General features: G+C 40.4%; 40 protein-coding genes. 30 read left to right on the forward strand and 10 right to left on the reverse strand.

What is annotated here, in order from left to right:
* Window positions 1–1,064: serine/threonine protein kinase (locus tag ACEW80_RS32890; protein WP_373530634.1), on the reverse strand; the 1,064-nt coding region annotated here is incomplete at its 3' end.
* 451 nt (window positions 1,065–1,515) lie between these two features.
* Here ACEW80_RS32890 and ACEW80_RS32895 point away from each other — a divergent pair.
* On the forward strand, window positions 1,516–2,790 hold the full coding sequence (locus ACEW80_RS32895) for a DUF4255 domain-containing protein (protein ID WP_373530635.1): 1,275 nt from the start codon (window positions 1,516–1,518) through the stop codon (window positions 2,788–2,790).
* A complete protein-coding gene (locus tag ACEW80_RS32900; protein ID WP_373530636.1) occupies window positions 2,787–4,805 on the forward strand; it encodes an ATP-binding protein in 2,019 nt (672 codons plus the stop codon). Before ACEW80_RS32895 ends, ACEW80_RS32900 begins: the two co-directional genes overlap by 4 nt.
* A 472-nt stretch (window positions 4,806–5,277) precedes the next feature.
* Here the strand turns inward: ACEW80_RS32900 and ACEW80_RS32905 are convergent, their stop codons facing one another.
* A complete protein-coding gene (locus tag ACEW80_RS32905; RefSeq protein ID WP_373530672.1) occupies window positions 5,278–5,883 on the reverse strand; it encodes a hypothetical protein in 606 nt (201 codons plus the stop codon).
* Window positions 5,884–5,940: 57 nt separating this feature from the next.
* Window positions 5,941–6,552: a hypothetical protein gene (locus ACEW80_RS32910; RefSeq protein WP_373530637.1), complete on the reverse strand. Its 612-nt coding sequence runs from the start codon at window positions 6,550–6,552 to the stop codon at window positions 5,941–5,943.
* Window positions 6,553–6,863: 311 nt separating this feature from the next.
* Between ACEW80_RS32910 and ACEW80_RS32915 the strand changes: the two genes are divergently transcribed.
* The 10 genes from ACEW80_RS32915 to ACEW80_RS32960 all read left to right on the forward strand — a co-directional run bounded on the left by ACEW80_RS32915 (window position 6,864) and on the right by ACEW80_RS32960 (window position 25,200).
* The gene (locus ACEW80_RS32915; protein WP_373530638.1) at window positions 6,864–7,454 is read left to right on the forward strand and encodes a chromophore lyase CpcT/CpeT; all 591 of its coding nucleotides are present in this window, start codon (window positions 6,864–6,866) and stop codon (window positions 7,452–7,454) included.
* 233 nt (window positions 7,455–7,687) lie between these two features.
* Complete coding sequence (locus tag ACEW80_RS32920; protein WP_373530639.1) at window positions 7,688–12,745, forward strand: AAA family ATPase; 5,058 nt, start codon at window positions 7,688–7,690, stop codon at window positions 12,743–12,745.
* Between the two features lie 21 nt (window positions 12,746–12,766).
* Complete coding sequence (locus ACEW80_RS32925) at window positions 12,767–13,540, forward strand: sensor histidine kinase (protein ID WP_373530640.1); 774 nt, start codon at window positions 12,767–12,769, stop codon at window positions 13,538–13,540.
* 54 nt (window positions 13,541–13,594) lie between these two features.
* Window positions 13,595–13,756, forward strand: a complete 162-nt coding sequence (locus ACEW80_RS32930) for a hypothetical protein (protein ID WP_373530641.1) — start codon at window positions 13,595–13,597, stop codon at window positions 13,754–13,756.
* A gap of 521 nt (window positions 13,757–14,277) precedes the next feature.
* Window positions 14,278–15,030, forward strand: coding sequence for a response regulator transcription factor (locus ACEW80_RS32935; RefSeq protein WP_373530642.1), 753 nt, complete (start codon window positions 14,278–14,280; stop codon window positions 15,028–15,030).
* 668 nt (window positions 15,031–15,698) lie between these two features.
* Window positions 15,699–16,385: a hypothetical protein gene (locus tag ACEW80_RS32940; protein ID WP_373530643.1), complete on the forward strand. Its 687-nt coding sequence runs from the start codon at window positions 15,699–15,701 to the stop codon at window positions 16,383–16,385.
* A 75-nt stretch (window positions 16,386–16,460) separates the two neighbouring features.
* Window positions 16,461–17,195 (forward strand): class I SAM-dependent methyltransferase, encoded by a 735-nt coding sequence (locus tag ACEW80_RS32945; protein ID WP_373530644.1) that lies wholly within the window; start codon window positions 16,461–16,463, stop codon window positions 17,193–17,195.
* A 64-nt stretch (window positions 17,196–17,259) separates the two neighbouring features.
* Entirely contained in the window at window positions 17,260–18,060 is an 801-nt protein-coding gene (locus ACEW80_RS32950; protein WP_373530645.1) for an SDR family oxidoreductase, read from the forward strand.
* 171 nt (window positions 18,061–18,231) lie between these two features.
* Window positions 18,232–19,572, forward strand: a complete 1,341-nt coding sequence (locus ACEW80_RS32955; RefSeq protein ID WP_373530646.1) for an FAD-binding protein — start codon at window positions 18,232–18,234, stop codon at window positions 19,570–19,572.
* A gap of 189 nt (window positions 19,573–19,761) precedes the next feature.
* Window positions 19,762–25,200, forward strand: coding sequence for an AAA family ATPase (locus ACEW80_RS32960; RefSeq protein ID WP_373530647.1), 5,439 nt, complete (start codon window positions 19,762–19,764; stop codon window positions 25,198–25,200).
* A 662-nt stretch (window positions 25,201–25,862) separates the two neighbouring features.
* Here the strand turns inward: ACEW80_RS32960 and ACEW80_RS32965 are convergent.
* Window positions 25,863–26,042: a hypothetical protein gene (locus tag ACEW80_RS32965; protein WP_373530648.1), complete on the reverse strand. Its 180-nt coding sequence runs from the start codon at window positions 26,040–26,042 to the stop codon at window positions 25,863–25,865.
* A gap of 336 nt (window positions 26,043–26,378) precedes the next feature.
* Here ACEW80_RS32965 and ACEW80_RS32970 point away from each other — a divergent pair, with 336 nt between their 5' ends.
* The 3 genes from ACEW80_RS32970 (at window position 26,379) to ACEW80_RS32980 (ending at window position 28,839) form a co-directional block, all read left to right on the forward strand.
* On the forward strand, window positions 26,379–26,678 hold the full coding sequence (locus ACEW80_RS32970; protein WP_373530649.1) for a ferredoxin: 300 nt from the start codon (window positions 26,379–26,381) through the stop codon (window positions 26,676–26,678).
* 584 nt (window positions 26,679–27,262) lie between these two features.
* Window positions 27,263–28,051 carry a DUF4198 domain-containing protein gene (locus ACEW80_RS32975; RefSeq protein ID WP_373530650.1) on the forward strand — a complete coding sequence of 263 codons (789 nt, stop codon included), beginning with the start codon at window positions 27,263–27,265 and terminating at the stop codon, window positions 28,049–28,051.
* A gap of 467 nt (window positions 28,052–28,518) precedes the next feature.
* A complete protein-coding gene (locus tag ACEW80_RS32980; RefSeq protein WP_373530651.1) occupies window positions 28,519–28,839 on the forward strand; it encodes a multidrug efflux SMR transporter in 321 nt (106 codons plus the stop codon).
* A 15-nt stretch (window positions 28,840–28,854) separates the two neighbouring features.
* On the opposite strand, the gene ACEW80_RS32985 is transcribed toward ACEW80_RS32980, so the two are convergent.
* Entirely contained in the window at window positions 28,855–30,438 is a 1,584-nt protein-coding gene (locus ACEW80_RS32985; RefSeq protein ID WP_373530652.1) for a phenylacetate--CoA ligase family protein, read from the reverse strand.
* Window positions 30,435–30,581: a hypothetical protein gene (locus ACEW80_RS32990; RefSeq protein WP_373530653.1), complete on the reverse strand. Its 147-nt coding sequence runs from the start codon at window positions 30,579–30,581 to the stop codon at window positions 30,435–30,437. Before ACEW80_RS32990 ends, ACEW80_RS32985 begins: the two co-directional genes overlap by 4 nt.
* A 74-nt stretch (window positions 30,582–30,655) precedes the next feature.
* Between ACEW80_RS32990 and ACEW80_RS32995 the strand changes: the two genes are divergently transcribed.
* The gene (locus ACEW80_RS32995) at window positions 30,656–32,356 is read left to right on the forward strand and encodes a protein kinase (RefSeq protein ID WP_373530654.1); all 1,701 of its coding nucleotides are present in this window, start codon (window positions 30,656–30,658) and stop codon (window positions 32,354–32,356) included.
* Between the two features lie 36 nt (window positions 32,357–32,392).
* Window positions 32,393–34,549, forward strand: a complete 2,157-nt coding sequence (locus tag ACEW80_RS33000) for a protein kinase (RefSeq protein ID WP_373530655.1) — start codon at window positions 32,393–32,395, stop codon at window positions 34,547–34,549.
* A 45-nt stretch (window positions 34,550–34,594) separates the two neighbouring features.
* Here ACEW80_RS33000 and ACEW80_RS33005 read toward each other — a convergent pair whose 3' ends face one another.
* The 3 genes from ACEW80_RS33005 to ACEW80_RS33015 form a co-directional block, all read right to left on the reverse strand.
* The gene (locus tag ACEW80_RS33005; RefSeq protein WP_373530656.1) at window positions 34,595–35,371 is read right to left on the reverse strand and encodes a WecB/TagA/CpsF family glycosyltransferase; all 777 of its coding nucleotides are present in this window, start codon (window positions 35,369–35,371) and stop codon (window positions 34,595–34,597) included.
* A gap of 73 nt (window positions 35,372–35,444) precedes the next feature.
* Entirely contained in the window at window positions 35,445–36,500 is a 1,056-nt protein-coding gene (locus ACEW80_RS33010; protein WP_373530657.1) for a glycosyltransferase family 2 protein, read from the reverse strand.
* A 395-nt stretch (window positions 36,501–36,895) separates the two neighbouring features.
* Entirely contained in the window at window positions 36,896–38,029 is a 1,134-nt protein-coding gene (locus ACEW80_RS33015) for a radical SAM protein (RefSeq protein ID WP_373530658.1), read from the reverse strand.
* A 593-nt stretch (window positions 38,030–38,622) separates the two neighbouring features.
* On the opposite strand from ACEW80_RS33015, the gene ACEW80_RS33020 reads away from it, so the two are divergent.
* On the forward strand, window positions 38,623–42,036 hold the full coding sequence (locus ACEW80_RS33020; protein ID WP_373530659.1) for a DUF4912 domain-containing protein: 3,414 nt from the start codon (window positions 38,623–38,625) through the stop codon (window positions 42,034–42,036).
* Between the two features lie 428 nt (window positions 42,037–42,464).
* Here the strand turns inward: ACEW80_RS33020 and ACEW80_RS33025 are convergent, their stop codons facing one another.
* Window positions 42,465–42,602, reverse strand: coding sequence for a hypothetical protein (locus ACEW80_RS33025; protein WP_373530660.1), 138 nt, complete (start codon window positions 42,600–42,602; stop codon window positions 42,465–42,467).
* Between the two features lie 32 nt (window positions 42,603–42,634).
* Here ACEW80_RS33025 and ACEW80_RS33030 point away from each other — a divergent pair, with 32 nt between their 5' ends.
* From ACEW80_RS33030 to ACEW80_RS33085, 12 genes are all read left to right on the forward strand, one after another.
* On the forward strand, window positions 42,635–42,973 hold the full coding sequence (locus ACEW80_RS33030; protein ID WP_373530661.1) for a hypothetical protein: 339 nt from the start codon (window positions 42,635–42,637) through the stop codon (window positions 42,971–42,973).
* Window positions 42,973–43,671 carry a DUF6745 domain-containing protein gene (locus ACEW80_RS33035; protein WP_373530662.1) on the forward strand — a complete coding sequence of 233 codons (699 nt, stop codon included), beginning with the start codon at window positions 42,973–42,975 and terminating at the stop codon, window positions 43,669–43,671. The genes ACEW80_RS33030 and ACEW80_RS33035 overlap by 1 nt, the downstream gene beginning before the upstream one ends.
* A gap of 179 nt (window positions 43,672–43,850) precedes the next feature.
* Window positions 43,851–45,473 carry a protein kinase gene (locus tag ACEW80_RS33040; RefSeq protein WP_373530663.1) on the forward strand — a complete coding sequence of 541 codons (1,623 nt, stop codon included), beginning with the start codon at window positions 43,851–43,853 and terminating at the stop codon, window positions 45,471–45,473.
* Window positions 45,474–45,794: 321 nt separating this feature from the next.
* Window positions 45,795–46,985 (forward strand): aminotransferase class V-fold PLP-dependent enzyme, encoded by a 1,191-nt coding sequence (locus ACEW80_RS33045; RefSeq protein ID WP_373530664.1) that lies wholly within the window; start codon window positions 45,795–45,797, stop codon window positions 46,983–46,985.
* A gap of 201 nt (window positions 46,986–47,186) precedes the next feature.
* Window positions 47,187–48,269: a glycosyl transferase gene (locus ACEW80_RS33050; protein WP_373530665.1), complete on the forward strand. Its 1,083-nt coding sequence runs from the start codon at window positions 47,187–47,189 to the stop codon at window positions 48,267–48,269.
* A gap of 27 nt (window positions 48,270–48,296) precedes the next feature.
* Window positions 48,297–48,815 (forward strand): hypothetical protein, encoded by a 519-nt coding sequence (locus tag ACEW80_RS33055; protein ID WP_373530666.1) that lies wholly within the window; start codon window positions 48,297–48,299, stop codon window positions 48,813–48,815.
* Entirely contained in the window at window positions 48,812–49,036 is a 225-nt protein-coding gene (locus ACEW80_RS33060; RefSeq protein WP_373530667.1) for a hypothetical protein, read from the forward strand. Before ACEW80_RS33055 ends, ACEW80_RS33060 begins: the two co-directional genes overlap by 4 nt.
* Before the next feature lie 43 nt (window positions 49,037–49,079).
* Window positions 49,080–49,493: a secondary thiamine-phosphate synthase enzyme YjbQ gene (locus ACEW80_RS33065; protein ID WP_373530668.1), complete on the forward strand. Its 414-nt coding sequence runs from the start codon at window positions 49,080–49,082 to the stop codon at window positions 49,491–49,493.
* Window positions 49,494–49,701: 208 nt separating this feature from the next.
* Window positions 49,702–50,451, forward strand: coding sequence for a hypothetical protein (locus tag ACEW80_RS33070; protein ID WP_373530669.1), 750 nt, complete (start codon window positions 49,702–49,704; stop codon window positions 50,449–50,451).
* A gap of 31 nt (window positions 50,452–50,482) precedes the next feature.
* Entirely contained in the window at window positions 50,483–51,271 is a 789-nt protein-coding gene (locus ACEW80_RS33075; protein WP_373530670.1) for a Nif3-like dinuclear metal center hexameric protein, read from the forward strand.
* 272 nt (window positions 51,272–51,543) lie between these two features.
* The gene (locus tag ACEW80_RS33080; RefSeq protein ID WP_373530671.1) at window positions 51,544–51,756 is read left to right on the forward strand and encodes a hypothetical protein; all 213 of its coding nucleotides are present in this window, start codon (window positions 51,544–51,546) and stop codon (window positions 51,754–51,756) included.
* 600 nt (window positions 51,757–52,356) lie between these two features.
* Window positions 52,357–52,437 (forward strand): DUF6679 family protein (locus ACEW80_RS33085; protein ID WP_373530673.1); only part of this gene is annotated, 81 nt, incomplete at its 3' end.

A 52,437-nucleotide genomic window follows, 5' to 3' on the forward strand; every position in this document is an offset into this window, starting at 1 on the left:
GGGCGAAGAATGGTATCGTCGTTCGATTGTCTCGGAACAGTTTCGTGATTTGAACCTTGATTAGATGAAGGTTGCGGCTGCCCAAGAGTTTGACCGGGTACACTAGTAGTCCCTGTTACAAATTTGGCAGCAGCTTGCAAAGCTTGATTGAGTTCTTCTACCGTTGCAAATCGGTTAGCTGGGTTTTTGTGGAGGCATTTCATCACAACTGCCTCCAATTGTATAGGTAAATTCTCGCACCCTGGTTGCGATCGCAGTGGTTTCGGTGGCTCATAAGCGTGAGCTAACACCCAAGAGGCTTCGCTGATCTGACTACCCTTAATACTAATCCCAAAGGGGTCGGCTGCACTCAGCATTTCGTAAAGGATAATTCCCAAACTGTAAATGTCGCCCCTAGCATCCAGGTTTTTATCACTTTGGATTTGTTCGGGAGGTGCGTAACGAAATGTACCGATAAACGTACTAGTTATATTTGTAATGTTGGAATTTTCCGAAGATTCACTGCGAATTTTGGCAACACCAAAATCCAAAACCTTTACCCACTCTCCTAAATCTGTAGGTACTAAAAATATATTATCTGGTTTCAGGTCACGATGAACTACCTGAATATGCTCAGTACTTTTTCCGCCATCGCGTTGGAGAGTAACTCCTTGATGAGCAAGCTGTAGACCCTTACAAACTTGCGCCATAATCTTCACAGTCCGCTCAACAGATAGCCGCTTTTCGCGCAGCAGTAGTTGCCTGAGCGTTTGCCCCCGCAAATATTCCATTACGTAAAATGGAAAGCCTTCCGGGGTGACTCCACAATCACTAATTTTAACAATGTGGTCACTTTGCAATGCAGCACAAACTGCCACCTCACGCTCAAAACGCTTTCTCATTTCTTGTGATGCCACCAGCGTATCTTTGAGAAACTTCAACGCTACCTGCTGACCTACACGGGTGTCCATTGCTAGGAAGACTTCTCCCATGCCACCCCCGCCTAACCGTTTGTCTAAACGGTATCGCTGGTTATCACCTACGAAGCGACCATTCCAAGAATTTGAAGGAGGTGGGGATTTCATCTGGGGCAACCCATCCTAGTTACTTTTAAATGTTAGCTTTAGTCAAAGATACTACATAGTATTACAAATCTTTTGCGCGCTTCGATAAATATTAGTACGATATTTTACTAAGACTTACCTAATTACACTCAGTTTATCATATTAGAAACTTAAAGTAATGCCACTAATCTGATAAAATACTTAAAATTAAGACCTATAGCAGTTGAAATTTGTTCCTGATATTAAGTTAACGTAAATCTTGCACCAGAGCAGCAAGAGACTGGAAGTTGCGACTACACAAACATTTGCGTAGCGTCTGTCTGCGACACGCTACGCGAACGCAGAGAAGTCCGCCTATGCTGACTAAGGTCAATAGCCTCTGTTACAGAATATTTAAAGTTTTGCAAAATATATTCTGTCAATGTACTCTGGCGTACATGATTAATATGTGCTATTGCCATGAGGAATGAGAATGAGTAATGTGCTCTCTATAGCCGCTGTGACAGCAGTACTAAAAGTCTTGCTGGAAAATGGTTTAGTCAGTGATCCGATCGCTGCTAGTCTTGGTGATGTAATTGTAACTGCCCTACCGCCTGATCGAATTTCAGTTGAGGCTGACGAGCGTGCTCAAATCAATCTCTTTCTCTATCAAGTGACGCAAAATCGCAATGTCGATTGGGTGTCTCAAGAATTTCGGAGCAGGCACTCACGCATCAACGGAAACCCGCGCTCTCCGACTCCACCACTGGCTCTCGACCTCCACTACCTACTAACGGCTTACGGAGCCAAGGATTTTCAAACAGAGCTTTTACTGGGCTACGCAATGCAACTGTTACATAAAACACCAGTTATTACGTCTGATATTATTGAAAATACTTTGATAAATGCATCTACAACCAATACCTCAAGTGCATTTTCGCAAGCTGTAGCAAGTGTGTCTGTATCCCATTTAGCTGAACAAATTGGGCAGATTAAGCTGACTCCAGAGTTTTTTAACATGGAAGAAACTTCTAAGTTATGGTCTGCTTTACAGACGCACTATCGACCTTCAGCTACCTATTTAGCATCAATGGTATTGATTGAGAGCAGTGACTCTGATAACCCTGAAGGTTTCTACATCATGCCCTTGCCTCAACCGAATATTGAGCAAGTGACAGCTCCAGCAAAGACTGAACAAATGATTGTTGCAGGCACAACATTAGTAATTCGTGGTAAGCGGTTACGCGGTGATATCACCCGAGTTCGTTTGGGTAATACGGAGACGTTACTAGTACCTCAGGATGTTAAAGAAACACAAATCAGTTTGTTAGTACCGCCAGATTTATACGCAAGCGTGCAGGGTGTCCAAGTCGTACACCTGACAATGGGCAATGCAGGGCAAACAAATCATGTCGTTGAATCGAACGTTGCAGCTTTTGTGCTACATCCCACAATTACAGCATTTGTTGCTCAACTGGAAAATAGCAGCGACAATTTACGTTCAGCAGAAATTACCGTTAAATTTCAGCCCAAAGTTGGCAAGGTACAGCGGGTAGTGTTGCTACTCAATGAACTATCAAATGATAGTCCGGTAGCTTACTCTTTCTTTGTTGCACCACGCACCCAAGATACTGATGCAATCACTATTCCTGTCAAAAACATCAAGCCAGGAACTTATATCGTCCGGGTGCACGTAGATGGAGCCGAAAGTCCACTGCACAAGAATCAGTCTGGAGAATATGATTCGCCACAGGTGACAATTTTATGAATCTTACAAATATTGGTAAGAGTTGGGATGAGGCAAACTACCGCTACCTATCAGCAGCGCTCGCCGTAGTGCGGAATATTTTAGAAGATCACACGGACAGGGAGCAAAATCAACCACAGGAGAAAAACCCAGAGCATTTACAACAAGCGCTAGAGGAAGCATCTGCTGCTATGCCCACACCATCGGCATTGGAGAGAGTATGCAAAATGTTTAACCTCTCATCCTTTGAACGTGATTTGTTGCTGTTGTGTGCAGGTATGGAATTGAATGGAGATTTTGCTAAATTGTGTGCTATAATCCACGGGGATTTACAAAGAGCTTACCCAACCTTTAGTTTAGCTCTGGCAGCTTTACCCAATGTCCACTGGGATGCGATCGCTCCAAATGCTCCCTTACGGCATTGGCGGTTAATTCAGCTTGGTGAAGCTCATGCCCTTACCCTCAGTTCGTTGAGAATTGACGAGCGGATTTTACATTATTTGACGGGCATTCAATATCTTGACGAACGATTAGCTGGCATCATTGAGCCATTACAAGAGGTTAATGACTTAGTACCCTCGCACCAAGATTTAGCAGAGCGAGTGGCGGCAGTGTGGGCGCAAGCCTACAAGGTTAATAGCTTGCCAATTGTCCAGTTATGTAGTAAAGAAACTGCTAGCAAACGTACCATTGCGGCCACAATTTGTCAACTCCAGGGTTTAAGCTTGTGGGTAATGCCTGCACAAGTCATTCCATTAGCACCTAGCGATTTAAATAATCTGATTCGCCTGTGGACTCGTGAGACGATTTTAAGTAAGTGTGCCTTACTTATAGACTGCAACGAACTCGACACCAATGATACAGCACGGCTGAATGCGATCGCACATTTCATCGAACGCACAAACGGCTTTTTAATAGTCACGAGTCGGGAACGCATAAGCTTATCAGAACGCCTGGTAGTTAATTTTGACGTACATCAACCAACTACCAAAGAACAAGGTACAGTATGGCAAGATGCCCTAGCTGCAATGTCTGACGACAAGACGCAAAGCGTCTACGCACCGCAAATGAATGGGCAAGTGAAATCTTTAGTGGAGCAGTTTAACCTAAGTGCTGCAACCATTCGCGCCGCTTGTGCAGAAGCCGCAGGACAGTTAGCACAAACATCCCAAAACGATATCACCAGCATTTTATGGGATGCTTGCCGTGTGCAAGCACGTCCGCGCTTGGATGAACTCGCCCAACGCATTGAGCCATCTGGTGATTGGGAAGACTTAGTATTACCAGAGGCCCAGAAACAAATTCTCTGGGAAATTGCGGCTCATGTACGGCAACGTAGTACTGTATATAATAATTGGGGTTTTGCCGCCAAGAGTGAGCGGGGGTTAGGAATCAGCGCCCTATTTGCAGGTGCTAGCGGCACCGGTAAAACCTTGGGGGCAGAAGTGCTGGCCCATAGATTACGCCTCGATCTTTATCGCATTGACCTGTCATCGGTGGTTAGCAAATATATTGGAGAGACAGAGAAGAATCTGCGCCGGGTATTCGATGCAGCCGAACAAGGCGGAGTGATTTTGTTATTTGATGAAGCTGACGCCTTATTTGGCAAACGAAGTGAAGTCAAAGATGCACGCGATCGCTATGCCAATATTGAAGTTAGCTATTTATTGCAACGCATGGAAAGCTACCCAGGTTTAGCAGTTCTGACTACGAACCTGAAGAGTGCAATTGATACAGCCTTCCTGCGGCGCATTCGCTTTGTAGTCCAGTTCCCCTTTCCCGATACAACCCAGCGAGCCGAGATTTGGCGACGCATCTTTCCAGCCAAAACTCCCACCGCAGACTTAAATGCTCTGCAACTGGCACGGCTAAATGTGGCTGGGGGTAATATCCGTAACATTGCCTTAAATGCAGCTTTTTTAGCTGCTGATGCTGGGGAAGCCGTGCAGATGAAACACGTTTTGCGGGCGGCTCAAACAGAATACACTAAGTTAGAAAAGCCTTTGACTGAGGCGGAAATTGGGGGGTGGGTATGATTTTAAAATTCCAACTTTAGTCGAAAACGCTGACAGCTTGATAGTTTGTAAAATTTGTGAGCGGTCTGCTACATACCAAAAAATTAGGTGTTGCTGAATCTGGGTATGAATTAAGATTTTCACTAAGAATCAAGTTAGATTTTTCGCGCCTTTGCGCGGCAGTCACTCATGGGGAAAACCCCCTTGGCGCTAGCCTCTCCCTTTGGGAGAAGACCGCGCTGCCTTGCCTTTGCGCGAAACAAAATAATTTCTACTTAAGTCGATAGCGATCGCCACTGAAAAAAGGCAAAAATATAGGCTAATATTTATGTGCTTCTCCAGCGAGTGACAGGATGCGCCTGGAAGAAAAAACAATAGAAGTTGATTTAAATGAATATTTTTTAAACCAGATTGGTAAAATTCTAGGTATTCTCAGTCTGGGATTAGAAGAGAAAGTTTTTTAGAATCCGACGCTAGAAAACAGTGATACCATTCATTCCAAAATTCCTACCAAAATCTTCATTAAATCTGCTAAATCATCAGGAATTCTATACAGTGAAATATCCTGAAAAATCTGCTGCTTGCTTTTTTCTAAACGACCAAAACGCCAAGCATCACCCATTGTTACTGAGCCGTAAAAGATATCACCTTCTTCAACTTCAGAAATTGCAATTAACTCTACTGCAAGTTGTGTAAATCCTCTGGTTAAGTCATTATTTTTTGCCTCAACTACCAGCAACCCAGGATTACATTTGAGAAAGTAATCCAAATTGCCTTTTAGCCAGTTATTAACCAACAAAGGATACTCAATTCGCACTTGGCATTGACAATACCGAGCAACCTCCAGCAATGCAGGTGCTACAAGCGTTTCCCGGCGCGCTGTCTCACTGCTCAAACTAACTAGCAGTAAAGACGCATCAATTCGCTGTCGTAACTCTTCCAAACGTTCTAAGTGGCGATCGCTACGTGGTAAATCAAGAGGCTTTCTTAACAAAGAATAGCCCAATTCAGCCAAGATTTCGTCTGCCTCATAAGGCATTTCAAAATAGGATCGAAATGTGTAGGATTGATCCTCTTGCAAAATCCGACGACGACTCATAACTTTTGTGCTTGTGAGTACCATTAAATTTTAGCTTTTTTATCATGCTTCAATTTATTAACCATTAATAATACCTATGAGAATTTTTATCAGCAGCGATAAATCTTCTGGAACTTGATAGCGTTTCTGATCTTGAGTTACCTGACGATTTGCGCGATGGTAAACTCCAAAACGCCAGTCTTCACCAGTCGTAACTGCTCCATATAGAAGCTTTGATGTAGATTTAGTCCATTGATCAAGTGCGATTAATTCGATTGCAAGTTGGGTAAATCCCCTAACTAAATCTGATTGTTTGGCTTCGATGACTAATAAATTTTGAGGCGCTGCAATATAATAGTCGAGAGTTCCTTTCAAATAGTCGTTGACAGCAATAGAATATTCTATATTGAGTCGCTGATTAGTTAAATCGCATACCTCAAACAAAATCGGGCCAATTAAAGCTTCCCGTCTGGCAGTTTCATTAACTAAATCGATGTGAGATAAATTCCGCTGAAGTTGCTGCTGTAAAAACTGGATGTCTAAAATTTCTGAATATTCAGGTAGCGTGAGATTCTTCCTTTCAAAAGTGCAATTTAATTCGGCTAAAATATCATCAATAGTAAATGGTAATTCAAAATATCGGCTAAAAGTATAAGATTCACCAGCTTTCAGAATGCGGCGGGAATTCATAAAAAACCTCAGCCAAATCTATACTCCCTATTTTATACCAAGACGCACCAGAACCTAATGCCAGAAAATTAAATCGATAGCGATACCCTTCTCTGCGAGACGCTGCGCGTAGCTTGCTTCCCCGCAGGGGTACGACGCAGGCTCAGGGTAAGACCTGCCGAGGTAAACTACGCAAATAGCCAAAAGTGAGTTTTATTGAATTTTATTGGATTATTTATCCAAAAAATTGCGATCGCAGCTAGGATTTTTCAGTCTGAGAAGTGTCAAAATACTCCTATATAATTTTTAAGCAACTGGTTGATCATCTTGTAATGACTCATTCTACTGATATCGCTACCTTAGCCCGCTTGATGGCAGCTGACTTTAGCAATCAAGCACAAGCTTTTGAAAATCCGCCTTTTTATGCCCATATTCGCGTGTGTATCCGTCCTCTACCCTTGGAATTGTTATCTGGGGTGAGCTTGTTTCTCGAACAAGCTTATGATTTTATGCTCAATCAACCCTACCGAATGCGGGTGATGAAGTTGATTCCGACAGAAAACCACATTGTCATCGAACACTACACAATTAAAGAAGAACAAAAGTTTTATGGCGCATCTCGTGACCCCGAACGCCTAAAAGTCTTATCCATTGACCAACTGGAAAAAATGCCAGGTTGCAACATGGTTGTAGAGTGGACAGGTCAGAGCTTCAAAGGCAGGGTTGAACCTGGTAAAGGTTGTATTATAATTCGTGATGGCAAAAATACTTATCTGGATAATGAATTTGAGATTGACGCTGAAAAATTTTTCAGCCTCGATAGGGGAAGAGATTTAGACACCGATGAACATCTCTGGGGGTCTATCGCCGGAGCATTTCACTTTGTCCGTTGGGGCAGTTTTGCCGATGAAGTGAAGGTATAACAAGTAAGGAGTTAGGAGTGAGAAGTTAAAACTCATAACTCCTTACTTTCATAATATCCTGTAGCAGTTAATAACAGTGAACGAAAATAAGGAACTCACTCAATCCAAGTTTTCCGGCTGCCATTAGGATACAGTTTCAGCTTTTTAGTGAAGGTATTGATCTCGGAAAGAGAATTGCCTCATTTATTTGGGAACACTAAATTCAGAAATTGTCAATATTTAGTGGTGGGATAATGATTACAATTAATATTGCCGGATATCACCTCAGCGACCAACTCTACAATGGTTCCAGAACCCTGGTTTATCGAGGGTATCGACAGGCTGACTCATTACCTGTAGCCATTAAACTGCTGAAAAATCCCTATCCTAGTTTCAGCGAACTGGTGCAATTTCGCAATCAGTATACCATCGCCAAAAATCTCAACTCACCCCTAATCATCCAAACCTATAGCCTAGAACCCTATCAAAATGGTTATGCCTTGGTAATGGAAGATTTTGGGGGAATTTCTTTAAAGGATTATTTTACCTGTGTAGAAATATCACATACAAAGTCTCTGCAAGAATTTTTGCTTTTAGCGATCGCTCTGTGCAATACCTTAGATATACTCTATCAGCAGCGGATTATTCATAAAGACATCAAACCCAGCAATATTTTAATTAATCCCGAAACTAAACAACTTAAATTAATCGATTTTAGCATTGCATCACTATTACCAAGAGAAACCCAAACCCTCGTCAATCCCAATGTGTTAGAAGGGACACTAGCTTATATTTCCCCAGAACAAACAGGCAGAATGAATCGGGGAATTGACTACCGAACTGATTTTTATTCTTTAGGTGTGACATTCTACGAGTTACTCACAGGAGAATTACCTTTTCAATCAAATGATCCAATGGAGTTGATACATTCTCATATTGCAAAAGTTCCGCCACTTTTAGGCAATAAAGAAGAGATTCCTCAAATTCTTTGTGATATCGTGATGAAATTGATGGCGAAAAATGCCGAAGACCGCTATCAGAGTGCATTAGGATTGAAGTTTGATTTAGAAAATTGTTTACATCAGCTAAAAGAAACTGGCGAAATTAAGAGTTTTGAGATTGCCCGACGGGATGTGTGCGATCGCTTCATCATCCCTGATCAACTTTATGGACGAGAAACCGAAGTAAAAACCCTACTCGAAGCCTTTGAGCGGGTTAGTCTGGGTGCAACAGAAATGATGCTGGTCACAGGATTTTCGGGTATTGGTAAAACAGCAGTTGTTAACGAAGTTCACAAACCAATTGTGCGGCAACGTGGCTATTTTATTAAAGGAAAATATGACCAATTTCAACGTAATATTCCTTTGGGTGCTTTTGTGCAAGCATTCCGAGATTTAATGGGTCAATTGCTCACAGAAAGCGATGCTCAAATCCAGCAATGGAAAAATAAGATATTAGAAGCTGTTGGCGAAAACGGACAGGTAATTATTGAAGTCATCCCCGAATTATCAATAATTATTGGTCAACAACCACCTAGTACAAGATTATCAGGCACTGCGGCACAAAATAGATTTAATTTATTATTCCAAAAATTTACCCAAGTCTTTACCACTGTCAAACATCCATTAGTAATGTTTCTAGATGATTTGCAATGGGCAGATTCGGCATCATTAAAGTTAATGCAACTATTAATGGCTGATACAGGGCATCTTTTGTTAATTGGTGCGTATCGTGATCATGAAATCAACCCAGGACATCCATTAATGTTGACGTTGAGTGAAATCAAAAAAACACAAGCAACGATCAATACAATTACCTTAGCACCACTGAATCAAAAGACAGTGAATCAGTTAGTTGCTAACACACTGAGATGTACAGAAAAATTAGCGTTGCCTCTTTCTCATTTGGTATATCGTAAAACTCAAGGTAATCCGTTTTTTGCTACACAGTTTCTCAAAGCATTGCATCAAGATAAATTGATTGAATTTGACGTTAATTCAGGTTGTTGGCAGTGTGATATTGCACAGGTGAATCAGCAAGCAGTAACAGATGATATTGTTGATTTTATGGCATTGCAATTACGTAGAATGCCACCATTAACTCAACAGGTGTTGCAACTAGCGGCTTGTATTGGCAATCAATTCGATTTGGCAACTTTAGCGATTGTTTCGGAAGCATCAGAAATCGAAACGGCGGCTGATTTGTGGAAAGCTTTACAAGAAGGGGTAATTTTACCAATTAGTGATGTTTATAAGTTTTATCAAGGGGAAGATAATGATAAATTGACACTGCAAAATGAGAATACCAGTAAACAATTAGCCAAATACAGATTTTTACACGACCGAGTACAGCAAGCTGCCTATTCTCTGATTCCCAATCTCCAAAAACAGACTACCCATTACCACATCGGACAACTACTCCTAAAAAAGATTTCCCCCGCAGCCAGAGTTGACCGGATTTTTGAACTGGTCAATCAATTAAATTACGGAACCTCTCTCGTTAGCCAACAATCAGAACGAGATGAATTAGCCCAACTTAACCTTACCGCTTGTCGCAAAGCTAGAGCCGCCACCGCCTATCAAGCAGCTCGTGAATATGCCGCAGTGGGATTATCTCTGTTGGGAGAAAAGGCTTGGCAACAGCAGCATGAAATGACCCTTGCCTTACATGAATTAGCGGCTGAAGTAGCTTTCCTCTGTAGCGACTTTGCACAGATGGAACAGTACATTGATATTGTTACCAAACAGGCGCACTCTTTACCTGAACAGGTTAATGTTTACCGCATTAGAATTCAATCTCATGTTTCCCAAAGTGAATTTACTGAAGCGATCGCCATCGCTCAAACAATTCTGCAACAGCTTGGCGTCACCTTTCCAGAAACACCTACACCCACAGATATTCAACAGGTATTCCAAAGACTCGGAGAGTTGATTGGAGACAGAAAAATTGAAGATTTAGTTCACCTACCTGTGATGACGGATGATTCAAAACTCGCAATTGTCCAGATTGCCAGTAGCATCATCTCAGCAACTCATATTACTGGTTCTCCCTTGCTCCCATTACTAGTTGCGTTGTCGGTTAAACTATCCATTCAATATGGCAACACATCAGTTTCAGCCTTTCATTATGCTATGTATGGGATCATTCTGTGTAATATGCTCAAAGATGTAGATACAGCAGTGCAGTTTGGTCAGTTAGCACTCCAGGTCATCTACAAACTGGATGCCAAAGCAATTAAATCTGAAGTATTAGCTGCGCTGGGAGCATTTATTCTGCACCGCAACTCTCATACAAAAGAAACGCTACCACTCGCGCAAGAGGGTTATGCTACTGGACTAGAAGTCGGAAACCCAGAGTTCGCTGGAAATAATGCCATCAATTTTTGTAACAATTCTTTTTGGTGCGGTCAGCCTCTTGCCATCTTAGAACAGGAGACTCGCATCTACTGCAATGCTTTGGTGCAACTGCACCAAAGCATTGCAGCTAATAACTGCCGAATCTTTTGGCAATCTATATTAAATCTGTTAGGTTTTGCAGAGCATCCCTGGATTTTGTCGGGGGAGAGCCATCTCCAAGAGACAGAATTTCTGCCACTGTTGCTGTCTACCAATGACTTATTTGGGCTGTATTCTTTCTATTTATATAAGTTGACGCTTTGCTTCTGGTTTGGGGAAATTGAGCAAGCTATAAACTACGCAGTTGAGGTCAGACGCTATGCAATTGCTGGTGCAGGATTTATTGGTGAACCTGCGTTTTATCTCTACGATTCTCTGATCGTTTTAGCACATTTGAGTCAACCATCAGATGAGACATCAGAAGCGCTCCAACGTGTGGCACAAAACCAAACGGAATTACAGCATTGGGCGCATTATGCCCCGATGAATCACCAGCATAAAGTTGACCTAGTTGAAGCAGAAAAATATCGGATTTTAGGAAAGCACTATGAAGCAGCCGATTGGTACGATCGCGCGATCGCTGGAGCCAAAGCCAACGGTTACATCCAAGAAGAAGCCTTAGCTAACGAACTCGCTGCCAAGTTCTACCTTCACTGGGGCAAAGAAAAAGTCGCCGTTGCATATATGCAGGAAGCTTACTATTGTTATGCCCATTGGGGAGCAAAAGCCAAAGTTGATGACTTAGAAAAACGTTATCCTCAACTACTGCAAGCAATTCTACAACAGCGACAACTTAACTTCAATCCTCTAGAAACCATCGCTTTTTCTGGTATTTCTTCATCTACTCGCACTTCTAGTTCTGGCAACACCAGTATTTCCGGTATTCTAGATTTTACCTCTGTTCTCAAAGCCGCTCAAGCTATTTCTAGTTCTTTGGAAGAAGATACACTTATTGCCAATCTTACCCGGATTATTTTAGAAAACTCTGGCGCGAAAAAAGTTGTACTGATTCTTTCTCATGAGGATATTTGGCAAGTAAGAGCAATTACTTATATTAATCAAGAGTCAAATTCCTCAATAGATATCCAAACAATTCTTGAATCCCAATTACTAGATAATTGTCAGCATATTCCTACAAAAATTATTCATTACGTCAAAAATACCCAACAAACAGTTGTGATAGACAATTGCAAAACAGATATTATTGGGGTAATTGGAAAGTATATGTTAGAACATCAACCTCAAAGTGTGTTATGTACTCCGATTATTAATCAAGGGCATTTGGTGGGGATTCTCTACCTAGAAAATAAACTGACGAGTGGTGTATTTACAAGCGATCGCCTTGATGTTTTGAATTTCCTCTGTACTCAAGCTGCCATTTCTTTGGAAAATGCCCAATTATATAATCATCTTCAGGAACGAGAGAAGTTTCTAAGTAGTATTTATGAAGGTGTTGGCTGTCTCATCTTTGTAATTGATGTCCGGGAAAATGGAAGGTTTGAGTACATAGGATGGAGCAAATCCTGTGAACTAGCAGTTGGTATACCTGCTTCGGAAGTGTTAGGTAAAACTCCGCAAGAATTACATGGTGATGAAGGTATAGTAGTATATCAAAATTATCTGCGTTGTTTCCAACTGGGAGTACCAGTCACTTATGAAGAATGTCTAACATTTAATGAGCAAAAAAGTTGGTGGTTAACTACACTCAGTCCCTTAAAAGACGAGACAAACAAAGTTTATCGCCTAGTTGGGACAACTATTGATATTAGCGATCTCTACGAGGAGCTTCGCTTACGCAAACAAGCTGAAGAAGCGGTAACAGAAAAATCTCAAGCACTCATGACAGTATTAGAAGATTTACAACACGCTCAATTACAGATTGTGCAAAGTGAAAAGATGTCTGCGCTGGGTAATTGAGTTGCTGGAGTAGCCCATGAAATGAATAATCCCCTTGGTTTCATCGCTGCTAGTCTCAAACAGGCTAAACCCAGTATTGCTGATATTATAGAACACTTGAAACTATATGAAGAAAAGTTTCCCGCTCCAGGGGATGAAATCAAAAATCATGCCGAAGAAATCGACTTGGAATATAGCTTAGAAGATTTGCCGAAAATGATTGATTCGATGACGATGGCCTGTGAGAGGATAAAAAACATCAGCATCAGTCTTCGGACTTTCTCTCGTGCAGACCAAGCCTACAAAGTACGGTTTAATATCCACGAAGGTATTGATAGCACGATTCTAATTTTGAAACATCGTCTCAAAGCAAATGAACAACGTCCCGCCATTGAGGTAGTGACTGAGTATGATAATTTACCTCAAATTGAATGTTTTCCTGGTCAATTAAATCAGGTATTTATGAACATCCTCGCCAACTCTATTGATGCGTTGGATGAATCAAATACAGGTCGGAGTTTTGAAGAAATTAAAGCTAATCCTAACCAGATTACGATTACCACAGCTTTGAAAGAGACACAGGTTGAGGTAAAGATTGCTGATAATGGAGTTGGCATGAATGAATCAGTTAAACAAAAAGTATTCGAGCATTTATTTACTACCAAAGGTGTCGGTAAAGGCACAGGATTAGGATTGGCGATCGCTAAGTCTATTGTATTAGAAAAACATGGCGGTTCGCTCTTGGTAAATTCTACCCCTGGCGAGGGAACAGAATTTGTGATCACCTTACCGATTCTGGCTCAGACTGACAGTTAATTTGGCAATTTCATAGTGACATCTTAAACGGATGCTAAATATCTTCATTAAGAGATGGTCTCTAAAGAAATGCAAAGAGAGCAAAATAAGGCGATCGCCTCATCTGAAGATAAATCAAGAAGCGATCGTTTTTTCCTCTGTATTAGTATTTCATCTTTTGGTGGCTTCTGTTTTAGCCCTTGTAACATCCAAGCCTTGCGGCAATTTCACCCTTGAACAAGAGACAGCCTCGCCCTTGACAAAAGCAGCAATAGCCTTATGTAACCATTTTTCAAGATTTGAAGTGGCACACTGAGCCGTTTTTTAATTTGTTGAATTCAGGTTGTAGAGGTTGAGACTACAAAAATGTAGTGACTATCGCCGGGTTAGTCGCAGCATTTTTGGTGCTTGTCAATTACTAAGGCTAGGTGTACTATCATGATGCGCCAGAAAACTTACTCTAGGGCAAAGCACTTTATACACTCGTATACTCGTGTTTACTTTTTTCACAAGCTCTGCAAATAAAGGAGGATTTCTCCAGAGAAATTAACAACTCTGATAAGCAACAAGCCACCACTTTATTAGCAATCAATCCCAATGATGAAAATTCCCGAATGGGAAACTTATGCTGATTTGGAAATAAGGTGTCCTCGTCGCCTTGTGTTTCAGCATCCACCCTTGCAGATGCCTTGAAAAAACAGAAAATTGTCTGATTCATCCTTTTGATACCAGCAAAGTCCCAAACTTTTGTGATCTCAATGTATACCAAAGAATCAATCAATTGTTTTGCCAAAGTAGAAATTGGGAAAACCAGTCGTATTCTAGTAGCAGAAGGTGAAGAACTAAACCGGAAAATACTAGCTGTAGCATTGTCTGAGTCAGGTTATGAGGTGATTACATCCTCTAATGGACGATCTACAATGGAATATCTTAAAAGGTTTGAATCTGACTTACAAGAACCTGCCTTTGACATAGTTATTCTGGATTTGATGTTGCCTGAGATCAATGGGTTAGAAATCTGCCGCTTACTACGTTATCAAGGTAACCTAGTACCGATTCTGATGCTCAGTGCTAAAAATAGTGAAACTGATTGTGTTCTGGGGTTAGAAGTAGGAGCAGATGACTACTTAACAAAACCTTTTGGAATGGGAGAGCTAGTGGCTCGTTGTCGAGCGTTACTCCGCCGCCAACGCTTAACTAGTTCGCCACAAACAACAGTATTAAAGTATAAAGATGTCACCTTGAATGCTCAAGAGTGCCGTGTTCTAGTTCGTGGTCAACAGGTAAATTTGTCTCCCAAAGAGTTCCGTCTGCTAGAAGTGTTTATGAGTCATACACAGCGTGTATGGACACGACAGCAATTAATAGATGAAATTTGGGGAGGCGATTTTTTTGGGGATAGTAAAACTGTAGACGTTCATATTCGGTGGTTACGTGAAAAGTTAGAGCTAGACCCTTCTCATCCTGAATATCTTGTGACTGTAAGAGGTTTTGGCTATCGGTTCGGATAAAGCCATTACTGGCAAATTTTCTCCAGATTTTATCAGTAGGATTAGTACTAGTAGTTAACCGACTATAGGTTAAAGAGTAAAGAAAATAAACTTTTTCTCCTTCTGTTTTACCCGACCTACACCTGTCATTTTCGGGTTGGTGAACTACTAGCTACCCCTTTCCATCAACTAATTCTCTGACTGTGAAAATAATCATTTACTATGCCAATTTCATGTGAAGCGCACAGCTTCATAATTCATGAACATCTAGGAATATAAACTTTTCTATTGTCCGATAATGTGTAGTCTCTTAAAGAATTATTATTAGGTTTTTGCTTTTAACTTAAGTAATTGTACGGAATGAATTATCCAGTGTCATTGCGATCACTTCTCTACAAAATGCTCCGCGAGCCCTCGCAATGGCTGTAAATATTTTTGTATGCCGAACTTACACACGAGTGCTTTCTCTGTATTGTGCGTAGTGTACTACAACCCAAAGAGCGCCAAATTATCTATCTCCCTATGAAGCGGATTATGGTCAAGGGATTAGTATAAAATATGCCTCCTTATAACTTCAAAACATCATCAGAAGTCCCACAAAATAAAGTATTTATGAATACTAGTGCTACTACTCATGCCTGTTAAGCATAAGTAAAGCTATCTTGTATTAAAATAGGTATGCGAAAAACATGAAAACTATACAACAATATCTCGATCAAAAACAAGAAAAATTAATTAGCAATAGTCTGTTTAACAAGTTAAAAATGTGTGAATCTAACCTAGAAGATTTTGCAGGACTTGCACATAATATTAGTTTTTGGGTAATGTCTTTTCAAGATTTATTAAGAATAAATTTATCACAAATCACTGATAAAGAATGTTATAAACTAATCCAACAACACCTCATGGAAGATATAGGTCACGAAAAGTGGTTTTTAGATGACCTCAAAGCAATGAATGTTGAACAGCCCAACTTGCAAACTCTATACAGCAAACCGCACACTGCTGTGCGTGATGCCACATTTTCACTTATGTCAGAGGTATTTCGCACTACTTATGATTACGAAAGAATTATCATGATACTGACGCTAGAATCTGCTGGTCATATTTTCTTTGAATGTGTTGCAGATTTGGTAGAAAAAAATGACTGGAACCCAAGTTTAAAATATTTTTCAAAATATCATCTTGATGTTGAAAAAAGTCATGATATTTATGAGGAAAAAATACAATTGTATTTAAATAGTATACAACTCAATCATCAACAAGAGAATAACCTTCTTAATATGATAGATCGGATGTATAAAGCTTTCAGCGTTATGTTCGACGGACTATCTGTCGCCTTATCTTCTTCAAGAATAGTTGAATTTGCCAAATAGCTGGTAAAAATGAATTTTTCTCTAAGCTACATAGTAACAAAAACAAACTGAAGCAATAATCATAACTACTTACTCATGGAAAAACTTAGCGCTACAAAAAAACCTGAAATCAACGTTTCTGATGCTTGGGAACAATATTGGAACAAAACTTTAGTTAAGTCTACTCCAATTTTGTGGGATGCCAATGTAGAACGAGCCGCAGCAGTTGACTTACCTCGTTTCCAATCATTTTTAGATCCCCAATTACCACTCATTGACTTTGCTTGCGGTAATGGCACGCAAACCAAGTTTCTTGCCCAATTTTTTTCCCATGTTATTGGAATTGATGTCTCTAAGAGTGCGCTCGAAATGGCATCTACTGAAAATACGGCTACAAATATTTCGTATCGCCTTCTAGATGGTTTAGAACCCCAGCAAGCAGAACAACTACATTCTGAAATCGGTGATACCAATATTTATATGCGAACGGGTTTCCACCATATTCCCATAGAAAAACGGGAAATGCTAGCCCAATCGCTACGCATACTTCTGGGTAAACACGGCGTAATGTATTTAATTGAACTAGGCGCTGGATGCATTGATTTCTTTAACTCACTCAGTGAAACTTACGGAAAACTACCATACGAACTATCACTGGTAATGGAACATGGCATTAGACCAGGCATCGTCAGAGCAGAAGATATTGCTGTGTATTTCCCAGATTTTGACATCTTGAGTCAAGGTGAAGACTTATTCCAAAGTGTTCACAAACTACCTGATGGGAAATATGCAACACCACCAGCATTATGGGCAGTTATTAAACATCATTAATACAGCTGCAATTGACTGTCAATTTTGTAGATAAAACTTTTACTTTTTATCAAGGAGATGTTGTATGTCGCTCAATGGAAAGACTGCATTGATTACAGGTAGTTCGCGTGGCATTGGTAGAGGGATTGCGTTAAAACTAGCAGAACTGGGTGTTAAGATTGCTATCCATTATTACCAGAATGAGTTAGCAGCAAAAGAGAGCTTGGCTCAAGTCCGGGAAAGAGGTTCAGATGGGTTTATTATTCAGGCTGATATCTCTCGCCCCGAAGAGGTCAGCCACCTGTTCAAGCAAACCCAGTCTGAATTTAAAACGCTAGACATTTTCGTAAGCAATGCTCGACCAGAAGCCCATACGTTTTACAAGACACCGATGGATATCACTCTGAAAGAGTGGGATATAGCTTTCAATTCTCAGTCAAAGGCATTCCTCGTCGGGGTTCAAGAAGCATCAAAGATTATGCATGAGGGCAGCAGAATTATTGCTATTACTTATAGTGCTGGCAGTCGTACAGGAAGCTGGCAACCTTGGGTTGGTATGGGGTCAGCCAAAGCTGCGGTAGAAACCCTAATGCGCTACTTTGCAGTAGCACTGGCTTCGCGTGGCATTACTGTGAATGCTATTAGTCCTGGCCCAACCCAGGACGGACTGCTAGATAGCTTGCCAGAACAAACGCAAGACTTGATTAAAGAGTGGCACACTCAATGGTCGCCTATGGGTCGTCTAGGAACTCCAGCAGACATAGGAAATGCAGTAGCGCTTTTATGTATGGAAGAAGCAAGTTGGATAACTGGTCAGATAATCTGTGCAGATGGTGGCATTTCATTGATGAATCCAGAATTGCCGCTTGAACTTCAGCTAGGATAAGCACTTGAGAACTTATGGGCAGAAGCTTTATTGTGTATTTTCTTGATTTTGAAATTTTCAGTCAGAGTGAAGACTTATTCTAAAATATTCACAAGCTACTTGATGGAAAATATGCAACACTACCAGTAGTATTATGGGCAGTGAGCAAACACCGCTAATACAGCTACAATCATGGAACAACAAATCAGTGTTGAAGGAGTGAATATAATCCAAGATTATGGTAGCATATCCAGTGCTACCACAGACTTTGGCAACCTTGTTACGGGTAAAACCCTTGGTATTATCCAACCTCGTAGCATTGAAGAACTCAGTTTAGCCATACAATTCGCTAAAGATAACCATTTACGACTAAAAGCTCGTGGTAAAGGTTACACTCAAAGCGGACAGTCTGTTGCTCAAGATGGCTTCACCCTTGACCTGACACAAATCAACCACATCTGCGAAGTGGATACCGAATCGCAGACCATCACAAGTGAGGCTGGTACAAAATGGCAAGATATAGTTGCTACAACTGTTACTCACGGGATGCTTCCCTGTGTCCTACCTCTTAACCTTGAACAAACAGTAGGAGGACTACTTTCTACTGGAGGTATTGGCAGCACTTCCAAAACCTATGGTCCTGTAGTTGCCAATGTGGTTGATTTAAATATCATCACAGGGAATGGTGAATATATCCAATGTAGCCGCACACAAAACCGCGAATTGTACAATGCAGTTTTAGGTGGTCTGGGAAGATGCGGTATTATCGTCAGCACTACGTTGGCGTTACGCACAATCAAAAAATACATCCGTACTTTCCACCTGCTCTATGATTCTCTTGATGCTTGGATGAACGATCAAGTATTGTTGGGTAAAAGTAATCAGATAGACCATCTTGAAGGTTTCTGTTGGACTTCTGCTAAGGGTATCCGTAACACTATTAGTGGTAAACGCTTTTTTGCTCATTGGCTTTATGGATTGCAAGTTGGCGTAGAGTATAATTCGACAGCACCATATCCGAGTGATGTACTGAAGGACTTAAATTATTGGCAGCTTGTTCATACCGAAGATGAAGAAACAGTAAACCACGTTTTTCGCTATCAACCCCGCTTTGAGATGATGCGAGCAAGCGGAGCCTGGAACCAAACTCACCCTTGGATAGAATGTTTCATCAGTGCTAAAGCCTTGGCAGAAATTTTACCCGAAATTCTCGATATGTTACCACTCAGTTTGGGAGATGGACACAAAGCCATAATGGTTGCATCCGAGAATTTACCTGATCTATTTATGATGCCACCAGAAGATAATATCCTTTGTTTTGCGATTCTTCCTATGGCTGTTGCGACTGGGGATACCAAAAGTCTTGATGTTTTAGAAGAAGTTAATCAAGTGCTGCTAGATGCAGGTGGAAAGCGCTACCTTTCTGGGTGGCTTGGCAGATTAGATTTTAATTGGCAGCAACATTATAGCAAACATTATGATACTTGGGAGACTATGAAACAAAAGTATGATCCAGATCATATCTTGAGCTAGGTGGTGTTTTAGTTATTTTGCTTCTCGAAAAATGTAGATTTATATCTGGAATTATTCTTAATAACCGTAGAAAGCACTGTACGCAAAGTAAAAATCAGGATTTGAGTGAAAAGTAAACTTAATTTTGTTATTCAGAAAAATTAATGGGAATCCTAGACATAGCAGTAATTTTAGTCTAGGAGAAAGACAGTGGAAATTTCCAAGAATCTTCAAATTTCGGGTTACAACATTCTAGAACTTATCTATTCTGGAGCTAAAACTAACATTTACCGCGCTACAAAAGTTGGTACTGAGACTCCAGTCATCCTCAAAGTCCTATTAGATAACGACTTTTCCCTAGAAGCAATTGCCGGATTCAAACACGAATATTATATTTCTGCTAACCTTGACCATCCCAATATTGTCAAGGTTCTAAATTTAGAAACTCATGACAAACGATTGGCACTAGTTTTTGAAGATTTCGACGGCATTAATCTTAAACAGTATATTGAATCTCACAAACCTTGTCTGCAACTTACTCTCAAAGTCGCAGTTGCTATCACCCATGCCCTAATCTACGTTCACGACAACCACATCATTCACAAAGACATTAAACCTGCCAATGTCATCATCACAAGGGCAGAAGGTATGAGAAATGAGATACGACAAGAAAAAGAAGTACTTTCTAACTTAATTATTAAACTTACTGACTTCAGCATCGCTTCACGGTTGAGCAAGGAAACGCCACAACTTGTCAACCCCAACCAACTAGAAGGAACACTGGCATATATATCACCAGAACAAACGGGACGGATGAACCGTAATCTAGACTATCGTAGTGACTTCTACTCATTGGGAATCACACTCTATGAAATGTTAACTGGACAACTACCCTTCACCAGCAATGAGCCTTTGGAATTGCTACACGCCCATATTGCCAAGGAACCAACACCCATCCAACAGCTTGTACCAAGTCTTCCTAGCGCTGTTGTGGCCATTGTCCACAAGTTAATGGCAAAAAATGCAGAAGATAGGTATCAAAGTGGCAAAGGATTATTGGCTGATTTACAGCAATGTTTAGAACAGCTTAATAATACAGGAGCGATCGCAGACTTTACACCAGGTCGCCTAGATTTTCTTTCTCAGCTACTCATTCCCCAAAAGCTATACGGACGAGAAACCCAAGTTGAACAACTGCTCTTATCATTTGACAGAGTTAGCAGTGGTAGCAGTGAGTTTATATTGGTATCTGGTTACTCAGGTGTTGGTAAAACTTCTGTTATCAATGAAGTTAAAAAGCCCATTACCAAAGTTAAGGGATATTTTATTGGGGGTAAGTTTGATCAATTTAAGCGGGATATACCATATTTATCCCTAGTCCAAGCTTTTTCTTCTCTGGTGCATCAACTGTTAACAGAATCAGTAGAAAAACTAGAAGTATGGCGTAGTAATATACTTCAATCTGTTGGTAGTAACGGACAAGTAATTATTGATGTGATCCCAGAAGTCGAACTAATTATTGGTAAACAAGCAAAAGTAGCGCAATTAAGCTCCAACGAATCACAAAATCGCTTTCATCGAGTATTTCAACAATTTATTCAAGTATTTTGCTCTCGTGAACAGCCATTAGTTATATTTTTAGACGATTTGCAATGGGCAGATTCAGCAACTTTAAAATTGATGGAGTTGTTAATTGGTGATGTTGAGATTAAATACTTATTACTGATTGGAGCATATCGTGATAATGAGGTCAGCAAAACCCATCCTCTGATCAGCACTATTGAAGAAATCAAGAAATCTGGCACGGTGATAAATAATATTGTGCTGCAACCATTAGAGTTAGATAATGTAGTCCATTTTGTTAGAGACACACTAAATGATCATGCGACTCGATGCTATCCATTAGCTAAACTGATTTTTCAAAAAACTGCTGGCAATCCTTTCTTTATAACTCAGTTATTAAAAGTTTTGCATCAAGAATTATTGCTTGTATTTGATTTCAGTAAACAAGTGTGGTCTTGGGATGTTCAAAAAATTATAACTGTTGGTATTTCTGATAAAAGTGTAGTTGAGTTAGTATGCGATCGCATTGAAATATTACCAGAAAATACCCAAAAAATATTACAGTTAGCAGCTTGCATTGGAGAGAAATTTACCCTAGATGTACTATCGGTGGTGAATGAAAAATCTGCCTGGGATACAGCAAATCAAATTGATGCAGCACTGCAAGCTGAACTTATTTTGCCATTAAATGAAGTATATCCTATACACCTATTATTTACATCTGAAGAAACTAGCTCATTTGATAGCAAGGATATTAGTTATAAATTTATACATGATAGAGTGCAGCAAGCAGCATATTCATTGATTCCAAATAACCAAAAGGAAGCTACTCATATTAAGATAGGTAGATTATTACTCAAAAATACCATAGATACAGAAATAGAAAATAAGGTTTTTGATATTGTTAATCAATTCAATAAAAGTATTGATATCCTTGTAGAAACATCAGAAAAAGTTAAAGTATCGGAATTAAATTTAATCGCTGGACGGAAAGCGAAAAAGTCCGCAGCTTACGAACCTGCTCTCAGTTATCTGACAACAGGAATCAAACTTTTAGAAACGACATCATGGTTAACTAACTATGAAATTACGTTGAATTTATATGAAGAAGCAGCAGAAGCTGCATACCTATGTGGCAACTTTGAACAGATGCAGTATTTAGCAAATATTGTAATTAATAATGCTAATAAACTAACAGAAAAAATCAAAGTTTATAATTTACAAATTCTTACAGCTATAGCCAAAAAGCAGCTACAAAAAGCTTTGCAAATTGGATTGCAGCTACTCAATCAACTAGAAATAAACTTTCCTGAAGAACCAACTGACGATTTTGTTAATCAGGTATTAGCAGAAACAAATTCCTTAATTCCTAGAAATAATATTTCCAGTTTATTAGAGTTATCTGAAATGACTGATATAAATTCTTTAGCTGCTATGGAAATTTTAGATGCAATTTCCACTGCGGCTTATTCAGTCTCTCCCAAGCTAATGTTACTAATCAACTTATTGCGGTTAAAATTATCTTTACTTCATGGAAATTGTTCTTCTTCGGCGATTGCTTATGCAGCTTATGGACTTATTCTATGTGGTGTACTTAATGATAGCGAATTGGGCTATGAATTTGGCAGAATATCACTTGATTTAGCAGCCAACCTCAATAAAGTTATCAACGGTAAAGCATTATTTTATGCTAGTAATTTTATTTTTCACTGGAAAACTCATCTTAGAGATACATTACATTTTTCTAGATTGGGATCTCAGTATAGTTTAGAAAGTGGTGATTTAGAATATACAGCATGGTCGTACCAATTTGAATGTCGTTCTTTGTTTTGGCAAGGAGAGGAATTAACTAGCCTAAAAAACAAAATAGAAAATGATATTTGTGCAATTCGCCAAATTAAGCAAGAACAACCTTTAAGTCATCAATATATGCTCTATGAAGTTGTTTTAAACTTGATGGATCATTCTCAAGATGCTGGTGATTTATTAAGTGAGACTTACAATGAAGAGGAATCCCTTGCACAGTATCAAGCTACTAATGATGCATTAGCAATCTACTTTTATCATTTATATAAACTTATTCTTAGTTACATATTTGGCAAGTACAATCAGGCTAGTTTTCACGCAAATATAGCAGCAAATTATTTAGATAGTGCAATGGCGCAAGTCGTTGTGCCTATCTTCTATTTTTATAATTCGTTAACACAGTTAGCAATCTATAGTTATAAAACCGAGCTAGAACAAAAAAACATACTTTCTCAAGTACAAGGAAATCAAGATAAAATGCAAAAGTGGGCAGAATTAGCCCCGATGAATTATTTACATAAATTTTATTTAGTAGAGGCAGAAATATATCGAATTCAAGGCAAAACATACCAGGCTATGGACTATTATGACCGTGCGATTAGTCTTGCTCAAGAGCAGGGTTATATTCAAGAATGTGCCATTGCTAACGAAATTGCTGGTTTGTTTTATTTAGGATTGGGTAAAGAAAAAATAGCTTTTAGCTATTTGAGTGAAAGTCATTATAGCTATATTCGTTGGGGAGCGATCGCCAAAACAAAAGACTTAGAAAAGCGCAATCCTCATATATTTAATTACGTAGTACAACCAACATCATTACAGATCAGTCTTTCTAATAAACTCACAACTTCTCCAAAATCTCTATCTCTTGATATTTCAACAGTAGTTAAAGCCTCTCAAGCACTAAGTAGCGAAATTGTTCTCGAAACTTTGCTAGAAAAACTTATGTGTTTAGTCAAAGAAAATGCAGGCGCCCAGAAAGTATTTTTCCTTGCTAAAAAAGATGAAAAATTAGTTATTGAAGGCTCACTAATTGAGGAAGGAAACATCACAACTTTGCAGTCTCTTTCCATTACTGAAAATCAGGTATTACCAACATCTGTAATTAATTACGTAGAAAGAACTCAAACACCCTTAGTATTAGATGATGTAACTTATGCGGAAAATTTTAACAAAGATCCTTATATTGTCACTCATCAACCAAAATCCATTCTTGCATCACCGATTATCCATCAGGGAAAGCTAACCGGAATTTTATACTTAGAAAATAATCTAACTACTCATGCTTTTACTAAAGATAGACTAGAACTTTTGCAAATTTTATCAGCGCAAGCTGCTATTTCTATAGAAAATACTCGTTTATATTCAACATTAGAAATACGAGTGAAAGAACGCACTCAAGAATTAGAGGATAAAAATCACCAATTGCAAGCCATTTTAGGAGAATTACAACGCACACAAGCTCAATTAATTCACAATGAAAAAATGTCTTCATTGGGTCAATTAGTGGCGGGTGTAGCTCATGAAATTAATAACCCGATTAACTTTATTTATGGCAATTTAACCCATGTATCAGAATACACCAAATCTTTATTAGAAATAATAGAATTTTATCAAGAAGAGTACCCCAATTCATCCAAAAAAGTTATTGATAAAACAAATGAAGATGATCTAGATTTTATCAAATCTGACATACCAAATTTGCTCATTTCTATGGAAACAGGAGCAGAACGTATTCGTGATATAGTTAAATCATTACGTAACTTCTCACGCTTAGATGAATCAAGCATTAAAGAGGTTGATATTCATGAAGGTATTGAAAATACTTTGATGATTTTACAGCAAAAAATCCAGGATATTCAAGTTATCAAAGAATACGGCAAATTACCTCAAATCATCTGTGATGCCAGTCAAATGAATCAAGTTTTTCTACATTTATTGACTAATGCTATTGATGCTTTATCAGAACAAAATACCAGTGTAAAAATAACAAATGATCAAAAGCTCAAAGATAAACCGACAATTTGGATTAGTACGGTTGTAGATTCTAGCCAACAAGTAGTTATTCGGATTACTGACAATGGGGTTGGAATAAATAATGATATTAAAAGCAAAATTTTTGACCCATTTTTTACGACTAAGCCAGTTGGTAAAGGTACAGGATTAGGTCTATCAATAAGTTACCAAATTGTCATAGAAAAGCATGGCGGAAGTCTGGATTTTATATCATCACCGGAAGATGGTACAACTTTTATAATTAGACTTCCAATACCTTCGAGGTAGTTTTCTGTTGGTGGAAGGATATAGCGGTTCTCGATTGAGTGAGGTACAAGAACCCCACCCCCAACCCCCTCCCCGCTCTTCGAGAGGGGGCTATTTGGTGTCCTTTGCATTGAAAAACACAGGTTCAATGCCTTAGTGAGGGCAAAAGTGACCATCACTTTATTCCCGACACTGCCGTATTTAGCCACTTCCGGGCAGCCTAGTATTAACGAAGCCTCAGCGAGAGTTCATTTACATTTACCCTTCCAATCTTCCTCTTGCCCCCTTTCCGGTTTGTGGATACCAGAGCGGTTGGGCTTTTCTCCATAGCTGTGAAACGAAATAATTACTTATTTCGCCCCTTGGAGATGAGGACAAGCATTGGACACTTGCTTGCAGAAATCCCTTGGAATAATCCATTTAGGTCGTCCTGACTCATTACGAGCGACATCGACTCGCACTGTGTTTGCCATATTTTATAATTTTTGAGCGTGTCAAAGTAGAATTGGTAGGCTGACAATAGTTTTTAGCCGGGTTGAGATAATTGAAAATGCTGCAAGATATCAGTCAACCTAACTTTGGAAAGCAAATTCTGACAGTTTTGAGTTCTGAACTCGGAGTTCCGTGTTCAAAGCTCGGAGTTCCGTGTTCAAAGGTCGGAGTGCCGTGTTCAAAGCTTAAAATTACGAAGTCGGTCGTTCGCCAAGTGCGATCGCTAACTCAATTAACACTCCACCACGTATAACTTGTACGTTGACAGTTTTGCCAATGCGATCGACTGTAGTTGTAGGGATAGTCAGAGCAGTACCACGCCGCCCCGATGTATTCATACCTACCACTTGGGGAAAGACGTGTACCGCCATTCACCGCAACCACAGCCTTTCCAGCTTGCTCTACGGTGTCAGCCAAACTATTAGACAAAGCCAATAATGAAGACATAAGATTTTTACGTAAACGTTCTTAGATGTTCATATCGTGCCCTTTTGTGCACACAGTAGACATCGGAAAAATGGGGAGAATTTATCCTAGAAAAATGGCTAGGATTTACATAGTAATTAAGCGAATATGATATCTAGATATGAAAAGCTCACACAGAGTCGTAGAGTTGCAGAGAGAAAATGCACACCTAAAATATAGACTAGTAGCACATAAACCCGTAGTATCGAAAATGGAGTTTATATTTAGCTAGGAGTTTTTACATGGCAACTTACAAAGTTACATTACGTACCCCAGATGGAGAAAAAATAATTGAAGTTCCTGATGATGAGTTCATCTTAGAGATCGGTAACGAAGAATATGATCTAGACTTGCCCTATTCCTGTAACGCTGGTTCTTGCTCTACCTGCACAGGGAAGCTGATTTCAGGTACAGTTGACCAATCGGATCAAAATTTCTTAGACAACGATCAAATGGACGCTGGATGGGTTCTCACGTGCGTTGCCAAGCCCACTTCTGATTGTGTAATCGAAACCCATCAAGAAGAAGCGCTTAACGCTTAATTTAGAAATGTGGATTTAATAAAAAGCAAGTTTTGTAGGGGAGGCAAGATGAGCGGCGGCTTTTGCGATTCATAACTACCGTTGCGTTAGGACGAATGTCTTACAGACATTTAAAATTTTGCACTTTCCTAATAAATCTGTATAGGCTGAGTAATTCACACTAAAAAGCGCTCCCCTTTTGGAGAGCGCTTTTTATTTTTTAATAGATAACTAGCAAATATAAAGGAGAAATTAGCCAGATAATCCTAGATTAACTTTGACAACATTGTTCTTGTCTTCTTCAGCTTTAGGTAGCAGTCTAGGGCAGACGCACGTAATTTCTGAAATGCTTACTGGATAAGAACATTGATGAAAAAATCACCTAAATAATCAAATACCTAAACCCTTGCTATTAAGTGATTCTTATACTTCATTTGTGTTTATTTAGTTTGACTTCTGAATTTTACTTTATTCTCTATTTAATAAATATTGAAAACATCTAAATAGGAAAAATGTATCCCTGTCAGGGGGATTGTTTGGTATCAAGAAGTGTGCTTTTATAAAAACGTTAGTAATAAATTCCAAAAACTAATTAGGGAGTTTCCATGCTTTTACCAAAAATTAAATCACTGCTGATAGCAGCAGCTATTTTACCATGCTTTATACAACCAGTATCAGCACACGTTGTCTGGTTCGACTACGAAAATGGTGAATATAATATTTTGTTTGGACATCCAGAAGATGGCCCTGAAACTTATGAACTGTCGAGATTTCAATCAGCAATAGTTTATGACATTAATAAACAAATTCTTCCTTTTAATCTCAATCAAAAACAAGATGGTTTATCGCTGACTGCTAGCAAAAATGTAGCAGCTATCGAAGGTTTTTTTGATAATGGCTATTTTGCCAGATTATCGAATGATGAATATCTCCGCATCACAGAACAGGAAATTTCTAAGTATGATAATGTCAGTCATAACCTTAAATACACCAAGGCTTTTTATGATTGGTCTGATGCTTTAACCAAACCATTCAATTTGCCATTAGAAATTCTACCTCTACAAAATCCTTTAGCTCTTACTCCAGGTGAAAGCTTACTAGTTCAGGTATTATCTCAAGGACAACAGATTACTGATAATCTGACGGTAGAATATCTTGGTCAAATAGTAGCGAAAAATCCTGATGGCACATTTTCTATACCTATTGGCATAGAAGGACTAGAGCAGCCTATTGAAGCTAGCTACTCACTTCCCCAAAATGGGAATCTGACTATTTCTTACGAAACTAGTTTGACAGCACAAAATACCTCTGTCCCAGAACCTTCAGCTTTGTTAGGATTGGCTTTTGTTGGATTAATAGCTCTACGCAAAAGTAATTTACTGTTGAGTAAATAGCAGAGTAATTATTAATTATTATCAAAAGCAGGTTCGGTAAATTCGACAAAAGCAGACTTGAAATATAACAACCCTATTTATAGGTCAATACGGTTTGGTTAAGGCTAGCACTCTTTGTCAAAGTCATTTTTTTTACAAACCGCCATCTATACGAGAAGCTTCCGCCAACACACAGTGTCTCGCAGAGAAGAACGCCTTGGCGCAGCCTCTAGTAGAGAAGAGAAGGACGCAGAGAGAGCAGGAAGAAATGCTTAACTGATCTTTATTGATTTATAGTTAACTATGAACAAAATACAGTAGATTTCAAGGAAAGTGAAGTACACAAGCTAAGTCTCAAAGCCAAGTATAAAGCGTGTTTTACTTCTGGATTCTGAATTCTGAATTCTGACTCCTGCTATATTATCTATTGTATTTTTTTGTTTTCACAGAGATAATAAAAGACTCCTAACAAACTGCTGAAAACAGATATGTCAATAAGTTGGATTTACCTGATTGCAGCAATTCTTTTTGAAGTTTCAGGCACAACTTGCATGAAATTATCGCAAGGATTTACTAAAATAGTCCCTTCGGTATTAATCTTTGTTTTTTATGGACTTTGTTTTACTTTTTTGACCCTTGCTCTTAAAAGGCTTGAAGTGAGTGTGGCTTATTCTGTCTGGGCCGGATTAGGAACTATCCTAATTGCGATCATTGGGATTATCTGGTTTCGTGAATCTGCCACATTCATTAAACTAATATCGATCGCCTTAATAATCATCGGAGTAATTGGCATCAATGCAAGTCAATAAAGAAGAATTCAGGAGTCAGAATGGGCTAATCGCCCCGCTATCGCTAACAGGAGTCAGAATTATCGTTTTACGTGTATAACGATGTTTCACCCCAATGGGGAAATATTCAGGATCACCCATTGGGGCTAATGTAACTTGTGGTGTTTGATATTCTGGGGGAACGTAGTTAGCAAATTCACTATTTAAGCGTAGCAGTTGTGAAAGAATGGAAGATGCGATCGCTTCTTTTTGAACTTCACTACTCTCTACTCCTGGTGCTAATTCTACAACCACAGATAAAAATCGATTTTTATCAGCATCTTCTAGTACCTGCAACACGAATTTACCCGTCACCCATTCTTGAATTACTGGTTGCTCTAATCCCACCGTCACATTTTCTGGATAGATATTCGCACCAAAGTAGGAAACTGTAAAGTTAGAACGACCGAAGACATAAACGAAAGGTAGCTGATGAATACCTCTGAGTGAGTGCTGAGTGTCAGAACGGAGATTTTCGAGCGGATTAAATCCCCATTCTGCTAGAAATTGCAGCACGGCATCATAACTAATTATCCCGCCAGTATCCAAGATGTCATAACGCACTAAGGGAATGCCATTATCTCCAGAAAACAACAATCCGCCATCTTGAACTTCAAAGAAGCGACTGCAAGGATCATACTGTACTAGCGTGGGCAAACGTGATTCCCCAAATAAAGCTCTAGCTGCATCAGGATTTTCTGCCAAAAAACGGCGAATGCAAATACTTAACGGCGTTTCATTACCCAAAACTCCTGCATCCGCAGTGCCGTAAAGTGATGCAAAATCATAGCAAAGATTTTGCGAACCAATCCTTTCGCCAACTAAACTTCGCCATTCTTCACTAAATACTTCTCCCGCCATAACTAACTTAATCTGATATTGCTGCCACTCCACACCACGGGCGATACCAGTATCAATCACATCTTTTAAAAATGGCGGATATCCCAAAAGCACCACTTGCTCAAATTCTGAACCTAATTCCTGGACAACTCGCAAGATTTCTTCTTTGTTGTTACCAGGAGTAATTACAGTGATGGGATAACCTTTGCTGGCAAGATAACGACAGCAATTAGTGGTGAATATTCCACCTACCCAAGTGCCCAAAGTGAAACAAATAACTGCTAGGGTACGTCTGGTACTTGCATAAAAACTATCGTGAAAAATCTGTTCAAAACGTGTGGCAATTTCTAGTTCATCTGTAAAAAAACGAGGACAAAATGTCGGTTTACCACTGGAACCTGAAGAAGCAGCTATCATATCGCACGCTTCTAGCTGTCCGTTACGACACAAGTCAGCCAGAGGATAACGCAGTATATAATTTTCTTTAGCGTAGGCGTAGCCCGTCGTAGACATCGCTGGTAATTTTTGAAACTCCTCCAAGGTTTGAATAGTCGCGGGATTAATCTCCCTTTCTGCTAAAAAAGCCTTGTAGGCAGGTACATTCGCCGCCACATCGTGAAATAAACTCAAAACTGCCGAAGTTTGAGTGTTGAGATGCCGTTGCAGTAGCGTTTCTAGGGGCGTAGACAAAAAACCTTCAAATGCTTTAATTGCTCGCTGCTGTTGTGATTTGCAGTTCATGACGCTTGTTGTTTATCGTAAAGTAGAATCAACACCGTTAAACAGTGCTGAGTCATGAGTGCTGAGTCATGAGTGCTGAGTGCTGAGTGCTGAGTAAAAATAAACGCACCGCTACCGCTAACAGCATCAAATGCTCCTAACATTTCGTAAGATATCCGAAAATGAGGGTATGCGCGTTGTAGTCATTCAATAAAACCTTAATTTATCCTTCAGCACCATGCAGGTCTATTGCAGTAAACAACACACAAATAATGATAGTAACCGCTTTTGTACCCATTGCGGTGAACCATTACTTCTTGCTGTGGGGCAGATTGTAGATAATCGCTATCAAATTATCCGTCAACTAGGGCAAGGTGGCTTTGGACGCACCTATTTAGCGGAAGATAGAAAAAAATCCGATCAAACCTGTGTGCTGAAGGAATTTGCACCCCAAGTACAAGAACAGCAGGATTTACAAAAAGCTAAAGAGTTATTTGAGCGAGAAGCGAATGTTCTGAAAAAACTCCAGCATCCGCAAATTCCGCGTTTTCATGCCTCGCTGCAAGTAAAGATCAGTAATAAAGATTTTTTCTTTCTAGTGCAAGATTATGTGGATGGTGACAATTACTACCAGTTATTAGAACAGCGTCAAAGTGAAGGAAAAGCTTTCAGTGAAGAGGAAGTAATCACCCTACTGCAACAGATTTTACCCGTATTATCCTACATCCACTCACGAGATGTAGTTCACCGCGATATCACTCCTGATAATTTAATATGGCGGCGTTCTGATAATCTGGCAGTGCTGATTGATTTTGGTGGTGTTAAGCAGTTGCCGGCTTCTCAAGGTTTTTGGCGCACTAAGTTGGCTGAAAATAACACTTTGCTGGGTAAAAAGGGCTACGCCCCAGAGGAACAATTACGGCAGGGTAAAGTATTTTTGAGCAGTGATTTATATTCTTTAGCGGTGACAGTATTGGTGTTACTCACAGGTAAAGAACCGCAAAAATTATACGACAGCTATCAGGGAATTTGGGGATGGGGAAAGGAAATTAGAGTTAGTCCCCAATTGGAAGCTGTGTTAAAAAAGATGCTGTCTTATAAACCAAGCGATCGCTATCAACGAGCCGATCAAATCCTCAAAGATTTACCATCGACAACTGTTACAAAATCACCAGGTAATTATATTACCAGCAAAATCAAGACAATGATAGTTGCTCCGGGAAGACAACGCGCCAGTGCTATTGTGAGTAGATTCCAGAGCAAAACACAAGCGATTGCTAAACCGATATCTTTTCCCGTTTGGATTCGCCCTTTTGTAATGAGTTTAGGGGGGACAGCTTTAATTGTATTAACTGGCGCAGGTACTTTGGCGGTAGTAAATGCAGTTATTCGGAGTGTAACTTCCATTACCATCCCATCAATTTCATTACCGCAAATTCCCCAGTTTCCCAATCCAAGCGGAAAACCAGTCAGCGACAAAGGGAAAAATCGTGAACTCCAAGAAATTATCAGTCGTCGCCAACAGCTAGAAATTACTGAAGGATTTTTTACCCGATTAGTAGATAATGCATTTTATACAAAAAAACCGGAATTAAAAAAACGTAGCCTGACATCTAAACCTGAAGACGCTGGTTTACGAGATGAATGGTCTGGTATCGCTGATGATTTATTGAATAAAATAGAACAGGCTAACCTCAGTACAGCAGATCGTCGGAAACTGGGGAACTATAGTCAAAAAGATTACGAAACATGGAGACGACAAGCACGATCGCGGCAGTTTGGCAAGTATACAATTGATCAGCTGACCAAAGATACAAATGAAAAATTTGATCAGTTGTTTCCTGATCAACAGCGTGGGAAACTGAATCAACAGACTTTTGGTCAAATTTGGTATGCGATCGCCGCTGATCAAGTCAGTAAAGTCCAATCTGGCAAATAAGGGGACTGGAGAAGAATCACTAATGACAAATGACAAATGACAAAATTATATTGTTCTAAAGGACATGAAAATTCTCCAGGTAGTCGCTTTTGTCTCCAATGTGGTGAAAACTTATTGGATACACCCGTGAATAATAGTATCCAACCGGGACTAACTTTAGGCGATCGCTATGTGATTGTACGTCAAATTGGTCAAGGTGGCTTTGGACGTACTTATTTAGCTGAAGATGTCAACCGTTTCCGCGAACTTTGTGTTTTAAAAGAATTTTCTCCCCAAGTTCAAACCGCTTACGTTATCCAAAAAGCTGAAGAACTGTTTGAGAGAGAAGCGAGTGTTCTTTATAAACTCCAACATCCCCAAATTCCCCGCTTCCGGGAACTGCTTCGCATGAACTTAGGGGGCAAAGAATATCTGTTTTTGGTGCAAGATTATGTGGAAGGGGAAACTTACAATTCGTTGTTAAATGCCCGGATACAACAGAGTTTGCGCTTTACAGAGGCGGAAGTACGCCAATTGTTGCAGCAACTTTTGCCAGTGTTGGAATATATCCACTCGCTAGGAGTAATTCATCGAGATATTTCTCCAGATAACTTAATGCTTCGCACTGTTGACAAACTGCCAGTGTTAATTGATTTTGGCGGTGTCAAACAAGTAGTAGCAACCGTTGCTTCCCAATATTACCAACCCGGCGTAGTTGCATCTTCTCCATCACCAACCCTATTGGGTAAAGTAGGATTTGCTCCCGCCGAACAGATGCAAACTGGGTTAGTATCTCCCCACAGCGACTTGTATGCAATGGCCGCAACAATGTTGGTTTTACTAACAGGAAAACAACCGCAAGAACTAATTGATACCTATACTCTCAGTTGGCAGTGGCGACGAGAAGTTACCCTGAGTCACCTTTTGGGACAGGTATTAGATAAAATGTTATCTACCAGGCCAAGCGATCGCTATCAATCAGCCCGTCAAGTATTACAAGCCCTCAACCCGCCCCCAGTTAACTATCCCCCAACTCAATATCCCACCCCACCACAACCCACATCTGCCACCGTCGCCGTCTCTCCACCTCCTCCATCTCCCACCCTGCAGGAAGCTAAAGCTACATTTTCTCCATCGCCTCAGCCCACAAGCTGGTGGACACCAACAACAACCTTCCTAGTGACGCTGGTAGTAGCTGGTGCTGCTGGATTAATTTTCTGGGGAGTAAATAGCAGCCGAGATGTCGGAGAAGTTCAACCTACTCCCACAGCTAGCCCCACCGCAACCAGTGAACAACCAACCGATCCTTTAGCGGAATATTCACCAGAAGAACGGCAGCGTAAAGAAAGATTAAGCGATCGCCGTCAACAGTTGGGTATTAATGAAAATTTCTACGTAAACTTGGTAAATCAAGTCTTTTGGGACAGAAATCCCAGTTTACGGGGACGCACTCTCAGCGATCGCCCCGAAGATGAGGGTTTGCGGTCAGAATGGGATAAAACAGCTTCCGAATTGTTGGAAAAGCTGGTGCTACTGAGTTCAAGTACACGCCGACAACTGGGAACTTATACAACTGCTGAACGCGATCGCCAGAAAGTGGAAGTCAACAAAATCAATGTTGGTAGTCGTTCTTTGGATGATTTGGGAGATGCTGTTTTCTTCAGTGTATTCCCTGAACAGCGCGGTAAAAATTTCCGAGGTCAGCCCATAGGACAAGTTTGGTACGGATTTGTTAACGATAAACTTAGTGCCATTCTTGCGGGTAGCGCTTTCCAGAAACTTGCTTTTGATCAAGGTGCGCTCGGTAAAACAGTCAGTGGTACTCTTCAACCTGGTGATGGTAAAGTATTCATTGCTGAACTTGCCAAAGCACAATCTCTGGAATTGAAGCTACAAGGAAATTCCCAAGTTTTGTTATCAGTTTATTCACCTTCTGGCAAAATTAAATTTTTAGAAGATTCTAGCGATCGCACTTTGTCAACTAAATTACCAGAAAACGGTTTTTACGAGTTTGTTGTGGTTTCCACAGCAACGAAACCAGTAGATTATCAACTCAGCATCACAGCTGAAACTCCCACCCCACCCCCATCACCAACGCCAACGCCCACGCCAACACCAACTCCTACCCCTACTCCCACACCTACTCCCACAGAAACCTCTACACCTGAACCTACACCGACGCCTAGTACTGAGGTGACGCCTGAAAGTAATTAGGACTAGCCTTTTAACTGAACCGTATTAATATCTATCTAATTTTAGCTACAGTTTGGTTGTTACTCCACCACCAATCCGTTGTCTAAGAACACGATAAAGAAATAATGGATAGCCAATAAGAAAACGTTTCCATAAGCGCTGTGGTTCCATCACCACCCGGGTTAATCCTTCCAATCCAATATTGGTCAACAAACGTGGAGCTCGAGTTACAGAACCAGTGTAAAAATCAAGACACGCACCTAAAGGGAAAAATACACGAGCTTCTATTCGATTTATGTTGTCCAAAATCCACTTTTCCTGTAGTGGCATACCCAAGCCTACGTAGAGAATTCCCGGCTTAAATTCATTAATCTTTTGGATAATCAGATCATTTTCTGCACCAGATTTCTCAAAATAGCCATGATGTCCTTGTATCCTAATTTTCGGTGCTATCGATGTTAACTTGGTAATTGCCTTATCTACTACACCCGGTTTACCTGCTAGTAAAAATAAAGAAACTTCTTGTTTTTCACAAGCTAATACAAGGTTTTCTATGTAATCTGGACAGGTCATTCGGTGTACAGATTGAACAGAATATCCAAGCAGTTTAGCTCCAAATAATGTACTAAAACCATCACAAAATACTAAATCTGAACTATTTAAAAAATCCTGAAACCAAGGGAGTTCATAAGCAAGATTCATTGCATAAACATTTACATTGCTCACTATTGTCTTTTTTTCAACATTCGCAGATATTACTATGTAATCTATTAATTGGCAAACTGTTAATTTATGAAATCTTGTATTGAGTATAGTTAATTCTTCAAAATTTTCTGTAACCATGAGTTGATCTATCAGTACTTTTAAAAGCTTGATGTCATTAGATGTGAACTTTAGAGTTGCCTTACCGGATTTATTACTTGTCGTCTCTAGATAATAAGAATATACCAATTGCCATTACTACACTCAATGAACGTACTATATCAAGTATGTACATCAGAGGAATAGCCTTGACTATAAAGCCTAGATTCCTTCTAAAGAAAACTGAGAGTAATTCATATCTTGCCATAAAATAGCTTAATAAAATAACGAACCATAACAAGCTAATTATCTGATATTTACCTGCATTCAGAAAAATCATTGCTAAGAAAATTATTCCAACATTTACTGCTAAAAAAACTGCCAGAATATCGCCACCTTTTGCATGGCGATGGTTACTGAAAGAACGACCTTTTTTCAGATAGAGAAGCATAGTACAAATGCCTTTACTAAAGTCATTTTTGATTAACTTTAATATATCAAAATAACGAAGGTGCTTACCTTTAGCAGTGGGTACTGATAAGATTCGCCAGTTTTGCTGAGATAGACGTATACCAAACTCTGTGTCCTCGCCACCAGAACCTTTGTATGACGAGTCAAATTTGCCTATGTTATGAAATACATCAGCACGAATTGCACATATAGCAGTCCAAAAATCATTTTTAATCAACCCATCACTTCTTGCATAAACTTTTGATATGTAAAGTTGCTTATACTGCTGAAAAAAGTTAAGGTCTTCAATATTGTTAGAGGTATAATTTCCCAAAGTTGCATCTGCTTCACCTTTTAGAATAGGATGTATTAAATTTGCAATTGTATCTTTCTCAATTTCAACATCAGCATCAATAAAAACAAGCACACCATTCTTAAAATCGGCTGTTCCGCAATTTCTCGCATAAGCAGCGCTGGCTTGCTCCTGGCATAAAAGGTATGTGGCAGGATACGCTTCCACTAGTGAAGAGCCATACTTTTCATTACCACCGTTATCTACTACAACGACTTTCAGATTCTCTACATCTCTAGAATTAAAAATTGCTTCAATACAAACTTGAAGTGTATTTTCAGCATGGTACGCAGGCACAACAACTCTGACGTTAGATATATCTTCTTTCAAATCGCTAGTCTTTGGAAGTTCTTCTACAGTTTTATTCATAATCTTCTATTTTTATCATCACAATCTTGGATAACAGACGTGGGCTTGTTTAAGCCCAAAGCTTGTTAATGCACACTCAAATAGATGATTTATACTATTTATAATTTAGGGCAAACACACAGGGCTATTTCATTCTTATCTAGCCCGCCTCAGAATGAATTCTGAGTCTAATAGCGAAAGTCATCTAAAGACGACTGAAAAAAGGTTATAGTCCGTTTTAACGGACTTTAGCTCTGGGCGGTTTATGCCTAGAATGAAATAGCCCTGGCAAACACATATAATCTTCTAACCCCTTCCTACTTAAAGAAACAGTTTAAAAACTAGCCCAAGTTATTTAACGCCTAAACCTTTGCTATTAAAGGATTTTTATACTTGACGTGTGTTTGCCCTGGTTTCTAATCTATTTCTAGCTTTCCACTATTTTGATATATTGACCAAGCTGTTTGTACAAGTTTTGGCCAAAGTTTTGGAGTTCTAAAAATAGTAGGGCTAATGAAGCAATGATGATAGCACCCTTCACACTCTGGAACTTTACCTGACGTATTACGAAAATCATTCGCTTGGTCATTAAACCATATTTTAGAAAAATCCATTCCAACATCTCTTAGATTGCCTAAGACATCACTTCGGAGTTCACATCCAGCAACATCACCAGTCGGATATATGACAGCTGTTTCTCTTCCTCCGCTACACACTACTGGAGAATTATTTGTCTCACTAATCTCACCAATAATGTCACGCTGAATATACTCTTTACTATTTACTACATAATCCATCGGTGAAAAGCGTGTCGTTCTTTGTCCATTAACCCAAACCCTATCTTGGTCAATCACATTTAAGTATGTTGTTTGACATACTTTGTCTAAGGTGTCTCGGTTGAGTGGATTGCCTCGAACTAAAATAGGTTTTAAAAGATCGATTGGTAAATTTTCTCTAACCCAGCGTGCGGTGTCTTCAACCGTCTTATAATTGAGTCCGTGAACTGTTGTTCCAACAGCAATACGTAAATTTGGAAAATGCGTTTTTAAAAGCCCCAATTTTTTAATAGTAGCTACAGCTTTATCAAAGCATCCAGGTAACTTACGAAGCTGATCGTGGTCTTCACCTATGCCATCAAGTGAAATCGCAACTGTAAATCTTTGACCTGGACATGTGCGTAGCATCTCTTCAACCTGAGACAAAATCCTCTCAGTGCTATATCCCAACATGCAAAAAGTTATATTTGATGGCTTACATTCCTCGTGGAAAATTTTTGTAATTGCGGGCAAATCGTTACGCAATTCAGGACTCCCGCCAGTAAGAGTTATTTGAAGCATTTGCCCTAAAGAGCTAGCAAGCCGTTGAAACTCATCAAGCGTCAGTTCTTCTTTTATCTTAGTATTGAGTTCTTTCCAGTAAAAACAGTGCTCACAGCTAGCATTACAACGGTTTGTAACGAACATGAGGAGATAGACAGGCTTTTGAGTACCTGGAGCTAATAGCTTTTTGAAAGCGCTTGCTTTTTGCGACAAAGATAAAACTTGATTCATTTTTTTTCCTTAGCTAACTATCATGAATGAAGAAAAACAAAAAATGTCTTGCCTGATCTAGTAAAAAAAGAAGTAAATTCTCCTTTAACTAACACATATTTCTTTATTTGTTGCTATTAATACAATTGCTTTCTACAGACGATACCAAAATCTATGTTTTATTTCAATAGTTAAAAAAAAATAACTTAACATGAGTTCGACGAGTTGAAAAAAGTAAAAAAAGGAGCAACATGATTTTGTCAAGCCGTTTGACTGTTAACCCAACTACTTAAAGACAGATTATCTTGAAATAATGCTCCGTAAAATATCCCTTACAATCAGATTTTTTATACTACACACTAAGTAACCGCACTTTTCTACCATATAAGCAGCAAGGGTACTTATGCCACTTGAAAATGCTGTAAAAAAATAAACAGTCGATGAATGTTATTTGAAGATAAGTTAAAGTAATACGAAGTATATATTGACACAAAAATTTACAGTGACTGATAAGAAAGATAACAGAGATGTATAATTAGCGCGTCTCCTGCATAATCCATAATAACGATTAAGGCTGGCCGACTTTCTGTTTCCTTTACCTTGATAGGGGGCATATGTGGCAACAAGAAAAAAAAGATAGTTCAATAATCAGTCTAGTATTATGGCTGGCATTAGCTTCGACCCCTATGGCAGCAGCTCTGGTGGTGTCTGCACCCATGTTGGCACAATCTGCGCCTGAGACTCCCTCTTTTCCACTGCCGCAAACAGTGCAGAGCGGGACGACAGTGCGGATTGATGGTTCAAGTAGCTTGGCTGCAATCAACCAAAGCCTGAAAGAAAATTTTGAAAACCAGTTTTCGGGTACAAAAATTGAAGTTGCTGCTAATGGCACTGATCCGGCACTGAAGGATTTGTTAGATGGCAAAATCGACATAGCAGCAATCGGGCGTGGTTTAACGCCAGCAGAAAAAGCCCAAGGACTAGAGCAAATCCGCTTGCGCCGTGAGAAGATTGCGATCGTGGTTGGTGCAGATAATCCTTTCAAGCAAAGCTTGACCAGTAGGCAATTCGCCCGGATTTTCCGAGGAAAAATTACAGATTGGTCGGAACTTGGGGGATCTCAAGGGAAGATTCGGTTAATTGATCGCCCGCAAACGAGCGATACTCGGAATACTTTTCGTGATTACCCAGCCTTCAAGGCTGCTGACTTTGCTACAGGCTCGACTGCTACCCAACTAACTGAAGATAATACCGCAGAAATTATTAAACAACTGGGCAAAGACGGCATCAGCTATGTGTTAGCTAATCAGGTGTCTAAATTGCCAGGTGTGCGAGTTCTGCAATTACATCAAACCTTGCCAGACGATGCTAAATATCCCTTTTCGCAACCTTTAGTTTACGTTTACAAAAAAAATCCCAACTTAAGCACAGTAGATTTTCTCGGCTTTACCCTTGCAACCCCAGGACAGCAGGCTATAGAACAAGCTAGAACTGCCGAAGCGGCTGCGATCGCAACTGCTATATCACAACCTACTGCCACGGCTTCGCCCTCTGTCCAGACGACACCTGTTGCTACACCTTCCCCTAGTGCAACTACTTCCGTATTCACCGAACAGCCCTTTGTGGCTCCTGTTGCACAAAATAGTCCAATTGTAAACAGGGAAACACCATTTTGGTTGCTGCTACCTTTGTTTATTACTACTCTAGGTGGCTCATTATTATGGTGGTTCCTGGGAAAACGCCCATCGCCCACCGAGAAAACAGATAACTTACCAGAATCAAATCCTCATCCACCTAGTACAAAAGATGGAGAAACGGCAGTACTCCATACCAGTACGGCTGCCCCCGTTAACGAAGCGGTGCTTGAGGAACCACTATCACACTTCCAAGCGCCGGAAACTTCTGATAGCACTCCTTTCAACGTCTATGCTCAAACACCATCTGACCTAACAGAGAATGCAAATTTAGTACAACAAACAACTAATGGCAACTCTAACTCTTTTGAAGGCGCAACTTCAAGCGTAGCCAATGGATCAGAAAATAATAACTTGGGAGCCGCAGCTTTAAGCGGTGGTGCTGCTTTAGTAACGGGAATAGGGGCGGCAACCTGGTCTACCTTTGCCGACAAAGGAACAGAAACAGACATGATTGAAGAGACGAGTCAACCAAGTAATCTTACTGAAACAACTCCTGATGATTCCGACGAAGTAACATGGGATATAGAAGCTCCGGCGGCTGTAGTCAATACTTCATATCCTCACCTGGCTAATATTCCAGAAGAGGCATCTGATGTGGAACTGCCTTCATCTGAGGTGACAGCCTCACTCCCGGAATTACCAAATGTACCAGAAGTAACATCTGATTTTGAATATTGGGACACAGAAGTTAGTGAAGATCGGATAGATGATGAACTTCAGGCAGAATTGGATTGGCTAGAGAGTATTACCTCAACTGAAGATATAGCCTCAGTAGATGAATTACCCTTAGCAGAGTCTGGCGAATTAGCAGCCGATGTGGAACCGTCTGCGGCACAAATAGCCTCACCGCTCGAATTGCCAGAATTGCCAGAAGAGGTATTAAATGTAGTAGCCGATGCAGCTGAACCTACTGTTGACAATGTGCCAATCGCAGCCGAAACAGCTTTTGGCTTGGTTGATGCAGATCAAGAGAGCAATATTGTGCTTACACCCCGCACTTGGGAATCGGCTGATGTCTCTTGGGAGATTTCCGAAACTCAGAAGGCAGTGCTACGCCAAGAAGGCGGCTCTCAATTGGTAGTGCGGCTCTATGATGTTACAGGTATTGACCTGAGTTATCAAAGTCCCCAGTTTGTCCAGCAGTATGAATGTGAGGAAACAGCACACGATCGCCTGGTGGAGATTCCGGTCAGCGATCGCGATTACGTAGCTGAAATTGGCTATATTGCTGATGGCGATGCCTACGGCGGTAAACTACGCTGGTTATTTATCGCCCGTTCAGCGATTGTGCGTGTCTTCAGTCCCGTAGGTATAGATCCCATAATTGATGATCATGTGGCGTTAGTGAGCGAAACAGCTATTGACTTGGTAGATGCAGATGAAGAGAGCAGTATTGTGCTTACACCCCGCACTTGCGAGTGGGCTGATGTCTCTTGGAAGATTTCCGAAACTCACAAGGTAGCGTTAAGCGAAGAAGGCGGCTCTCAATTGGTAGTGCGGCTCTATGATGTTACAGGTATTGACCTGAGTTATCAAAGTCCCCAGTTTGTCCAGCAGTATGAATGTGAGGAGACAGCAAACGATCGCTTTGTGGAGATTCCGGTCAGCGATCGCGATTACGTAGCTGAAATTGGCTATATTGCTGATGGCAATCGCTGGTTATTGATCGCCCGTTCGGCAAATGTGCGTGTCTTCAGTCCTGTCGGTACAGATCCCATTGTTGAAGATTTACCCATATTAGACGAGACAGCTTTTGACTTGGTAGATGCAGATGAAGAGAGCCGTGTTGTGCTTACACCCCGCACACCCAAATGGGCTTATGTCTCCTGGTACATCGCTGACAATTACAAGTCAGCAGCGCAACAACAGGGCGGCTCTCAATTGGTAGTCCGGCTCTACGATGTTACAGGTGTTGACTTGAGTTATGAAAGTCCCCAGCTTGTACAGCAGTATGAATGTGAAGAGGTAGCAAGCGATCGCTTTGTGGCTATTCCCGTGAGCGATCGCGACTACATGGTTGAAATTGGCTATATCGCTGATGGCGAGCAGTGGTTACTCATAGCCCGTTCAGCTAATGTTCATGTCTTCAGTCGTTCCCACGGAGATTTTTGGTTTGTAGCAGATGCTGAGTTGATTATTCACGGAGCAACGCAACCAAATACAACTGTAAACATTGGTGGCCATCCCATCAAAATCAAGCCAGATGGTACTTTCCACTTACGTCTTCCCTTTTCAGATGGTTTAATGGACTATCTAATCACCGTAGCTGCTGATGGAGAATCCACCAGAACTATCTACAAGAAGTTCTCTCAGGAAACTTCAGAAAGCTAGCAATTACTCACACTTATCCCCTCTCACCCTACATAGTCTCCCCTTTATGAAGAAGCTACGGTGTACAAACAAGTCGGAAATAGTAGTCTATGAAGGAATTTGACGAGTACATTCTCTGTAGAGACGGCGATTTATCGCGTCTTTACATGAGCATCTTAGTTGTATCGACTCGCACCTTAGTTGCATTGACCTGCACCTTGAGTTGCATTGACTCGCATCTTAGTTGCATTGACTCGCATCTTAGTTGCATCGACTCCCATCTTAGTTGTATCGACGTTGTATCGACTTGCATCGACGTTGCATCGACTCGCAACAATTAACTTAGCCGACGTTACGCAGTCACTCTAAAAGATTTGTGTGTACACGGTAGTTTATGAAGAAGGGGAAGGGGGAAAGGTAAAAACCTCGCAAGAAAGTGGGTAGACTGTTCACCCCTTTTCCCTTTTCCCTTTAACCTTTAACCTTTTCCCCTCTTCTTTATCGGGTAGGGCTGTTTCATTCCCGAAAACAGCTAAAATAGCAAGTGTTGAGGGGATAAAATTACGGTAAACATTAATAATATCCACCTTTATTTTTGCAATATTGTTATCATGTAAAAATGTTTAACGACAACAACTTTCAAGCTAACCAAGCTGGTGTTCTCTACAGACATGGTGACGTTCTGATCAGACGTATTGCTGGCTTACCTGTCGCTGCTCAAAAGCGTGTAGGTGCGACTCTGGCTCATGGTGAACTCACAGGACACAGCCATCGCATTCAACAATCCAATACTGTTCAGTTGTGGGTGCATGGTAGTGACCTTTTTCTTGAGGTTAAAGAACCAAGTGCCACTTTAATACATGAAGAACATCGGGCGATTGAATTACCTCAAGGGATTTATAGTGTCTGGAAACAACGTGAATATCGCCCTGATGCTTACGTGGAAGTGATGGACTAATGCTCAAAATAATGTCGAATGGACGTGTGCCTAATAAACCAGTTAAGCAGCGCCTAAAGGAAAGCCACGAGCCTTTATCGGCTGAACTAGCTCGAAAACTCATCCTTGAGCATCGCGCTTGGGATAGTATGCACGTTTTGGGTCATCTGGATTTAAGTGGTGCATCAAATCTTTACAATTTACCTGAAAATCTCACCTGTGAAAGTCTGGATATCAGCGATTGTGTAAACCTCACTACCCTTGCCAAAGGTCTGCACGTCACCCATTGGATTGAGTTAGCTGGGAGTGGGATTACTAGTGTACATGGGGGGCATGGTTTCGTCTGGCGCTGGCGAGGCGTGCAGGTGAGCGATTGCATCGCCTTTGAATCCCAGTCCATAACCGGGCAGGATATCCTCAATATAGAGAATGTTGAGTTGCGCCGGGTGTTGATTGAGCGTCTGGGATACGAAACATTTTTGCATCAAGTGGGTGGATTAGTGCGCGATCGCGATCGAGATGCAGGTGGGGAACGTCAACTTGTCTGCATTCCTTTTGAAGATGACGAGCCGTTTATGGTTTTGAAAGTCACCTGTCCATCTACAGGACATACTCATATCTTGCGCGTTCCCCCATATATGCAAACTTGCCATCAAGCAGCTGCCTGGATTGCAGGCTTTGATAAAGCAGATGACTATAATCCTGCGATCGAAGCGTAATATCAATTTTGAAGAAGAATTCAGAAGTCAGAATCGGCTAATCGCCCCGCTATCGCTAACAGGAATCAGAATCATCCTGTAAGATAGACAGGCAAGAACCCTGCCCTATAAAAAATATGGGAAAATTTTTTGGAAATCCCTCAAGACTCACTACCTAATCTGCTTACTCAGGACTCTTTATGTTAGCAGGCACAATTTTGCAGGATGGAAAATATACCCTAATTCAAGAAATAGGACGGGGTGGTTTTGGCATTACGTTTAAAGCTATCCATCACTACTTGGGTCAGGAAGTGGTAATGAAAACCATTAATGAACGGCTGCGACAAAATCCTGATTTTGCCAAGTTCGAGCGCCAATTCCAAGATGAAGCTAGGCGACTGGCTACGTGTATCCACCCAAATATAGTCAGAGTCAGTGACTTTTTTGTAGAAGCTGGACTGCCTTACATGGTGATGGAATACATTCCTGGCGAAACCTTGACAGACGCATTTGTATTACCAGGGATACCAATGCCAGAAGCCACAGCAATCCATTATATCCGGCAAATTGGGGCAGCCTTGCAGGTAGTACACAACAACGGTTTGCTGCACCGAGATGTCAAACCAGATAATATTATCCAACGCCTTGGAACGCAGGAAGTAGTACTGATTGATTTTGGCATTGCCAGAGAATTTAATGGCGGTGTCAGACAAACTCATACGGGTCTGGTTTCTGAGGGCTATTCTCCAATTGAGCAGTATCTAACCCAAGCATCGCGCACACCCGCCACGGATGTTTATGGTTTAGCAGCAACTTTGTATGCACTTTTGACAGCACAAGTTCCCATGCCAGCATTATTGCGCGATCGCGAGCAAATGCCTTCACCCCGCGAACTGCAACCACACTTGAGTGCTGCTGTCAACCAAGCGGTAATGCGCGGTATGGCGGTGGAGTCTCGTTTTCGGACAGCGACAGTCGCAGAGTGGCTACAACTGCTACCTGGAAATGGGGCGAATATAACACCGCAAGCTTTAGCTACTTCCGCAGTGCCAACTGTCAATTTATCTGCCCAGCAAACAGCAACTTTAATTGGGAAAACTGCCCAAAATCGGATTCATAGACCATCTGCGATCGCGCAGCCCAACCCAGGCATCGCCAAGGAGACTGTACTGGCTAAAAAACTGGGTTTATCTAAAATATTTATTGGGATAGGTGTAGCCTTAGTTGCTGCTACAGCAGGCTTTGGGATCACGAGTATGTTACCTAAATTTCAGCAGCAGCCAACCGCAAAGCCGCTTTTTGAACAACCGACTCAAGAACCTGCCACGAAAGTACCTAGCTTGGATAGTACATCTTCATCTCCGCGTGAAGAGACTAACACTACATCAAGAACCGAATCAGCACCTGTTTCTAATTCTAGGCAACGCAGGCGCAATCGTCGTTCTTCTCAAGAAGAATCTTCCAGTAGCAGCCCGACACGAGAATCGCAACGCGGCGATTCTGAACAATCCGCACCTTTACCTAGCATTTCTCCCACACCCTCGCTAGTAGAGAAACTAAGGGCGATCCGGTCATCTCGTAATGCTTCTCCTACACCATTGCCACAAAATAACTCACCCGCTTCTAGCCAAGATTCTACCTCCCCTCAACCTGTGAGTCCATCAAATTCTGTAGTTATACCAGCAGCGCCACCAACAGAATCCAAACAGTCAGATCCTTCGGCTGTAGTAGTACCAACACAGGAAACGCAAAATTCACCGACTGATAGCCAACCCCAAAATGTTCAGAAGTTTGAGGAAAAGTTACAAGATGACAATAATTAGTCATGTAAAATATCCCTATCGACTGTGCCAACTCAAAGGACGGAAGCGATTTATGACGGCCGATACCGGGCGGGTTAGTCTTGCGGGTCTAGGTCACGGCAGCCAATGTGGGTGAGCGAGAAGGGGGAAAACAAGTTCTTAAACGGGTGAAACACTCTTAGGAGCAAGTATCTCGTTTGACAATTTATCTGGGTCGATGGTGGCTTTGACGGTGAGCCATTCATGCAGTGGGTAATGGATTTTTGTCGTTGGTGCTACGACCGGAACAAACCTTCATGCTTTATACAGCCTCTAAGGACTAATCTAAAATCTAAAATTACTATGATTAATACTTCTGTTGCACAAACCAGATTGCATAGCCATCGAGAGCAATTTCCCGCTTTAGCAAATAAGACTTATTTTAACTACGGGGGACAAGGTCCGATGCCCCAAAAAGCAATGGATGCGATCGCCCAAACCCAAGCTCATGTTCAGCATATTGGCCCCTTTGGCAATGAGGCGTATAGCTGGATAGCGCCCCAGACTCAAGCCGCTAGAGTTGCGATCGCTTCGGAGTTACACGCACCATCTGAAACAATTACTCTCACCCAAAATGTCACTGTTGGCTGTAATATCGCCATGTGGGGCATTGAGTGGCAAGCTAGCGACCATATACTGCTTTCAGACTGCGAACACCCAGGTGTGATTGCTACAGCGCGGGAAATCGCGCGGAGATTTGCTGTAGAAGTTAGCATCTGTCCCTTAAAGGCAACTTTAAATGAGGGCAACCCTGTAAAAGTCATTGCCCAGCACTTGCGCCCTAATACCCGCCTAGTGATATTAAGTCATGTTTTCTGGAATACTGGTCAAGTTTTACCTCTTGATAAAATTGCCGAAGTATGCAGAAATAATCATTCTTTACTATTAATAGATGCTGCCCAATCTGCTGGTTTGTTGCCTTTAAATTTAACTGAATTGGGTGTAGATTTTTATGCTTTCACTGGTCACAAATGGTTATGCGGCCCTGCGGGTGCGGGTGGTTTGTATGTTCGACCAGAGGCACGAGAAAGCCTGAAACCGACATTTATTGGCTTGAGTGGCATTATTGTGGATAGTCAATCTCAGCCTGTGGATTGGCTTCCAGATGGGCGAAGATATGAAGTGTCTACATTAGCTTATCCGTTGTATGTTGGGTTAAAGGAGGCGATCGCCATCCATCAGCAATGGGGAACGTCACAAGAACGTTACGAGCAAATTTGCCATAACAGTGATTACCTTTGGCGACAGTTAGCGGCGTTAACCGATATTAAATGTTTGCGAACTTCCCCACCTGAAAGCGGTATAGTTTCTTTTCAACTTATAAATAATCACCCCCAAGCTAGTCTCAAGTTAGTGCAGTTTTTAGAGTCACAAAGAATATTAACTCGGACAATTGCCGATCCTAGCTGTATACGCGCCACTGTCCATTACTTTACTTTAGAATCGGAAATCGACCTATTGGTTGAGGTGATTCAAAGCTTTTGCAAAACTTAGTACGACTTTGGGTAAAATCGTGGCGAATTGAGGGGTGAAATTTAAACGCAAAGGGAACCGCAGAGGCACGCAGAGAATTTACTACGAATTAATGAAATGTTGTGCTTTGTTAAATAATTAGAAGTTATAAATTATCAGGGTGGGAATTATGATTTTAACTGCTAACTGCTAACTGCTAATCTTCTAACCCCTAACTTTAAAATGAAACGCCCAATCTTATACTTAGCTATAACTAATCACGGCTTTGGTCATGCAGCCCGCACAGCTTCTGTAGCTGCGACAATTCAAAAGTTATGTCCAGAAGTTCTGCTAATTCTAGCGACTACTGCCCCACGCTGGTTACTAGAGTGTTATTTAGAAGGCGATTTTATTTATCGTCCTCGTGCATTTGATTTGGGTGTGGTGCAAACTGATAGTTTGACAATGGATAAAGTAGCGACTTTAGAAAAGTTGCTGGATATTAAGAAGCATCAAAATTCGCTGATTGCTTCAGAAGTCAATTTTATCCGCCAAAATCGGGTTAATCTGATCTTGGCAGATATTCCTTTCCTCGCTCCTGGATTTGCCAAAGCTGCAAATGTTCCCTGCTGGATGATGAGTAATTTTGGCTGGGACTTGATCTACCGAGATTGGGGAGGTGAATTTACAGCAGTTGCCGATTGGATTAGTGATTGGTATTCCAAGTGCGATCTCCTGTTTCGTCTACCATTCTATGAACCGATGCCAGCTTTTAATAATATCACAGATGTCGGCTTAACAGGCGGTTCCCCCCGTTACTCTGCTAATGATTTACGTTCTCTTTGGGGAATAACTGCACCAGTTGAAAAAACTATTTTATTGACCTTTGGCGGCTTGGGTTTACAGCAAATTCCTTATGATAGTCTGCGGCAATTTCCAGATTGGCAATTTATCGTTTTTGATCAATCTGCGCCTGATTTACCTAATTTAATCAAAATTAATGACCGCAAATACCGCCCTGTAGATTTTATGCCTATTTGTGGGCGAGTTGTTTCTAAACCTGGTTACGGCACTTTTGCTGAAGCCACACTATTGGGAGTGCCTATTGTTACGATACCGCGTGATGATTTTGCCGAAGCAACTTTTATACTAGAAGGCATAACTAATTATAACCAGCATCAAATTATTACCCCATCTGAGTTTTTTCAAGGAACTTGGGATTTTCTGCGTGAGTTACCTCAACCACCAAAGAAATATGAACCAATTGCTAAGAATGGTAATGAAGCGATCGCTCATGCAGTTATTAATTATTTACAGTCAAATTAAAGTTATTCAAAGCAACATAAATTAATCATGGAAAGTCCAACAATAGACAAAGAAACGTTGGAATTAGCCTCCCAAGATGTGCGTCGAGTTATTGAAAGACAAAAAGAAGAACGGCAAATTTTAATTACTCAGATGAACATCCTATTTGTCACAAACACTGCATTATTAAGTTTCCTAACAATTTCTAGACTGATTACGATATTTAGTCTTTTCAGTGCGTTAGAAATATTGTTGTTTTTCATCAATTTTCTGTTACTCATCTGGGCTTTGTTACCACGGAAGTTTTTTATCAGCCCCAATCTAGAAGAAAACGAAGAAAAGAAAGAAAAGCTAAAATTTCCAGAGGATTATTTAACGTTTTCACCTCAAGAATACCATTTACAGATGTTAGCTGACTTGAGAGAGACTTATAATAAGAACCAGAAGCAAGTAGACGATATTTCCCTAGCCTTGAAATATGCTACTGGTGTTACTGCTGGAATTACTGTGGTTGCCTTGTTACATCAAGTAACAGTTTATTTCATTCCTGAACTACAAAAACTATGAATATCAACCAAGACAATACAACATCCTCTAAAAATAGTTTACAACTGCCAGAGCCAAACCTAGATAACATTACAGCTTTATCTCACAATCTGCCTAACACACCTATCATCCCCGATGTTTTAAAAGAGTCTGTAAATGCAGTGTTAAGCCTCTTTAAGAGAAGACGTACTCAGTCTAGTAATCAACCAACGGTAGAACAACAACCAAATCAAGCAGATTGAATTGCTAATTAGTTTTTAGTTTCATCAATAATTACTGTTTTAAATGAGTCACTACCAAAAGTTACTAAAAATTTCCACCACTGCCAAATCTTTTTACAACATTACTGCAAAAATCGAAGCCACAGTTGCAGAGTCGGGAGTTGAAACTGGTCTTTGTACTCTATTTTTGCGCCACACTTCAGCCAGTTTAGTTATCCAAGAAAATGCCGATCCCGATGTCCTTGTGGATTTAGCTAACTTTATGGCCAAACTCGTGCCAGAATCGGGAAAATACATCCACGATGCAGAAGGCCTTGATGATATGCCGGCACACATTCGTACCGCACTCACCCAAACGTCTGAGCATATCCCCATTAATCGAGGTCATTTGGTGCTAGGAACTTGGCAAGGAATTTATATTTGGGAACACCGCCAGCAAAGTCATTTAAGAGAATTGGTTGTCCATATTTCTGGATAGATATTTCTCAGTTTTCATTTATCAAAATGGTTTCGCCGTAATAACTTTCTTATAAAAATTATTGATGCGAAATTAATCAAATAGACATTAAATAATTTGTTTAAATTTGTAAATTCAAAAGTTAAGTTTATTTGTAATTATTGAATAATCTAGTTAGTTCAGCCTAAACTAATATTTAGTGTAAGCTGCCTGGGCTATTTCAATTACTATGAAGCAAAAACTGACACAAACTCATACTTTCCAATTTATTGATGAAATCCTTGCCCAGCAGTCTGTTAATCTGTTGTCACTTAATCCCCAAAAGACATTAATTACCAGTTTTTCAGAATTGGGAAATTTGATTACTAAACAAAATACCGATATTAAACTCCTCACAACCCTTCAGGAAACTCTCGAATCCATAGTGTATACTCAGTTGCAAAATTTCCCAGAAAACATCTTTTGGGATTTTGATTTTCTAGTAAGTAGTATGCTTAGGCAGGCTTTAGTCGCAGATGAGGATGCTATTGCTTTTTTAAAAGTTTTTGGTGAAAAGATGGTTTCTCTCACAGAGATGTTCGGAAATAAAACGGCAATGCGCTTCCGTTACGCTCACGATTTTATGTATGGATTTGATTGGGCAAGATGGGTACAAAAAGAGCCACAAAATCGCGCACACATAGAGCCTTTTAGTCTGGTTTTTTTGGATTATTTGCTTGCCAAAGGTAAAGAACTTTTACAACGTATTAGTCAGGGTCAGATCACATCTTATAAACTGTGTGACACAGGTTATCGTAACCCCTTCACATTTTCCCGTGAACCAGAAGATGAATATCGTTTGCTAACTTATCTTGCTGAAGAACAACTTATACCAGTAGCAGTGTGGGAGTGGAATGCCTGCCCTGTATGGAACAAACCTTTCCAGGAAATGCGCCAGCAATTAGCATTAAAATTAAATATTCAAGCACAGAGACACTGATTAGCAATTAAAATTGCCGAAGAAAATAATTATGAAAATTGCTGATTTAATTACTTGGTTTGAAACATGGGCAAATCCCGCTTGGTGTGAAAGCTGGGATAATTGTGGCTGGCAGATTGAGCCAGGAGTTTTGCAGAAAAAAGCACGGATTTTGGTGTGTTTAACACCGACTTTGGCAGTAATGCAGGAAGCGATCGCTCTTAATGCTAATCTGATATTTGCCCATCATCCCTTAATTTTTACTCCTCCCAAATCTTTACGCAGTGGTGAAGCGATCGCAGAAATGGTACGGTTAGCCTTTACCCACAATATTGGTATTTACAGCGCCCACACGAATTTTGACCAAGTGCAGGATGGTACTGCTGACGTTTTGGCTCAGATTTTAGAACTCAAAGAAGTTACTCCCATAGTACCTACACAAGGAGGATTAGGATATGGTCGTGTTGGTTTGCTAGAGCCATTTATGACATTACAGGAGTTACTTACAGCTATTAAAACTCGACTTGCTCCCCCTAAATTGATTTTTTCCCCAACTGCTGATTTACAGCAAACAATTTCACAAGTTGCTGTTTTGGGTGGTTCGGGGGCTAGTTACATTTCAGCCGTCGCCAAAACTGGCGCTCAAGCTTATCTGACTTCTGACTGTAAGTTTCATCAGTTTCAAGAAAGCCGCGATTGCAATCTAATTTTAATCGACGCTGGACATTATGCTACCGAACGCCCGGCTTGCGATCGCTTGGTGTCAAAATTCCAGTCCTTAAACCTAGATTGGGTGCAATTAAGTCAAGAGGATGAAGATTTCCGTCAGTTTTTTGCTTGATTGCCTGTGTTTGACTATATTTTTTGGATGCTCCCCGAAAAATTTATATTTTAATATTGTGACAACATTATTGCTGACAAATATTGTACCAACCTCTATCCGTATATCAATAATAAATGTATCCAAAGCTCCTAAATAACACTATTATTGTGACGTAAATCACTAGCAAGTTGTAACTATAATCACATATTTTTAATGTTCCATATCAATTAGCAACAAAGAAAAATGTTCCATACTGGACTTAATAAATTGCTCACTCTGCCCTAATCAAGATGATTCGCACACTTATTGAATCTGCTTTCCAAACTGGATATCTTAGTGTTGAATCTGAGGGTTTACTCCATCAAGTGCTGACCACTAAATGCTATCAGTCAGAAGATTTACCAGCTCTTGCAAGCTTATACGATGCAGTTCGCGCCGGCCAAATTAAACGAGAGGCATCCTCGTCAAATGTGCTCATGGAATTTCCTTTACCGGAGAAATAGTGCTGATATTTCAACAGAAGCAGGAGAGCAGAGAGGCAGAAGAGAACTTTGTGTAAGTATTTCTACTCCCTTGCCTTTCCCCTAGTGCTGATCAGGCAAAAACCCTAAAAACTCAAAACTATTTAGGTATTGTTGTTGAAAACCATCAAGGTCAGCAAAAGAATGAGTTAAGATCAGATACAAGTGGGTAAAAGTAAAACCAAGTCCCCGGACTTCCCAGTAATGCCAATGAGTAAAAGTAGGCAAGTTAAACAACCGCAATCAACGATTATTTTGGAGTATTCTTTATTACATAATTGTAAGAATGATTCACCAAGAAATATGAACCTGGTTAGGACAGGTATCCAATTGTTTGACTTCTATGAAACATACATTGCCTAAAACAAGCTAGAGGGAGATTGAGTTCATAGCTAGAGCAACCCTTGATTGATGACCCAACATTTCCCGATATTTTGGCAACTACAAGCAAGTCTTGGGATTGAGTTATCAAGCGTACTTGTTCTGAAGGATGAAATTAACCTCTTAAAGGTGTAATGTAAAGGGGTAGAACCCAGATTTTGACAGGTTTAACTACGTTGTTTAAAAAGGCAGAAACAATACATGCTACACCGCAAGATTTATCAACTGTGTTGCGATGGGCGCGAGGTATGTGTTTTCTTGCGGGACCAGCAACGCTGGATT

It is taken from the genome of Nostoc sp., from assembly GCF_041747015.1.
Classification (GTDB): Bacteria; Cyanobacteriota; Cyanobacteriia; order Cyanobacteriales; family Nostocaceae; genus Nostoc.

What these genes read in the sequence shown, in the direction of transcription:
- ACEW80_RS32895 (WP_373530635.1), top strand. Translation starts at nt 1,516, where the DNA reads ATGAGTAATGTGCTCTCTATAGCCGCTGTGACAGCAGTACTAAAAGTC.
- ACEW80_RS32900 (WP_373530636.1), top strand. Translation starts at nt 2,787, where the DNA reads ATGAATCTTACAAATATTGGTAAGAGTTGGGATGAGGCAAACTACCGC.
- ACEW80_RS32905 (WP_373530672.1), bottom strand. Translation starts at nt 5,883, where the DNA reads ATGAGTCGTCGTCGGATTTTGCAAGAGGATCAATCCTACACATTTCGA.
- ACEW80_RS32910 (WP_373530637.1), bottom strand. Translation starts at nt 6,552, where the DNA reads ATGAATTCCCGCCGCATTCTGAAAGCTGGTGAATCTTATACTTTTAGC.
- ACEW80_RS32915 (WP_373530638.1), top strand. Translation starts at nt 6,864, where the DNA reads ATGACTCATTCTACTGATATCGCTACCTTAGCCCGCTTGATGGCAGCT.
- ACEW80_RS32920 (WP_373530639.1), top strand. Translation starts at nt 7,688, where the DNA reads ATGATTACAATTAATATTGCCGGATATCACCTCAGCGACCAACTCTAC.
- ACEW80_RS32925 (WP_373530640.1), top strand. Translation starts at nt 12,767, where the DNA reads ATGAATAATCCCCTTGGTTTCATCGCTGCTAGTCTCAAACAGGCTAAA.
- ACEW80_RS32930 (WP_373530641.1), top strand. Translation starts at nt 13,595, where the DNA reads ATGGTCTCTAAAGAAATGCAAAGAGAGCAAAATAAGGCGATCGCCTCA.
- ACEW80_RS32935 (WP_373530642.1), top strand. Translation starts at nt 14,278, where the DNA reads ATGTATACCAAAGAATCAATCAATTGTTTTGCCAAAGTAGAAATTGGG.
- ACEW80_RS32940 (WP_373530643.1), top strand. Translation starts at nt 15,699, where the DNA reads ATGAAAACTATACAACAATATCTCGATCAAAAACAAGAAAAATTAATT.
- ACEW80_RS32945 (WP_373530644.1), top strand. Translation starts at nt 16,461, where the DNA reads ATGGAAAAACTTAGCGCTACAAAAAAACCTGAAATCAACGTTTCTGAT.
- ACEW80_RS32950 (WP_373530645.1), top strand. Translation starts at nt 17,260, where the DNA reads ATGTCGCTCAATGGAAAGACTGCATTGATTACAGGTAGTTCGCGTGGC.
- ACEW80_RS32955 (WP_373530646.1), top strand. Translation starts at nt 18,232, where the DNA reads ATGGAACAACAAATCAGTGTTGAAGGAGTGAATATAATCCAAGATTAT.
- ACEW80_RS32965 (WP_373530648.1), bottom strand. Translation starts at nt 26,042, where the DNA reads ATGGCGGTACACGTCTTTCCCCAAGTGGTAGGTATGAATACATCGGGG.
- ACEW80_RS32970 (WP_373530649.1), top strand. Translation starts at nt 26,379, where the DNA reads ATGGCAACTTACAAAGTTACATTACGTACCCCAGATGGAGAAAAAATA.
- ACEW80_RS32975 (WP_373530650.1), top strand. Translation starts at nt 27,263, where the DNA reads ATGCTTTTACCAAAAATTAAATCACTGCTGATAGCAGCAGCTATTTTA.
- ACEW80_RS32980 (WP_373530651.1), top strand. Translation starts at nt 28,519, where the DNA reads ATGTCAATAAGTTGGATTTACCTGATTGCAGCAATTCTTTTTGAAGTT.
- ACEW80_RS32985 (WP_373530652.1), bottom strand. Translation starts at nt 30,438, where the DNA reads ATGAACTGCAAATCACAACAGCAGCGAGCAATTAAAGCATTTGAAGGT.
- ACEW80_RS32990 (WP_373530653.1), bottom strand. Translation starts at nt 30,581, where the DNA reads ATGTTAGGAGCATTTGATGCTGTTAGCGGTAGCGGTGCGTTTATTTTT.
- ACEW80_RS32995 (WP_373530654.1), top strand. Translation starts at nt 30,656, where the DNA reads ATGCAGGTCTATTGCAGTAAACAACACACAAATAATGATAGTAACCGC.
- ACEW80_RS33000 (WP_373530655.1), top strand. Translation starts at nt 32,393, where the DNA reads ATGACAAAATTATATTGTTCTAAAGGACATGAAAATTCTCCAGGTAGT.
- ACEW80_RS33005 (WP_373530656.1), bottom strand. Translation starts at nt 35,371, where the DNA reads ATGGTTACAGAAAATTTTGAAGAATTAACTATACTCAATACAAGATTT.
- ACEW80_RS33010 (WP_373530657.1), bottom strand. Translation starts at nt 36,500, where the DNA reads ATGAATAAAACTGTAGAAGAACTTCCAAAGACTAGCGATTTGAAAGAA.
- ACEW80_RS33015 (WP_373530658.1), bottom strand. Translation starts at nt 38,029, where the DNA reads ATGAATCAAGTTTTATCTTTGTCGCAAAAAGCAAGCGCTTTCAAAAAG.
- ACEW80_RS33020 (WP_373530659.1), top strand. Translation starts at nt 38,623, where the DNA reads ATGTGGCAACAAGAAAAAAAAGATAGTTCAATAATCAGTCTAGTATTA.
- ACEW80_RS33030 (WP_373530661.1), top strand. Translation starts at nt 42,635, where the DNA reads ATGTTTAACGACAACAACTTTCAAGCTAACCAAGCTGGTGTTCTCTAC.
- ACEW80_RS33035 (WP_373530662.1), top strand. Translation starts at nt 42,973, where the DNA reads ATGCTCAAAATAATGTCGAATGGACGTGTGCCTAATAAACCAGTTAAG.
- ACEW80_RS33040 (WP_373530663.1), top strand. Translation starts at nt 43,851, where the DNA reads ATGTTAGCAGGCACAATTTTGCAGGATGGAAAATATACCCTAATTCAA.
- ACEW80_RS33045 (WP_373530664.1), top strand. Translation starts at nt 45,795, where the DNA reads ATGATTAATACTTCTGTTGCACAAACCAGATTGCATAGCCATCGAGAG.
- ACEW80_RS33050 (WP_373530665.1), top strand. Translation starts at nt 47,187, where the DNA reads ATGAAACGCCCAATCTTATACTTAGCTATAACTAATCACGGCTTTGGT.
- ACEW80_RS33055 (WP_373530666.1), top strand. Translation starts at nt 48,297, where the DNA reads ATGGAAAGTCCAACAATAGACAAAGAAACGTTGGAATTAGCCTCCCAA.
- ACEW80_RS33060 (WP_373530667.1), top strand. Translation starts at nt 48,812, where the DNA reads ATGAATATCAACCAAGACAATACAACATCCTCTAAAAATAGTTTACAA.
- ACEW80_RS33065 (WP_373530668.1), top strand. Translation starts at nt 49,080, where the DNA reads ATGAGTCACTACCAAAAGTTACTAAAAATTTCCACCACTGCCAAATCT.
- ACEW80_RS33070 (WP_373530669.1), top strand. Translation starts at nt 49,702, where the DNA reads ATGAAGCAAAAACTGACACAAACTCATACTTTCCAATTTATTGATGAA.
- ACEW80_RS33075 (WP_373530670.1), top strand. Translation starts at nt 50,483, where the DNA reads ATGAAAATTGCTGATTTAATTACTTGGTTTGAAACATGGGCAAATCCC.
- ACEW80_RS33080 (WP_373530671.1), top strand. Translation starts at nt 51,544, where the DNA reads ATGATTCGCACACTTATTGAATCTGCTTTCCAAACTGGATATCTTAGT.